Raw genomic sequence first — 57,671 nt, forward strand, 5'->3', positions numbered from 1 at the left:
AGGCCAGGTGCAGGCGTCCGCGTTCACCGCCGGAGAGTTCGCCTACGCGCTTCTGCTGGTCACTGCCCTTGAAGTTAAAGCGGCCAACATAGTTGCGCGAGCCCACTTCGTAGTTGTTGATCTTGAGCATATCGTGGCCGTCTGAGATGGCTTCCCATACGGTCTTGCTGTCATCCAGATTTTCACGGCCCTGTTCAACGTAGGCGACCTTAACGGTTTCACCCATCTTGATCTCGCCGGAGTCCGGCTGCTCGGTGCCGCTGATCATACGGAACAGGGTGGACTTACCGGCACCGTTGCCGCCGACGATACCTACAATTGCGCCCTTGGGCACGCGGAAAGACAGGTTGTCGATCAGCAGGCGCTCGCCGAAGCCTTTGCTCACATCTTTAAACTCAATCACATTGTCGCCGAGACGCTCGCCGGGCGGAATGTAGATTTCGTTGGTCTCGTTGCGGGCCTGGAAGTCCTGGGACTGCATTTCTTCCAGGCGGGACAAACGGGCCTTGTTTTTGGACTGACGGCCCTTAGGATTTTGGCGGGCCCACTCGAGTTCCTTTTGCATGGCTTTGGCGCGGGCCTGTTCGCCGCGCTGCTCTTGCTCCAGGCGTTTTTCTTTCTGTTCCAGCCAAGTGGTGTAGTTACCTTCCCAGGGGATGCCGTGGCCGCGGTCCAGTTCCAGAATCCAGCCGGCAACATTGTCGAGGAAGTAGCGATCGTGGGTGATGGCAACCACAGTGCCAGTGAAATCGTGCAGGAAGCGCTCCAGCCAGAATACGGATTCCGCATCCAGGTGGTTGGTGGGTTCGTCGAGAAGCAGCATATCCGGGCGGGACAGCAGCAGGCGGCAAAGGGCCACACGGCGCTTTTCACCGCCGGACAGATTGTTTACGTCCGCATCCCAGGGGGGCAGGCGCAGTGCGTCTGCGGCAACTTCCAGGCGGTGCTCCAGGTTGTGGGCGTCCCAGGCCTGGATAATGTCTTCGAACTGTTGCTGTTTCTTGGCCAGGGCATCGAAGTCTGCGTCGGGCTCGGCGTAATCGGCGTAGACCTGTTCCAGGCCGGCGAGGGCGTCGATGGCTTCGCGTACACCGTCCTCTACGTTGCCGCGCACGGTCTTGCTGGCATCGAGTTGCGGTTCCTGGGGCAGGTAGCCGACCTTGATGCCGGGCATTGCGCGGGCTTCGCCGTTAAAGTCCTGGTCGACCCCGGCCATGATGCGCAGCAGGGTGGATTTACCTGCGCCGTTGAGGCCGAGTACGCCGATCTTGGCGCCGGGGAAGAAGGAGAGGGAGATGTCCTTGAGGATCTCGCGCTTGGGGGGCACTACTTTGCCCACCCGGTTCATGGTGTATACGTATTCGGCCATTTGGGGTTCCGTAATGGGTGTTGGAATCGGTCAGATTTTGCGCGCAACTTATCAGTTTGCGTAAAAAGTGCAACCGGGCATGTCTGTGGTAGCCCGCTGTACTCGCGTGTGGCTGACGTCAAATGTGATCTGTGTTTAACTGCGACACTATCTAGTACAAGAGCTATAAGACGAATAAAAATGGATCAGGATTCCCCGGTGTTGTTTTCCCGGCGCGGCGCCCTGGCGATCGCGACACTAAACCTCCCCAAGGCTCTCAATGCCTTAAATTCATCCATGATCGATCTGTTGTCGGCCCAGCTAGACCGCTGGGCTGAAGACACTGAAGTCGCAGCAGTCTGGATCGATGGCAGTGGCGACAAGGCGCTGTGCGCTGGCGGCGATGTGGTGGCGCTGTATCGGGAGTCCGCCGCCTATGGTGAGACACCGGACTACGGCTTCACCACCGACTTCTTCTCCCGCGAATATCGCCTGGACTACCAGATTCACACTTACGCCAAGCCCGTCGTGGTGTGGGGCGGTGGCTTCGTGATGGGAGGCGGTATCGGCATTATGGCGGGAGCCAGCCACCGGATTGTGACCGAAACCACTCGTATGGCAATGCCGGAGATTACGATTGGTTTGTTTCCCGATGTGGGGGGCAGCTGGTTCCTGAATCGTATGCCCGGGCGCCTTGGACTTTTCCTGGGGCTGACCGGTGCGCAGTTTAATGGCGCCGATGCCCTGTTTGCCGGTATGGCGGACCGCATGATAGGCCAGGACCAGCGGGAGTCAGTCTTGTCTGCGTTAGCGGGGCTCAGTTTTGGTGAAAACCTGGAAGCCAATCACCAGTTAATTAGCAATTGCCTTAAATCCCAGGAGCTGCCCCTTCTGGAGCGGCCTGAGTCTGCTCTACGAGAGCATTATGACCAAATCCAGCAGCTTACCGATTTTGCCACCTTGCCAGAGGTTTGTGCCGCCATCAGTGCATACCAGGGTGTGGATAAGTGGTTGCAGCGGGCAGCTGCCACTTTGGCAGGTGGCTCTCCGCTGACCCCCTGGATTGTGTGGGAGCAATTACAGCGGGCTCGACACCTGTCCCTGGCGGATATCTACCGCATGGAGTTGGCACTCGCGGTAAACCTCTGTGCCAGTGGCCACTTCAAGGAAGGGGTGCGCGCGCTGTTGATTGATAAAGACCGCGAACCCCAGTGGCAACCTGACAGCTTGGAACAGATTACACCTGCGCAGGTGGAGAGCTGCTTTGAGGGACCCTGGGGCGGTGAGCACCCGCTGGCCGACCTGTAGATATCGTATTTACCGAGCGTCCCGGGCTGTTAATCGCCAGGGATACCAACAACAAAATAGGGAGTGGCTTTTATGGAAAAGATAGCCTTTTTTGGTTTGGGTAATATGGGTGGCCCCATGGCTGCCAACTTGGCGAAGGCCGGCTATACCGTAGCGGCATTTGATTTGAGCCCTGTTGCTCTGGAACAGGCACAGCGAGACGGCTGCCTGCCCTGTGACAGCGCCCAACAGGCTGTTGAGGGCGCGGATATCGTAATTTCCATGTTGCCCAGTGGCGACGCGGTGAAAGGGCTCTACCTGGGAGAGGCTGGGTTGTTGCAGCAACTCCCGGCCGATACCCTGATTATCGACTGTTCGACTATCTCCGCAGAGGATGCCTGCCTGGTCAGCCAGGCTGCCGGGGAGCATGGGTTGAGAGCGATAGATGCCCCGGTATCCGGAGGTACAGCTGCGGCACAGGCGGGGACGCTTTGCTTTATGTGCGGCGGGGATGAAGCGGCATTCGATGCAGCGCGGGCCCCGCTGCAGGTGATGGGCAGCAAGATATTTCTCGCCGGTGCTGCCGGTGCTGGGCAGGTGGCAAAGATTTGCAACAATCTGTTGCTTGCGATCCATATGACCGGTACCGCAGAAGCTTTACAGCTGGGAGTGGATAAGGGGCTGGATGCCAAGGTACTGAGCGATATTATGCGGGAAAGTTCGGGTAATAATTGGTCCCTGGCTAACTACAATCCCTACCCGGGCACTATGGAGAGCGTGCCTTCGGCAAAGGGTTATGCCGGCGGTTTCAGTGTGGCATTGATGCTCAAGGACCTGGGACTGGCTATGGATGCCGCCTCAACCAGTGCATCCTCTACTCCGATGGGAGCCCTGGCGAAAAATCTTTTCCAACTGCATGGCGCCAGTGAGGAAAACCAGCAACTGGATTTCTCCAGTATTCAGAATATGTTCCGGCGCCCGGCGGGCAGCCTTACTTAGCGCCTGTTTAAAGGCCTTGCACCACAGTCTGGCAATGTCGGCAGTGGTGCAGTTTTGGCCCGGTTTGTTTGCCCTTAACCCTGTCATCTAAAGGAAAAATTTGCGGTAGTTCTCAATTTGGCAAGATCGTATCAAATACAGTTGAGAGCTCGGTTCCCTCGGACTTTCTGAGCCGCTATCTTCCCCGCCCCTTCCCGGAAACGGGTCTCCCTTAAACAGCGCAATTATCTTGCTGCTGCACATTCCAATGGATTTTTTTCCAGGTAATTCGGCAGCTTGATTTGGATCAAGCAGCCTCAGGCAGTCAGCGAGTAACCTGTCCGCGACTTGTGATTGTGCCTGGAGGGGGGCCCTTCCTGAGTCGGGAAAAATGCCTAATCGCTTTATGGAGAAGTTAATGAATCGTATAACTGCTTGTGCGACAGCCGCTTTGACCGCCGTACTTTCTGCACCCGCACTGGCCTATGAACAAGGCAGTTTAATTCTGCGCGGTGGCATGGCCACTGTAGCACCCGATGCTAATTCCAGCGTACTTTCCTTGAATGGAACCGGCATCAACCAAACCGGTGTTGATGTGGATAACGGTTCCGCACTGGGCCTGACCGGCGTCTACATGTTCCGCGATCACTGGGGTTTGGAACTGGTTGCCGCAACGCCGTTCAGCCACGATATCGAAGTTGTTGGCGAGGGCCTGGGCAGTTTCAACCTGGGGGAAACCAAGCACTTGCCGCCGACTCTGTTGGTTCAATGGTATCCGATGGAGCCACAGTCCAACATTCAGCCGTATGTTGGCCTGGGTGTGAACTACACCGCTTTCTTTGATGAAGAAATCAGCAGCACCGCCGATAGCGCTTTCGAAAGCCTTGGCGCCACTGGTGATGCAGAACTGTCCCTGGACAATTCATTTGGCCTGGCAGCAGAAGCCGGTATCGATTTTACCTTCGGTGCCGATCAACGCTGGTTGTTCAATATGTCTGTGTTCTGGATGGACATCGAGACCGACGCCAAAGTCAAAGTACCTGGCCTGGGTGAAGTGACTGCCAATGTGGATATTGATCCGCTGGTTTACATGGCTGGTCTGGGCTACCGCTTCTAAAAGGTAGCAATAAATAGGTCTGGGGTAGAGCAGTCACTGTGGTTTTCTGGTCGAAGACCCGGTGGCTGCTTTTTTGTTTGTGTCGGATTTCCAAGCAAACTACCGAACGAGGTGTGAATGAATATGAAGCAAGAGATTAAAAGCCCCGTGGGAGGGTTGTCTGAAGAACTCTTATCCCGTTATAGCGGACCCTGCCCGCGCTACACCTCGTATCCTACCGCCGATCGTTTTCACACATTAAATGGAATTGAGCCCTGGGCAGCGCTGCAGGATATTCGCAGCTTGTCCCTTTATGTTCATATTCCTTTTTGCCGTTCTCTCTGTTACTTCTGTGCCTGTAATAAAGTAATTACTCACCAGTATGGATTGGCTTCCAGTTATCTGGATCACTTGCTGCAGGAAGCCCAGTGGTACCGGGATAAGGTGGCTGATGTCCCCGTTACCCAATTGCACTTGGGCGGTGGTACGCCGACATTCTTGAGTGATAGTGATATGCGTCGCTTAATGGGAGGGCTGGCTGAAGTTTTTGATTTGCGCCCAGGCGACGGGGTTGAATACAGTATTGAGGCCGATCCACGTACCCTTGAGTTAGAGACCCTGGATACCCTGCGAGAACTGGGTTTTAACCGCTTGAGCCTGGGGGTGCAGGATTTCGATATCGAAGTTCAGCGTTCAATCAATCGTATCTGCAGTGCCGACCAAGTTACGGAGTTGACCGTAGCGGCGCGTGAGCGCGGGTTTGAGTCCATTTCCTACGACCTGATTTACGGACTACCCAAGCAGGGGCTGAGCAGCCTGCACCGTACCTTGGATAAAGTGCTGGAGCTGCAACCGGACCGCATCGCTCTCTATCACTATGCACACCTGCCACACCGATTTAAGGCCCAGCGCCTGATTGATACGGATTTAATCCCTTCTGCCGCAGAAAAAGTGGCGATGCAGCTGGCGGCTGTAGAGCACCTGGGTAAGGCGGGGTATGAATTTTTGGGGATGGATCACTTTGCCCGTCCTGGGGATGAACTGGCTAAGGCAGCCCATGCCGGTATGCTGCAGCGCAATTTCCAGGGTTACACCCTAATGCCGGCAGATGCTTTGGTCGGTCTGGGGGCATCGGCGATCAGCTACAGTCGCGATGGCTACTGGCAAAATTTACATCGCCTAAAAGAATATACTCAGGCGATTGGAGAAGGGAAATCTGCAGCCTGCCGCGGCTGGTTAATGGATGATGAAGATCGTTTGCGCCAGTGGATTATTAGTGAATTAATGTGTCGTTTGCGCCTGGATAAAAACCTTGTTGAACAGCGTATAGGTGCTTCCTTTGAGGAGTATTTCTCTGAGGAATTAGCGCGCTTACAGCCTATGTTTGACGATGGTCTAATTTATCAGGATAACGAAAATATTATTGTTACCGAGGAAGGCCGCTGGTTCGTTAGAAATGTTGCCGCTGCATTTGATATGTATTTGCACAGTCAAGAAACAGATGCGAAATATTCACGTGTTCTATAGCTACCGGCAGGAGACTAACGGCTCGACAGCCGTTACAATTGCGGCAAATTAGTTTACCGACCGGTTTAGTATGATGGATTCCTCTACAGCTGTTAGTTGCGGCAACTGTTCAGTCAGGCGTTTGTGCTTGCCAGCTGGTTTGTGTCAGTCTGATATTGATCGGCTAGAGCATATCACGCGTCGAAAGAAAATAATTAAAGCGGGGGAGACCCTTTACCGAGCTGGCGATCCATTTGCCAATCTCTATGCAATTCGCTCAGGCAGTTTTAAAACTGTGGTGATTGCTGCAGATGGTGACACTCAGGTCACCCACTTCGCTTTACCTGGGGAACTGCTCGGTCTGGATGCCTACAGTACTCGGGTACATCCGAGTTATGCGGAAGCATTGGAAGACAGCAGTGTTTGCCTGCTGCCTTTTACTCAACTGGAAATTTTGGCCCAGCAGGTGACAGCACTGCAGCAGCAGATTTACAGCATTTTTTCTGAAGAGTTGCGCCAGGAAAACGATATTTTAATGTTGTTGGGCAAGCGCTCTGCCGATACTCGTTTGGCGGCTCTTCTGATTAATATTTCCAGCCGTTACGCTCGCCGTGGATACTCTCACAGTGCGTTTGTTTTATCGATGCCGCGCACTGATATCGCCAATTATTTGGGTTTGACAGCGGAAACTGTCAGCCGGCTTTTCTCGCGTTTTCAGCGAGAAAAATTAATTAAGGTGAGTGGCCGATCAGTTGAGATTATTAATTTAATTGAACTCAGTGAGCTAGCGGGTACTCACTGCGGATATGATGAAGACTGAATTTTGAAATAGTGTCCTGGCTTTATGATCAGTCAGGACACTACCCAATCCACTAAACTTCAGCAACCGTTTCGATTGCTGATATTGCCTCCGCCCACTTTTCTTTATCTGCCTCTGGAATGTAGCTCGCTTTAAAACTATTCAGGGCCAGTTTTTTCGCCTGCTCTTTGGTCATGCCCAGACTTTCGCTAAGGGCCAGATAATTTTTATTAACGTAACCGCCAAAGTAAGCTGGATCATCTGCATTAACAGTGACACACAGGCCGCGCTCGAGGAGTGACAAAATGGGGTGTTGGTTCATATTGTCGTAAACACAGAGTGCGGTATTGGAGAGCGGGCAAACGGTCAGGGGGATATGTTCCTCTTTCAGGCGCTCAATTAGTGCTTCGTCCTCAACGCAGCGAACCCCATGGTCGATTCGGCTCACGTCCAGAAGATCGAGAGCCTCTACGATATAATCGGCAGGCCCCTCTTCACCAGCGTGGGCAACTCTCTCAAGCCCTAGCTCTTTGGCCATAGCAAATACTTTCTGAAATTTGCTGGGTGGATGACCCAGCTCAGAAGAGTCCAACCCTACACCTTTTATTAAGTTCAGGTATGGTTTTGCCACTTCCAAGGTGGCAATTGCTTCCTCTTCACTCAGGTGGCGTAAGAAGCACAAAATAAGGTGACTACTTATTCCCCACTCATTTCTTGCATCATCAAGAGCGCTGTTAATACCCTTGATAACCACACCGATATCAATGCTCCTCTCTGTATGGGTTTGGGGGTCAAAGAAGATCTCTGTGTGGACAACATTATCTTCACGACAGCGCTTGAGATAAGCCATGGTCAGGTCATAAAAATCCCGCTCATGGATCAGGACGGAAGCGCCTTGATAATAAATATCTAGGAACGACTGTAAATTATGAAATTTATAGGCTGCTTTAATTTCCTCAATACTGGAAAAGGGAATTTCAATATTGTTGCGCTTGCTCAACTCGAACATTAGCTCCGGTTCCAGTGAACCCTCGATATGGAGGTGAAGCTCGGCTTTTGGCAGTGCTTTCAAAAAGTTCAAATCGGCAATGGACATAGAAATACCTTGTTGCGGGGCTGCCTGTGAACCTGAATGCGCCGGAGGCTATCCAACATTCCGACTCACAGAAACTGTCTGGGCTATAAAAGGGCGCTAATGGTATCAGGTTACGCCCTCTGAGAATAAAGCTGGCGGAGCTTATTTTACGGCTTACTCTGACTCGCCAGCCCTATTGTTCAGCTGCAGCCAGATTCATTGCCAAAAATACACCGATCGGTTTACTTGATGCTATTCATGTGTATACTGCACTGAGTAGTTTACATTTTGAGATTGATTAACGAATACTGAGGAGAGAGCAATGAGTAAGGTTGCCTTGATTACCGGGACTTCCACAGGGCTGGGGCAGAGTCTGGCGCTGCAAATGGCTAAGCAGGGGTTTAGGGTCTATGCCACCATGAGAGATCTCTCCAAGGCCGACCAGCTGATAAATGCGGCTCCTCAGGGGGCGGCTCTCGAAGTGATGGAATTGGATGTAACAGATTCTGACAGTATCCAGAAATGCGTCGATACCATTATCCGGGATGCTGGGCGTATCGATTTATTGATCAACAATGCTGGCGCTGGTTTTGTAAAGACCACTGAACACGCCAGCGAAGAAGAGATACGCTGGGTGACGGATGTGAACTACCTCGGTGTAGTTCGCTGCACTAAAGCAGTCTTACCCCATATGCGCGAAGCTCGTAGTGGACACGTTATCAATATTTCATCAGTGGGTGGGCTAGTTGGGCAGCCGTTCAATGAGCTGTATTGTGCGGCAAAGTTTGCTGTTGAGGGTTATACAGAGGCCCTGGCAAGTTATATTACCCCTGCCTTTAATATTAATTTTACCGCTGTCGAGCCCGGTGGAATCCACTCAGAGTTTGCCAATAATGTGCTTTCGCAGTTGGAGCGGAGCCAGGGGTATCCCGAAGATGAATACCAGGGGGTCTTCAATCAGTATATTGGTGGTATGAGGTCGCGAAGCCCAGAGCAGACAGCTGAGATATACCAGACATCTGACCAAGTAGCCGAGGTGGTTTTACAAGTGGTACAGGCTGAGGAGCCACCTATTCGGGTCAGAACATCCAAGTGGGCCAATGAACTTTGCAATTTTAAGAGCGGTATGGATCAGGATGGCAAAAAACAGCAACGAATGGTGATCGAAAGCTTTTTACCTGAGTTTTAATCTTTTAACTTTTAAAGAAATATAAAAGTTGCTTTTAATGTGAAACTATCTTTTAACTTTACGAATTTAGCACATAGGGCAAGTTACTAACTACCATGTGTGTCGCTTAGTATTATGGAGTGTGTTTACCAGGACAAGCCGGTTACGAAAGAGTCAAAAAGCTGATTCATGGCCGGTAATAGTATTACTGTCAGTAAAAGAATTTGGTTGCCTAGCTATGACCAAGTCAGCGCAGGCCGTAAGTTGTAGTAACTGTTCAGTCAGGCGTTTGTGCTTGCCTGCAGGGCTGGTGCAGGCAGATATTGACCGGCTTGAACGGGTTACCCGCAAGAAAAAGGTAATTAAAGCGGGTGAAACCTTGTATCGAGCAGGTGATCCATTCCAAAATCTCTATGCGATTCGCTCTGGAAGTGTCAAAACGGTAGTCATTGGTGCAGATGGGAATATCCAGGTAACACATTTCGCCCTTCCTGGTGAGCTGTTGGGGCTCGATGCTTATAGTAGTCGGGTTCACCCCAGTTATGCGGAGGCGCTGGAAGATAGCAGTGTGTGCTTGTTGCCATTTGACCAACTGGAAACCTTAGCTCAGGAAGTTCCAGCACTGCAGCAGCAAATCTATAGCATTTTTTCCGAAGAGTTGCGGCAGGAAAATGAAATCTTAATGTTGCTGGGAAAGCGTGCTGCTGATGCTCGCTTAGCGGCATTGTTGATTAATATTTCCAGTCGCTATGCATGTCGTGGTTACTCCCCCCGTGAATTTGTACTCTCTATGCCGAGAACGGACATCGCCAATTACTTGGGGTTAACAGCGGAGACGGTGAGCCGTTTATTTTCGCGTTTTCAGCGAGATGGACTGGTGAATGTTAGTGGTCGAATGGTTGAAATCCTTGACTTGCTGGCGTTGAGTGAATTGGCTGGAACCCATTGCGGCTACGACTGATAGCCGTACAGGTTTTTCACTTTTCCAATTGATTTTCTGGAACCTAACGCTTCTTTTTTATATCGGCTATTGAGCACGTTGGCGCATAAAGCCTCCTAATTTTAATTTTTATTCCTTGTCTATTTCGGCAGTATCTGGGTCATTTTGGCCAGAATAGCTGCGAATACTGCCGCCTCAAAAGGGTACGATGGTTCTAATTGAGTGCCGCTATTTTGGAAGTGTTTTCTTTTCTCCTTTGTTTAAGAGGGTTTGACTGTATAGCCTGGATATTTGTAGTTCTCTTGCCTGGTATTTTTTGTATTTCACACCTCTAGCAAATATCCAATAAGCCATAGTAGCCTTTGTCACAGAGCGCTAGTCAGTAAGCCTCAAAAAAATAAGAAGTGAGAAGAAGGGAAGTATGCCTGTCAGAGAATTTGATCTAGTTAAGATTTTTGCAGCGGAAGGAACACAAGTGGGAGATGCTCCCAACCTGGTAATTTCTGCTCACGGTGCAACAACCAAGCAAATTTTTTATCCCAAAGGGCACGGAGGGGATAACCTCTTTTTCTTTTCTCCCCATGGTTATTCTCTAAATGATCCAGGTATTGGTAGCGTCTTGAGTGGCAATGCCAAATATCATGAGTGGGTTGGTAAGGGAAAAGTTTGTCATAACTATACCCTGAGCAAATATCAGGGGTATCACGGGTCAACAACCGGTCAGATTCTAGGCCGCGTTACTCGCCATTTTATTAAAGGTGAGAGCTATGCTGATGTGCAAAAGGCTGTAGATAATGCCCATGAGCACAATGAGAGGGTGCGAAATCTGGATCCCAATAATCCCATGCATCAACCTTATATTAAGAAAGGGGTTAAGCCGGTAATGTCGGCGGACTTATTGACTATTCGCAATAGAGTAAAAATGGATAACCCCACCTTAGTGGATGTTCTAAACATTCTGCATAGAAATAATCTTCACTATGAAAATATCTATTGTTCTTTTTGTCGAAGCGAAGTGAGTTTTAGCAATATCCTTATTGGAACTCCATCCTGGGACAGCAAAATGCAGCGACCAACCACCTAAACGGTGTCTTCTAACTTCGTATTCAATTCTTAAGTAGAGAGAAGATGGTGCCCGTTAAGCTAGAAATGTGAATGCATTTTTATTATGGGTCACCATCTACCAATTTGTTACAGCTCACTTCCTTGAGCTTGCCGGGCCTAAACTGTTTTCCTCAATTCCTCCTTATTTTTGTCATATTTATTTCATACCTCACTTATTTGACTAATACTTAGTCCAAAAAATTTTCCTCTTCGTGACTAATGTCAAAAATCATGCAATAAAACTTGAGTATGGATGATTGGTCATAGTAGGTTGTTAGTACGGTTGTTTTGTTTGGAGGGGTGACCCTCTTATTTCTGTACTCGACGTTAGATAGGTGTCATATGCCTGTTCGTGAATTGGATTTAGTCAAAATTTTTGCACCGGAAGGTACCAATGTTGGGGATGCGCCGTCCCTGGTGATTTCTGCCCACGGTGCCGCAACCAAGCAGGTTTTTTATAATAAAGGCCACGGTGGCGACAACCTGCTTTTCTTTGCACCTCACGGTTACACGTTGGAAGATCCTGGCCTACAAGATGTTGTAGATGGGAAAGCAAAAGTTCATGAGCATATTGGCAAGGGTAAGATATGCCGTAACTATATGTTGAAAAAATTCCAGGGGTACCACGGCAGTACAGCCGGACAGATTTTTGGTCGCCTATCGCGCCGATTTATTAATGATGGTGAGAGTTACGCTCAGATTCAGAATGTTGTGGATGAAGCCCATAATCACAATGTGAAAGCTATTCGGAATCAGGTAAGACTGCAGCAATATGACTTAAATGATCCCTTTCAAAAGTCTCTGTATGACGCAAAAGTTGGTGCTTCTTTGTACACCACAAAGATGGAAGCTAACTTCTTGACGATTCGAAATAGGCACAATCAAAAGAGTCCAACCCTGGCTGATGTGCTCAATATTCTGCATCGGAACAACTTACACTATGAGAATATTTACTGTTCTTTTTGCCGTAACGAGTTGAGCGTAGGTAATCTTATATTGGGAACGCCTTCCTGGGACAGTAAAAAGAGGAAGGTGAATACTTAGAAATAAGTAACTGAGTAATTTACGGGTAAAAAAAGGGGGGCGTAAACGCCCCCTTAATCCACTACTTATCAGGAGTGTGTGGAGAAAGCTAATTCCTTTTCAGATTCCTTGTGACCAATACCCGTCTTCCTTGTTTCCTGTAGCCAATCCATGGCCTCTTGTTGCTGTTTGAAATAGCGGACTTCACCGCTAACAAACCAGCTCCCGACTTTTGTGGCTATTTGCTGCCACTCCTCATCCCCAAGTACAGCGACATGCGAGAATTCATTGCCGTGCTTTAAGGCCAGCTTGAACTCATCCCAGATCGCGTGCATCCCCCAGCCCTCGAAATCCCGAAGATCAATCAGCAATTGAACCTGAGGTTTTTTTACCCCTTCCAGAGCATATTCTAATAGTGGTGTTATATGCTCATAATCCTCATGGGTTAACTCACCAATTGCCTTTATGTAAAGGAAAAACTCATCATTTATGCGTTCCATGCCAATGGATATGCCGTGGCGTTTAAACTGCATTAACATTTCCTCCCTGCTGTTTTGGTGACCTAAGCTAATGCCTGCGCGGGCATTTGATGTTGTGTCAGATCTTCGTGCAGGGACTCGTAAATTTTTCTGGTTGCCCTGTCGAAATATCTGCAGCTTAATTCACTGACCTGTTTCTGAATATAAATCCAGTCGGTAGTCCCCAGGTACTGTTCGATCTGTGGGAAAATAGATTTATTTTCCAAGTCCATATGCTTGCGTTGCAGCTTCAGGTAGGTGTTGCAAGCTCCTTGCAGCACTCTCCGTTCAACGGTCGCATCATTGGCAATAGCATAAAATAAAGCGCACATGTGTTTTGTCGCTGCGGCTATATTTTCATGCTGCATTTGCGCTTCGTAAATTGATTCCCTGTCATGTACTGGCTTAGTCAACAGCCGGGAAAATATTAAGTCCTCAACTGGGTGGTGATATCTATCCGGGTACGCCGATAAATAATCCAAAGCATCAAGGATCAGTGACAAGGTGTTTGGATCGCGGTCGCCGCAGCCAAAAAGATCCAGGAGTAATTGCTCAAAGGCGTTGAGCAACTCTTGCATATGTTTATGGTCACAGCACAGTTGTCGGTAGATGGCATTCATCCCAGACCTCCGCGATTTGTCGATGGGTCTATTGTTGCCATATGTACCAATCCAAAGTTGATTTGGATCAAGTGAGGGGGACTTAGTGGGACTCAAGGTGGAATTTACCGCTACCTACTCAGGGGAGGACTGGGGTTATCAATAGGTATGAGGCTGACCATGCCGCTGAATTCCTTGGTTCAACTCTTATCTGTACCTCGTTGTATTTGACCACAAGATAAATTAAACCTATTTTCGAGTAGCCCTTTCTTCAGTTTTTTCCACAAGTACGCTCTTCTGTCGGACCTAGATAAGGGTGTGTTTTATCCTTCATATTTTAATAATTTCTAATGACGTGTTGTTGCACATTTAAGCATGCTGCGATGTTTCCCGTTGTTCAATAAATTTATTGGTGTTGAAGTCGTAGGTTGTCATCGAATTATTCCGCAGCGCCCTATTTGTGTGTCACGACAAAGTTAATGCAACAGGATGGGAGTGTTAATGAAAATAGTTAAGGCTGGTATAGGTGTGCTGGCACTCGTTGTTTCAGCGGGCGCAATTGCCGAGGGCGTTTACTGGGGGGGTGTGGCCGGAATAGCTGATTTTGATTTCAAGGGGGTCGATAATCCACTGAATTTGGGACTGCGAGCAGGTTATGTGCGGGCCTCGGGTTTTGGGGTGGAAGGTGAATATACCAGTTCACTATTAAGTGGTGAGACTGAGGCTTATGGTCGGAATGTGGATGTAGACATACGTACTCTTGCTACTTATGCGACTTACAGAACAGAGGGGGACTGGTACCTGAAAGGACGCCTGGGCCTTCTCTATGAAGACGTTTCTGTTGGCAGCGAAAGTAGTGATGACTTGGGTGTCAGCTTAGGGGCTGGAATTGGTTATAGCCTGAATGAAATTTATCACCTGGAGCTTGAGTACACCGTATTAGAGAAGGATGTCAGTTATTGGTCAGGCGGGTTTAGCCTGAGATTTTAATTGTCCCTTTCCTAAATTTAACTAATGGAGACATCTCTTTTTAGAAGCTCCTAGGTTACATTCTGACTTGTCTAAGTGAACACTTGTGCCAATTGATCATGTCCCTATAATCCCTGCCCTTTGATCAGACTTCGAGATTTAAGGGGAAGATGGTGGGCTTTAATCTCAAGGCAATGGCTGCAGTTACCGCTCTGTTGTGTTCCGCTACCGCTTATGGGCAGGGTGCGTATATCGGTGGCGTTTTCGGTGTTTTGGATGTTGATGCCAGGGGGGAGAGTCCTTTAAATGGGGGGATTCGAGCCGGTTATACCTGGGGTTCTGGCTGGGGATTCGAGGCAGAAGTCACCGACTCTGTCATTGATGGTGAGTTCGACTACTACTGGTACGATTACAACTACTCCCTGGCAACACAAGCTGTTTATGCCACCTACCGCAGCCCGGGCAACATTTATCTGAAAGGTCGTATCGGCTACCTCCATGAGGAGTTGGAGATAGATAATTGGGAGAAAGAGTACTCGGATAACGGGGCATCTGCCGGGCTCGGGGCTGGTTTCAAACTGACCGACGAGGCGACCCTGGAACTGGATTACACCATCATTGAGTCCGACGTGAATTACTGGTCTGGCTCTGTGGTGTACAAATTCTGACCGTCTTTTCAAGGTGGACGGGTTGGTCCCGCCACGTCTCTGCATTTGCGCATTCATGCTGCCCTTGGTGTACAATGCGCGCCTTTCTAAAATGCCCAGAATGCATTGAGCAGTAGGGCCATCCCACGCTGGGAGCCTTTGGTCCTACTCATAAGTCTGGGCGCTGTGGTATCGAGTTTTACAAGCCTCTACTCAAGCCCGCTTTACCGAGGGAACACCATGTTTGATTCATCTGTCACTTTAGCTTCTTACGACCCGGAAATTTGGGAAGCCATCCAGGAGGAAGACTCTCGTCAGGAAGACCATATCGAGTTAATCGCCTCTGAGAACTACACCAGCCCAATGGTAATGGAAGCTCAGGGCAGCAGCCTGACTAACAAGTATGCCGAGGGCTATCCAGGCAAGCGTTATTACGGCGGTTGTGAGTACGTGGACAAAGTGGAAACCCTGGCCATTGAGCGCGCCAAGGAGCTGTTTGGTGCTGACTACGCCAATGTGCAGCCGCACTCAGGATCACAGGCTAATGCGGCTGTTTACCAGGCGCTCTGCGCCCCAGGTGACACTGTACTGGGCATGAGTCTGGCCCACGGTGGCCACCTTACCCACGGTGCCCGCGTTAACTTTTCCGGCAAGATCTACAATGCAGTGCAGTACGGTCTGAACCCGGAAACTGGCGAAGTGGATTACGAGGAAGTTGAGCGCCTGGCGCTTGAGCACAAGCCGAAGATGATCGTGGCTGGTTTCTCTGCCTATAGCCGAGTGATGGATTGGGCGCGTTTCCGCGAGATCGCTGACAAAGTGGGTGCTTACCTGTTTGTGGATATGGCTCACATTGCAGGTCTGGTTGCCGCTGGTGAGTATCCCTCCCCAATCTCCCACGCCGATGTTGTGACTTCTACTACTCACAAAACCCTGCGCGGCCCCCGCGGCGGTATCATCCTGGCGCGCGCCAACGAAGAAATTGAGAAGAAGCTCAACTCCGCCGTATTCCCCGGTGGCCAGGGTGGCCCGCTGATGCATGTGATCGCGGCGAAAGCGGTTTCTTTCAAAGAGGCCATGACCCCCGAATACAAGGCCTACCAGAAGAAGGTTGTGGAAAATGCCCGCGCAATGGCGGAGACCTTCCTCGATCGCGGTATCAACATTGTATCCGGTGGGACCGATGATCACCTGATGCTGGTTGACCTGATTGGTAAAGAGTACACCGGTAAAGATGCGGATGAAGCCCTGGGTAATGCCAACATCACCGTTAATAAGAACGCGGTACCTAACGACCCGCGCTCTCCTTTCATTACCAGCGGCCTGCGTGTTGGTACCCCGGCAATTACCACTCGCGGCTTTGGTGTAAAGGAAACCCAGCAGCTTACTCACTGGATCTGCGACGTGCTGGACGCACTGGAGAAAGGTGATGTTGAAGCCACTATCGCCGATGTGAAGCAGAAGGTTCTGGGTATTTGCGCAGAGTTTCCTGTGTATAAAAAAGGCTGATCAGCATTGCTGACAAAAAAGCGGCTCATAGAGCCGCTTTTTTTATGTGTCCCTGTTGAATTTGCGATGCACTGTGTCTGTGCGTGCCGCGGTCACACAGTGCAACGGCTGTGGTAAACTGCGGCCCATTTTCCATTCCGGGGATAATCCCACATGCACTGTCCGTTCTGCAGCGCAGAAGAAACAAAAGTAGTCGATTCCCGATTGGTGGCTGAGGGCGACCAAGTACGCCGCCGGCGCGAGTGCCTGGAGTGCCACGAGAGGTTTACCACATTTGAAACTGCGGAGCTGCTGCTGCCGCGAGTGATCAAGCAAAACGGCCAGCGCGAGCCGTTTAATGAAGACAAGTTGCGCGCGGGTATTCAGCGCGCTGTGGAAAAGCGCCCGGTGAGTATCGAGCGGGTGGAGTCGGCGGTATCTCAAATAAAACACGCCCTGCAGGCGACCGGAGAACGGGAGTTGCCGGCGCGTGCTATTGGTGAATTGGTGATGGAGCAACTGCGTGAGCTGGACCAGGTGGCCTATGTGCGCTTTGCTTCTGTCTATCGCCGCTTTGAGGATGTCAGCGAGTTTAGAGAAGAGATTGAACGCCTGACCAGTAAGGGATCGAAGACAGAATGAGTCAAACGGTTGTACACAGTGCGGAAGCACTGATGGCCCGCGCTATTCAGTTAGCAGAGCGCGGTCTCTACACCACTATGCCGAATCCGCGAGTGGGCTGTGTGATTACTGACGGGGATGGCAATATTGTCGGCGAAGGCTGGCACAAGCGGGCCGGCGAACCCCACGCTGAGATCGAAGCCCTGAGTGATGCCGGCGACCTGGCTCAGGGGGCTACGGTTTATGTCACTCTTGAGCCCTGCAGCCATACCGGCCGCACAGGTCCCTGTGCCGAGGCGCTGGTAAAGGCCGGCGTGGCCCGGGTTATTTACGGGATGCAGGACCCGAATCCGAATGTCAGCGGTGCCGGATTGCAAATATTGCGCGATGCTGGGATTGAAGTGGAAGGTCCCATCCTGGAAGAGAGGTGTCGCGCTCTAAACCCTGGCTTTATCAAGCGTATGACCCTGGGACTGCCCCTGGTGCGAAGCAAATCCGCCATGAGCCTGGATGGGCGCACCGCTATGGCCAGTGGGGAGTCAAAGTGGGTATCGGGCCCTGCGGCTCGCGCCGATGTACAGCGCCTGCGCGCTCGCAGTTGTGCAGTGATTACCGGGGTTGAGACGGTGCGCTTCGACAATCCCAATCTCAATGTGCGCGCCGATGAAATGGCACTGGAAATGCTGGCCGCAGAGCGAGCCGCCGAAGTGCAGCCGCTGCGAGTAATTGTTGACAGCCAGCTGCGTACCCCAGCGAGAGCCTTTATTTTGCAGGGGGATGCCCCCACATTGGTGTGCACGACAGAGCGCGCGGAGGCCGAGCGCCGCGAGCGTATTGAGAAAACGGGTGCGGAAGTCGTGGTTTTACCCCACGACAAAGAGGGCCGCGTAGACCTGCTCGCCCTGCTCAAGGAGTTGGCGCGACGCCAGTGCAATGAAGTTTTGGTAGAGAGCGGTGCGACCCTCTCTGGTGAATTCCTCTACCGGGGCCATGTCGACGAAATAATTGTTTATATGGCGCCAAAACTGCTGGGTAGCACCGGGCGACCGCTGTTTGAACTGCCTATCGAGCGTATGGGCTCGATGCTGCCGATTACGATTACCGATATGCGCGCAGTTGGTCACGACTGGCGCATTACTGCAACAACCGATATCGAGCGCTGATGTTTACCGGAATTATTGAAGCCTTAGGCGAGATTGCAGAGTTAAAACCCCAGGGCGGCGACCTGCGTGTGCGTGTGCGCAGCGGTAAGCTGGATCTGGGTGATGTGCAACTGGGGGACAGTATTGCCACCAATGGTGTTTGTCTCACGGTTGTTGACCTGCCCGGTGATGGTTACTGGGCGGATGTCTCTGCGGAAACCCTGGATGTGACAACGGTGGGCCGCTGGAAAAAAGGCGACCGGGTCAATCTGGAAAAAGCACTAACACCCCAGACCCGCCTGGGTGGACACATTGTCAGCGGCCATGTGGATGGTATTGGCGAGGTGGTATGGCGCAAGTCCGAGGCTCGCGCCGAGCGATTCCGCCTGCGCGCACCGGAAAACCTGGCTCGCTATATTGCCCATAAAGGGTCTATCACCGTCGACGGCACCAGCCTCACGGTCAATGCCGTGGATGGGGCTGAGTTTGAACTCACCATAGTGCCACACACGTTGCAGGAAACGATTATGGCCGGCTATACCGCCGGTACTCGGGTCAACCTGGAAGTGGACCTGATTGCGCGCTACTTGGAGCGGCTACTCCTCGGTGATGAGGCAGCCAAGCCTAGTGGTGGGGGTATGACCCTCGAATTTTTGGCCCAGAACGGGTTTTACAAGCGCTAAAGATGGGCCGTGCACCACGGCGAAAACAGCAGCGATAGCCGCTCTATTTGCAATTGATAAATTTATCCAGAGTTAACCATGGAACTAAATACGGTTGAAGAACTGATCGACGATATCCGCCAGGGCAAAATGGTAATCCTGATGGATGATGAAGATCGCGAGAACGAGGGCGACCTGGTGATGGCTGCGGAGCAGATTCGCGCTGAAGACATCAACTTTATGGCCACTCATGCCCGTGGCCTGATTTGTATGCCCATGTCCAAAGAGCGCTGTGAGCAGTTGGACCTGCCGCTGATGTCGCGGGACAACGGAGCCCAGTTCAGCACCAACTTCACCGTATCCATTGAGGCGGCAGAGGGTGTCACCACCGGTATTTCCGCCGCCGATCGCGCGCGCACGGTTCGCGCCGCTGTGGCCAGAAATGCCAAGCCCAGCGATATTGTACAGCCCGGCCATATCTTCCCCATTATGGCCCAGCCCGGCGGTGTATTAAGCCGCGCAGGCCACACCGAAGCCGGTTGCGACCTGGCCCGCCTGGCGGGTTTTGAGGCGGCTGCGGTGATTGTTGAGATCATGAATGAAGACGGCACCATGTCCCGCCGCCCGGACCTGGAAAAGTTCGCGAAAGAGCACAACCTGAAAATCGGCACTATCGCCGATCTGATTACCTATCGCGCCCTGAATGAGAAAACCGTCGAGTGCGTTAATGAGCGCAAGGTGCGCACCGAGTTCGGTGAGTTCAAGCTGCGCACCTATCTCGATAAGGCTCGCCGCGAACGCCACTTTGCCTTTGTTAAAGGCGACCCCACCCCAGAAGAGCCGACCCTGGTTCGTGTGCATGTGGGAAATACTCTGCGCGATGTGCTTACGATTCAGCGCGGCGATGAAAAATTCACCCCGTGGACCTTCCGCCGCGCGATGCAGCGTATTGAAGAAGAGGGCAAGGGTGTTGTGGTACTGATCTGCCACAACGAAACCACCGAAGAAATCGAAGAGAGCATTGATTGGCTGATCAGCGGCAAGCAACAGCGCCCCAGCCAGGACCTGGTGTACAAGCAGGTAGGTACCGGTTCGCAAATTCTGCGGGATCTCAAGGTGCGCAAAATGCGCCTGATGAGCGCACCGTTCAAGTTCAGTGCTATTTCCGGGTTTGACCTGGAGGTAGAGGAATACCTGAACGTGGAAGCGCCGCAACCCTAGTAAAAGAGTAACAATACTGAAGCGCCGCTACTGTCCTGATAGCGGCGGCGATGGACAAGAAATACGGATTGAAAATTATGAGTAATATTCAAGTGATCGAAGGGGACTTTGTCGGCAGTACGGGCAAATACGCACTGTTGGTGAGCCGCTGGAACAGCTTTGTGGTTGAAAGCCTAAAGGATGGTGCACTGGACACCCTGCGCCGCAAGGGTATCAAGGATGAAGATATCACTATCTACTACGCCCCGGGCGCATTCGAATTTCCCCTGGCGGCACAGAAGTTGGCTGAGACTAAAAAGTTCGATGCCATTATTGCCCTGGGCGCGGTTATCCGTGGTGGCACCCCGCACTTTGAGTATGTGGCTGGCGAGTGCACCAAAGGCCTGGCTCAGGTATCCATGAATACTGGCATTCCCGTCACCTTTGGCGTGCTGACTGTGGACTCCATTGAGCAGGCTATCGAGCGCTCAGGCACCAAGGCTGGCAACAAAGGTTGTGAAGCCGCCGAAACCGCCCTGGAAATGGTTTCCCTACTCGGCAAGATTTAATTGCCGGCGCGCCGGCACAAAAGGTGTGTCGGTGCAGCCCATTCTGTGAAGTATCTACCGGAAAAGACAATGACCGTAACTGCATCCGCCCGCCGTAAGGCACGTCACTACGCCATGCAGGCGCTCTATCAGTGGCAGATGGCCGGCGCCAGCCTTAATTCCATTGAGGCCGAGTTTCACGCCGATAATGATATGAGCAAAACCGACGTGGAATATTTTCGTGATATTTTCCACGGCGTAGCGAAAAACCTTGATGAGGTAGAGGGCGCTTACACGTCGCACCTGGATCGCAAAGTGGAAGACCTGGACCCTGTATCCCGCGCGCTGTTGCGCATGGCCACTTACGAGCTGAAAAACCGTATCGATGTGCCTTACAAGGTTGTCATTAATGAGGCGGTGGCCCTGGCGAAAAAATTTGGTCCCACCGATGCCTTCAAGTTTATCAATGGCATTTTGGATAAGACCGCTGCGGACCTGCGCTCGGCAGAGGTAGCCGCAGACAAGAAGGGCTGAGCCAGCAATTATGTCTAAAGCGCCGGGGGAGTTTGAGATCATCCGCGATTACTTCGCCCGCGCTCCCCAGGGCGAAGGTGTAGCCCTGGGGATTGGCGATGACTGCGCGCTATTGCAAGCACCTGTCAGCGGGCAGCTGGCCACTTCTATGGACACCCTGGTAGCAGGCCGTCACTTCCCCGCAGGTGCTGACCCATTCATGGTTGCGAGCCGTGCACTGCGTGTGAATATCAGTGATCTGGCGGCAATGAATGCCCGCCCCCTCTGGTTTACCCTTGCCCTGACCTTACCCGATAGCGACTCCGTTTGGCTGGAGAAATTCGCCAGTGGCCTGCTGGAAACTGCCGGCAAGTTTGGGGTTTCCCTTGTGGGTGGCGACACTACCGCTGGCCCCTTGTCCATTACGATTCAGGTGATCGGCCATACCGAAAAGCCCCTCCGGCGGGACGGCGCTTCTGTCGGCGACAATATTTATGTGAGCGGCCCACTGGGCGCTGCCGCAGCAGCCCTGCCCGTTATTTTGGCAGAGCGGAATGTGACTGAGTCAGTGCGGCGGGAGGCGGAGCAGGCTTTCTATTTTCCCGAGCCGCAATTAGAAACCGCCAGCGCGATTGCAGGCATTGCTACCAGTGCGTTGGATATTTCCGACGGATTATTAGGGGATCTGGGACATATCTGCAAAGCGAGCGGTGTGGCAGCAGAAATAAACCTGGAATCTCTGCCCATAGCACCCCTGGCCAATCGATTGGCAGCTGATACTGCCGTAGAGCTGGCGGCCTGTGGAGGGGATGACTATCAGCTCTGTTTTACTGCACCGGCAGCCGCTGTTGATCAAGTTCGTCAGCTGGGTTTCACACCCATAGGGAAACTCGTTGAGGGGGGGGCGCAGGTACGCTGCTCCTATCACGGGAACCCCTGGGTTGCTCAATCGCCAGGCTATAGGCACTTTTAAGTCATTGTGTAGACCATAGTGCCTTTGTGAGAATTCAATAACATGAGCATTAACAACCCGACATTTTCTCAGCTGTTGCGCGATCCCACTCTTCTGTTGGCATTTGGGTTCGGCTCCGGGCTGGCACCCAAAGCGCCGGGTACGTTTGGTACCCTGGCAGCGATTCCTTTTTGGTGGTTGATGAAGGATTTGCCTCCATTCTGGTATCTGGCCATTGTGTTTGTTACCGGTGTGGTAGGTTGCTATCTATGTGGTGCAGCTGCCAAGAAAATGGGAGTTCACGATCACGGCGGTATTGTTTGGGATGAAATGGTGGGCTACTGGCTCACCATGTTTATGGCTCCTGCAGGTTGGGCTTGGGCGCTATACGGTTTTGTCCTCTTCCGGATATTTGATATTGCCAAGCCCCCGCCCATTGGTTGGGCTGATCGCAAGGTGCAAGGTGGCGTTGGAATTATGCTCGACGATATACTGGCCGCCGTTTACGCGTCACTGGTGCTGCAATTAACCGCATGGGTACTGGGTGTCTAGGTTGGATAGGGAAGATCAATGCGCAGCTATTTTGTATTTATAGTTAGCTTTTTATTTGCACTGAATGTCAATGCACAGCAGGTGCAGCTAAAAGGCCTGTTTGGCGATAGCGCCATGCTGGAGATTGATGGCCGCCAGAAAATCCTTAAGGCGGGACAAAAATCCCCAGAGGGCGTCACCCTACTGGAGGCAACTACTCGTTATGCGCGGATCAGTGTTGCTGGGCAGGAGCAAAAGCTGACCTTGGCGGCTCCTATCGCAACCAGTTTTGCCAAGGCGGCAAAAGCTGAAGTACGGCTTTCCGCTGATAGCCGGGGTCATTACATGACGGATGCCTGGGTTAATGGCATGAGAGTGCCGATGATGGTGGATACCGGTGCTACCAGCATTGCCTTCAATTATCCCTCCGCTCGCCGTCTCGGTTTGAATTTGGATACTGCACAAGAAATACGGGTTTCCACTGCCAATGGAGTTACCAGGGCTTACAAAGTGAGCTTGAACAGTGTAACCATTGGCGGAATCAAGCTTCACAATGTTGATGCGACTGTACACTCCGATGATTTTCCCAGCGTAGTGCTTCTCGGCAATAGTTTTCTCAGTCGGGTTGATATGGAGCAGCAGGGCGGTGTGCTGCTACTGCGCGCCCGACACTGATTTAAAGAGGTATTAAGTTGACCATTCGTTTTGTGGAATCCTCAAAACTGCCCACCTCTTGGGGTATGTTTGAGATGCACGGTTTCGAGGAAGTGGAAACCGGAAAAGAGCACGTAGTGCTCACCATGGGTGACTTCGATACCGAAGAGCCTCTGTTGGCCCGTATTCATTCTGAGTGCCTGACCGGGGATGCACTTTTCTCCCTGCGCTGTGATTGTGGTGCCCAGCTACAACATGCGATGCATCGCATAGCGATGGAGGGGCGTGGAGCTATTTTCTATCTCCGCCAGGAGGGCCGCGGTATCGGTCTGTTAAATAAGATTCGCGCTTACCACTTGCAGGATTGTGGTGCGGATACAGTGGAAGCCAATGAGCAGTTGGGCTTTGGCGCCGATATGCGGGATTACTCAATTCTGAAAGCAATGATCGAACACCTGGGTATTCATGCCATTCGCTTGATGACCAATAACCCGCGTAAGGTAAAAGCGCTGGAGGACTTGGGCATCAATGTGACTGAGCGTCTGCCGCACCAGTCCGGACGTAATCCCCACAATGCCAAGTATTTGTCCACCAAAAAAGGCAAACTTGGTCACTTGATCGAAAATGAGGATGAAGAAGGAAAAGAGGAAAACTAACTTTCACTTTTCTTTAAGCACCCCAATAAAAAAGGCCGGAGTTATCCGGCCTTTTTTATTTTGTAGAAATTAATTAAAACTGGGTTCGAATATTTTAATTTCGCTATTAAACTTTTCAGAGGCTTTTAATTCTTAAAGACCTTGCCCCCTTTCATCACAAAATCCACATCTAAAAGTTCATCGATATTATCCAGTGGCGAGCCATCGGTGGCGATAATATCGGCGTACTTACCGGACTCAATGGTGCCCAGTGAATCGCTCATATCGATCAGGTCGGCGGCGTTAACGGTAGCGGATTGCAGGATGGCCATATTGTCCATACCGGCTTCACTCATCAGTACCGCCTCGCGGGCATTGATGCCGTGCTTGGATACACCTGAGTCGGTACCGAAAGCAATTTTTACTCCGGCATTGACCGCTTTACGGAAATTGCCGCGCATGTCTGTGCCAACACGAATGGCTTTTTCCTTCTGAGCCTCAGATAAGACATCGGTATTTTTTGCCAGCTGTACCACAGTATCGCCGGCGAGAAGTGTCGGAACCAGATAAGCGCCGGTTTCTTTAAATAACTTATGGGCGCGGGGACCTGCGTAGGTGCCGTGCTCAATACTGTCTACACCAGCCTCCAGTGCGGCGATAATGCCTTCTTCCTGATGCGCATGACTGGCCACCTTGCGGCCCATACGTTTGGCTGCAAGGACCACCTCTTTTAACTCATCCATTTCCATCTGCTGACCAGTTCCGGTAGCGCGATCGGTGAGCACACCACCGGTAGAGGTAATCTTGATAAAGTCAGCACCATATTTGATCGCATGGCGGGTCGCGCGTCGGCACTCGTAGGGGCCGTCGCATACAGTTTTGGTCTTGTCATCATGCAGCTCCATTAGCTCTGGACTGACCCCGCTGATATCTGCGTGGCCACCAGTTATTCCCAACCTGCCGGCTGCAACAATTCGCGGGCCATCTACCCAACCTTTATTGATCGCATCGCGCATCGCATACATTTCTTCACCACTGTTACCAGCATCGCGCACAGTGGTAAAACCAGACTCCAGGGTTCGCATGGCAAACATTTGCGAGCGCATCTGGGTCAGCGGCATGGACATCTTGAGAGCCTCGGTATCATTTTTAGGGCCCAGCTCACCTTGTAAATGCACGTGCATATCCATTAAGCCCGGCATTACGAAACTATTCTTAAGATCAATGACTTCAGCGTTATCCGGGCTTACATAACCGGATCTGACAGCACTGATCTTGCCGTCCTCGATAATTACACTTTGCTCTTGCAAAGGTTTCTCACCGGGAACGGCGAGGAGTGTGCCTGCATGGATAACAGTAGTTTTTGCCAGTGTCGCGGATGAGAGAAGAGTTGCGATGCCGCAGAGAAGGAGACGCTTCATGATTTGTACACCTATTTATTATTTAGGTACACGCTAAATCAATCTGCGGAATATGACAATTGCGAGCTGATTACTTGGTGAGAGCCGGGAAATTAGTTTCTAAAAAATGAAAAAAAGGCCGGAAAATCCGGCCTTTCAAAATTTATAAAGAATTAATATCTACGGCGTGGCTGCACAAATACTGTGGTAGTTCGGCCGGGCAGAGTAAAGGTGCCGCTGCTCCTATCAAATTTTACTTTGTGCAGGCGTGAGTCTACTGATCGGCGCTGACGTGGGTGCTTGAATAGGTACTCACCAATAAGGTTTTCGCTGGTAAATTCCAATGATTCGTCATCGCCATTAAACAGCACCACAATTCGTTCAAAGCGGCGATCGATGTTGCCATTGGAATCGGATAACTCCATCACAATCAGCCCAGGAATCTGGTCGGGTCCGGTGTTGAGGAAATTAAGGTGTGCCTCTACGGACTCTGCATCAGACAAGCGGAACAGGGGAGAGCTGTTGCGAATCGCCAGTTGCTCGCGGAATAGAGCAGAACTCCACAAGCGGTGCCGGCGCTCGGGAGCCAGTTCCGGGTTTGCCAGTAAAGGTTGCATCAGGGACCAGTTATCTTCATTTTTATCTGCGATAGGTAAACCCGCAGCCCAATTATCGGTGGCGAGGCTGAAGTCCAGTGCATTAAACCAGTCACCGGAGTTGTAACTGTCCCGATCCATCGACTTTGAGCGCAGGAAATCCTGGCCTGCGTGGATAAACGGCACTCCCTGGGCGAACAGAACCAGGGAATTACTGAATGCCTGGATACGCACTCGTTCAGCCAAGTCGGCGCTGTCGCTGGCTTTGATCTGTACTCCGTCGAACAACGTCTCGTTGTCGTGGGCGGCAATATAATTAATGGATTCCTGCGGGTCGGCGGTATAGCCGGTGGGCTGGCCGTTATAGACTAGCTCGCTGCCGATAATGATATTGCCGTTGGCATCTTCAAAAGGATAATCCGCCAGGTTGCCGGCGAGGGAAACGCGGACTTTATCTGCAAGGGTTAGCAGTGTGGCACGCTCATCTTCTCCCTCAAACTTACCGTTGCTGTCGGTGAACAGACCGGTACCAAAGCCCTGCTCCTCAAAGCCTCCGAAGGGGTTGCCACCACGCACGGAATCGCGCAGGCGATCGTTAAAGGTGCCGATACCGCTGCCGGCCATATTGCCCTGGCGGGCCTGTACAAAGCGAGCATCGTCGGCCACCTCGCCAAAATTCCAGCCCTCGCCGTACAGATAGATAGCGTTGCCATCGACACCATCGGCTGCCGGGGTCAGTGATTGCAATGCCGCTTGCGCCTTGAGGATATTGTCGAGGCTATGGTGTCCCATCAGATCGAAACGGAAGCTGTCCACCTTGTAGGACCGGGCCCAGGTGACCAGGGAATCGATCATCAGCTTTTCCATCATGGCGTGCTCACTGGCGGTATTTGCGCAGCAGCTGCTCATCTCCACTCCGCCCTCCAGATTGCGGCGGTGGTAATAGCCGGGGACGATTTTATCGAGTACGGAGTTGTCGTATTGGCCATAGGAGCTGGTGTGGTTGTAAACCACGTCCATCACCAGTCGCAGGCCGGAGTGGGATAACCCTTGCACCATTTGACGGAATTCGTGAATGCGCGCAGGTCCATCGGGAGCGCTGCTATAGCTGCCTTCGGGGACCGTGTAGTGCAATGGATCGTAGCCCCAGTTAAAGCCATCGGTATCGCGAATTGCATCTACCTGGGCCTGCTGCTCGCTGCTGTCCGATGCGTAGTCTGAGAGGTCAGGTGTTTGCTGCTGCTGCGTGCGATCCTCATTGACTGTGGCAAAGTCAAAGGCCGGCAGCAGGTGGATATGGGTGAGGCCGGCGCGGGCCAGTTTATTGAGGTGGCGCATGCCGTCGCTGTGCTTGCGGGTGAAAGCCTTGAAGGTGCCGCGCTCTGTTTCGGGGACAGTTTGATCCACAATACTGAAATCGCGTACGTGCAGCTCGTAGACACTGATATCTTCCGGCTGGGTTAACCTGGGCTTGCGCAGGCGATCCCAACCGCGCGGCTTCAGGTCCCGGTCATTCAGGTTAATGATCTGGCTTTTGCCGCTATTGATGGAGAGACTCAGGGAGTAGGGGTCGGTGACCAGGTTGGTTTCAATCTGGCGGCTGAAGTAGGAATACACCTCGACCTCGTAGAGGTAAAAGCTGCGGTCCCACTGCTTGTCGATATCGGCACTCCAAACCCCGGTAGATTCATCGCGCAGCATGGATACCACCTGATCGGCGCTATCGCTGCTGGAGTCTGTAAACAGGTGCAGCTTTACTGCCCGTGCGGTGGGAGCCCAAAGATCGAGCTGGATATTCTCCTCGCCGACACGGGCACCGAGTTCACCGTCGTAGTAGAAGCGATCATCGAGCGCGCCTGCCGTCTGCACACCAGTCGCATCCAGTAACGTGCCCTCCGCATCGTAAGCGGAGAGGGCGAGTTGCTGGGTTACCAGATCACTAGTGGAAGCCTGCCCCGGCAATTGCCAGGCACTGAAACTGGCCAGGTGCGGGAATTTTTGTTGGGCGCTGTCGGGCAGGGTGGCGAGAGGGGTGAGATCGATGGTGCCATCGGAACGGATATCACCGTCCTCCAGTTTTAGCTCGGCGCTGTTGCTGTAGTGCAATTTAACCTCGATGCCTTCCTGTACCTGGATATCCCAGGCAAAGCTGCTGGTATCCACCCAGTGAGCTTTATCGCTGCTCAGGTCACCCTTGGCGAAGCCGTCACTGCTGACGGTGACTTCTTTACTATTCGAGTCAAAAGCAAAGTAGATTTCGTCGTAATCGGCGACCACGGTAAAGCTGACGTTGGCTCCATTGTTGCCGTAGCTCTCCTCCCAGCCTTCGTGAAGTGCTACTTTGAATTCATAGGAACCGGCAGGCAGCGCTGAGGTGATAAAGGTGTAGGTGCCATCTCCATCGGCATCCTGCATCCAGCTGCGCAGGCAACTGGGTTGCCAGTCTCCCGGACACCCCAGCAGGGATTGGAAGTTGCCGGCTACAGTGGCGACCACGCTATTGTGGTTGTCGGTGATCCAGTGACTCTCGTGGTCGTAGATAAATTTAACTTCGCGGGCCTCATCCAGGCTAAGGGGAATATTACCGCCGTCCCTCTGGCCGCCCCAGCCATAATTTTCATCCCAGCTGTTGTTGAGAGCGGCTTTGTACTCCCAGTTGCCGGCGGGTATCCAAAAGTTGCCTTGCCATTTGTCGTCTTCGCTGTCATAGCTGAGCAGGGTGGCGACACAACCTGGTTGCCAGTCGCCATCGCAGCCCAGTTGGCTTTGTAGGTTGCCGGGAATATTGACCTCTGTGGGGTCTGGTGTGTCAGATGCCCACACCGGTATTTGGATGGAGCAGAAGATTGCCCCCAGAATCAGCCCGGCCTTTGTGCCGGGCCCTGTAAATTTTGTTGTTGGCATAGCGCTTCCCATTTTTTTTGTACTTGTTGCGGTTCTCTCAATTGGTATTGAATCGCAGTCACGCATTGACGGCCTCCCACCCCGAGGAGGTGGAGGTCTGGGGGAGGTGGTTGGGGGTGTCATAAAACCTTTATAAATTCGTCACTTGGTGGAAACACCCGCAGGAGAAGATGCTTCTCGAGTAAACGCGATGGCGAAAGAAAAAGCCGGATCTATACTCAACTGATCGGGTTATGGTGAGTCGAGAAAGGTGATGCACTCGCTGTAATCGGATTCGAAGGCCGGCTTTTGCCGGCTTTGCTTTTTGTGGCGGGGCAATTACTAAGAGGCTTCCCGGGATTATCCTTGCTCCTATCCCCGGGTAGTGCTAATTTGCCCATAGTCCGCCAGGTACTTTGGCGGAATCCAGAACTCAATGACTGCGGAGGATGATTGATGATTGTTGCAACCCTCCGTCGGGTCCAGTAGCAGCCTCCAGCTGCCCACGCCCGGCGATAGATTCCTAGACGTCGGGCTTTCCCTGAGAAAGCTCTGTTGGCCGCGTATCTGCGGTCGCTTGGTGCTTTATTGCGCCCAGAGGGTTTCAATCTTGAGTAAATCTCACTTTACCCGCCGGTCTGTTAATAGATTCGGCACTAAATCCCCATCTATCAAAATTGAGCGGGAAGCTTCTCCGCTACAAAAACTCGGTTGGAAGTCTTTTTTCCAACAGCAGCTGACGCTCGAAGAACTCGAGCAGTGTTTGCCGCTGCGGATTATGGCTGTACACCGCAGTCGCCTGGAATTGGCCGGCGAGCAGGGGGCTGTGTCCCTTCCGCTAACCGGGAGTCTTGTGGCTAATTTGCCCGCGGTGGGGGATTGGCTGTTGTTAGAGAAGAGCAGTGGATATTTCGTGCGTTTGTTGAGCCGCAGCAGCCAGTTTGAGCGCATGGCACCTGGGGGGCATCAGGTGCAGATGATCGCCGCCAATGTCGATAGTGTTTTTATTGTCTCCTCCCTGAATGATGACTTTAACCTCTCACGTATTGAGCGATATTTGGCTCTGGCTCGGGAGTCTGGTTGCAGCCCACACCTGATACTGAATAAGGCCGACCTGTGTGAAGATACAGCCCCTTTTCTTCAGGCATTGCGTCCATTCGGCGAATTACCCGCTGCAATGGTAAATAGCCTGGATCGAGAAAGCGTGGCACAGCTGCGCCAGTGGTGCTTACCTGGGGAAACTATCGCGCTGTTAGGTTCCTCTGGAGTGGGTAAATCCACTTTGCTAAATGCGCTGTCTGGCGAATCCCTGGCTGAGACTGGGACCATTCGCGAAGCCGATAGTAAAGGGCGTCACACTACACGGAAACGCTCTCTTCACTCCCTGAGTTGGGGAGCGCTGTTACTCGATAGCCCTGGAATGCGGGAGCTGGGATTGGTGCATGTTGAAGATGGCGTGGCGGAGACTTTTTCTGATATTGAGGCCTTGTCCAGAGAGTGTCGCTTCTCTGACTGCCAGCACCAGTCAGAACCAGGCTGTGCGGTACAAGAGGCAATAACGGGTGGTTCGTTGGATGATCGGCGCTTGCGCAATTGGCAAAAACTGCAACATGAACTAAGCCGTAACGGTCAAACTCTCGCGCAGAAGCGGGCAGGGGAGAGAGCGCTATCCCAGATGTATCGATCTGTGCAAAACCAGGCGCGTAAACACAAATATTCAGAGGATTAATAGAGCTGGCGCCCGGGAGTTTTCCCGGGTGCTTCTCCATTAATGAGAGAGTTTTAAAGTGACAACGCCTAAGATAATGAGCAAAACTCCCAGATAGCGTCCAAGGCTGGTTGGATCACCAAAAAATATCGCGCCTACAATAAAGGCACCGGCGGCACCAATTCCAGTCCAGACCGCATAGGAAGTACCAATAGGTATCTCTCGCTGCGCCAGCCACAGAAGAAATCCACTGATCCCGATAAATACTACGGCCATACCTATACCTAACAGGCGGGTATTGCTTTCCTGTGAAAATTTTAGCCCCAGCACCCAGCCAATTTCGCATAGTCCAGCGAGTATTAAGTAGAACCAAGCCATGATATTCCTTTAAAAAGACTCAACGATTTGCTTTTAGCGGAGAAATCAATGTTGACATGTCAGTAAATAAGTCCTTCCCGTATTAGAGCAGATATAGTTGAGAATAGCTGAGATGGCTTTATTGAAAGTCAGGTGGAGAGCTGTGCCTCGCTCCCATCCAGTAATTAATCTCAAAGTGCAGCCGGACCTGTTTGAGCTCTTAAAACGCTAGCTATTAGTTACATTGCCAAGTGCATTGTTTCGGAGGAAGTTGGAGCATGCTAAATAAATAAAATCTTTACTGAGAGGGCTTTGCATTGTTTTCCAGATGAAATCTGGAAAACGATAAAATTGTGCGAAAGTCTATTTAAATCAGAGCCCGAACTTGCGCGAAGTGTATTTTTCTATATCATTGTAATGATAATTATTATCATTTGGTGTTGGTTCAATACCCCTGTAAATTTAAAATAACTATCAGATAAAGTAATTAACACTTATGTCAAATAGATTGCCACCTGAATGGGCAAAGCAAGATGCAATAATGCTCACTTGGCCCCATGCGGATACTGATTGGAAACCGATACTAAGCGAAGTAGAAGCAGTTTATGTTTCTATTTGCGAAGCTATAACTGCTCGGCAAAAACTGGTAGTCGTTTGTCATGATGAGGTTTTAAAAATATATATTAGCCAGTTATTACATGGGGCTGATGTAATAATTCAGAATATTCAGTTTGTTATTGTTGCCACAAATGATAGTTGGGCGAGAGATCATGGCCCAATTTCAGTAGTGAACAGCCAAGGAGAAGTTGTTGCTCTCGATTTTACGTTTAATGGATGGGGAAGCAAATACCCGGCTGATTTAGATAATCAGATTAACCAGGAAATGTTTAAGCAATTGGGTATCTGTAATTGGCGAAAAATTGACGTCGTTCTTGAAGGTGGAGCAATAGATATTGATGAAAAGGGTAACCTTTTAACGACTGAGCGCTGTCTGCTAAATAAAAATCGTAACCACCGCATGACAAGAGCGGATATCGAGGGACTACTAAAAACTGAGTTAGGTGCAAAGAATATTCTATGGCTGGATCATGGCGCATTAGAGGGCGATGATACAGATAGTCATATCGACACTCTTGCACGGTTCGCACCTGGCCAAACTATTGTCTATCAGGGCTGTAATGAAAGTGGTTATCATTTTTTTGATGAACTTGAGAAAATGAAGCAGAGTTTAGTACAAATGCGCTCGCTTGATGGGAAACCATTTAATTTGCTGGAATTACCATGGCCTAGCGGACAAGCAAATGCAAGTGGCGAGCGTTTACCTGCCACTTATGCCAACTTTCTAATTATCAATGATGCGGTACTAGCTCCTGTATATGATGTTGAAGAAGATACTGAGGCGTTACAAACTCTCCAGATGGCATTTCCGGAGCATCAGATAGTTGCGGTTAATTGCCGGCCCATTATCGAACAGTTCGGTAGTTTGCATTGTTTAACTATGCAGCTGCCGAAAAACCTCTTGGCTAATTAGGCGTTAAAAAAATTTTTTGCATCTAATCTAAAATTAAACAATCTAGCGAATTTATTAATGAGTAACATAGTTAAAGTGGCACTTGTTCAGCAAGATAACACTGTTGATTGCCAACAAAATATTGATAGGTCAACTCAGGGAATACGTGCCGCAGCGAGTGAAGGTGCTGATTTGGTAGTGCTGCAGGAGTTGCATCGTAGCCTGTATTTTTGTCAGTCAGAAGATGTGAGTTTATTCGATTTAGCTGAGACGATCCCTGGACCCAGTACGGATTATTTTGGAAGGCTTGCAAAAGAACTCGGCGTGGTCATAGTGACCTCTCTATTTGAAAAGCGTGCTGCAGGTATTTATCACAATACTGCAGTAGTATTGGAGAAAAATGGCTCTATTGCCGGAAAGTATCGAAAAATGCATATTCCGGACGATCCGGGATTTTACGAAAAATTTTATTTCACGCCTGGTGATTTGGGCTTTGAAGTTATAGAGACGAGTATTGGCAAGTTGGGCATATTGGTTTGTTGGGATCAATGGTTTCCTGAAGCCGCCCGACTGATGGCAATGGCTGGAGCAGAATTACTGATTTACCCAACCGCAATTGGATGGGACCCGCGCGATGATGCGGCTGAGCAACAACGACAACTTGAAGCCTGGAAAATTGTACAAAGGTCTCACGCGGTAGCGAATGGCGTACCAGTTATTAGTTGTAATCGTGTGGGCCATGAAAGTGATCCCAGTGGAAGTTCTGCCGGCATTGATTTTTGGGGTAATAGCTTTATCTGTGGCCCACAGGGCGAGCTACTTGCCTGTGCAAGTGAAAGTGATGGTGAGATACTAATTGCGAATATAGATATGGAGAAAAGTGAACAAGTACGTCGTATTTGGCCATACTTGCGAGATAGACGTGTCGATCATTACCAAGACTTAACGAAAATTTACCGTGATTAAGAGTTGATAGCTTGGGTCTGCCAGATTTCCTAGAAATTAGCAGACCCAATTTACTAAATGGCTAGTGGTTCGCGACACTGCTGAAGTTGTTGAATTAGGTATCTATCTCTAGCTAGTGTTTCTTTACAGTCATCACCAAACCATTCCAGTGAAGCTTCAATGTTGCGGACTCTCTTGTCTGGATGTTGACTAATATGACTTATGAATTCCTGATAATTAACAGCGCCATCAAACAGCGGGACAATACCTTCCCGCGAGCCAGAAGCAGAATATACATTAGCAGGCGAGAACACATTCAGGAATTCTGCAGAACTTACATTCTTTAAGTGGATATGATTAATATTATCTTTTAAAGCCTCAAAAGCTGGGATCACTTCAGTTTTTGATTCCCAGACATGGAGTACGTCAAAATTGATTTGAAGATTGTCACAAGCAACGCTCTGTAATAAATGCTTTGTTGCTGGGACGGAATCCGCATATGTATTGGGATGTGTTTCAATAATCAAATTGAGGTCATGTCGGGACATCCAATGACAGACCTTGCGCAACGTCTTTGTTAATCGTGCAAAGCCATGCTCAGATATGTTTGCGCTTGCTTCGGAGCCGGCAAAAGTCCTAATTTTCTTAGCGCCCCAATGTTTTGCTAAGTAACATAAATGTTCTACTTGTTTATGTAACTCTGCTTCAGTGGCATATAGCGCTAAATAATCACTTAACATCGTGATTTTTAGGCCGTAGTCCGCCAACCAATCTTTATTATATTCTGGTTGAGAGGCGAGATTTTTTGCGTGAGTTCCCCACAATTCTATACCCTGAAAATGATTATGCTTCGCCCACTTTGCCAAATGATCAATTGAAACCAGTTGATGGCGAAAAGAGATTGTACAGATAGATAAAATCATATGCACACCTCATTGGAACGTTCTTTATTAGTAATAGCTACATGGTTTTGCCATTGCTGAAATAATGTATGTAGCTGACGTTTGATTTTAAATTCTCGCTGATCTTGTTGATCCAGTAGCTGCATGATTTCTGTTTTAATATCTGTCGATGATTCGGATGGATAGTTTCCTTCAGTAGCGTAATTCGCAATTTTCATAGAGCGAAATTGAATCTGCTTATAGGTGGAAACTAACTCTTCAATAATGTCGCACCATGTCTCAAATTCATCAAAATCCAAATTCAGCTGCAACATAAAATATGCTAAGCCATGTTCGTAGGCATACTTTCGAATAGCCAATACGGGAAGCTGAGTGAGAGCATGGCTTAAATTAGAGGGGCAGAGCTGACTTTCAGGAGCCAAATGTGCCTTGACAATTTTTCGCACAGCATCCGTCATCGGATTATTGTTTAAGTTCAAACAGGCAGTAAAATAGTCATGGATTGCCTGATTGGAGCTTGGTTTAATTTGGCTGCTATCAAAGATATAACCGCCAGCAACAGCATCCGACTCAATTGCGTGTAATACTTGTTTTTTATTTTGCTCTCCTTCCCAGCGAAAATCAGGATCCCACATAAATAACATTTCTGGATTTTGGCTATTCTCCAGCATTACGTAGTGAGGGAATGGATTCTGGTTAAACTTATTTTCGCGTTCTGGCAACCTATACATATCTAGCATTACCATTATGTTCTGACTGGCAGATTTATTGTCTAGTAATGTTAGTAAGGTATTAATATTGTCGCTTTTGGATAAGCCTTGGTTGTACCAGGACTTTACCTCGACACCATAAATTTTCTCGAACCAGTTTCGAAAGAAGTCATGGTTCAAATTCTCAGCGTGATAGTTGATACAATAATCAGTATCAACTACAACATCGGCGTCCCATACACCAAAATAAAATGGTCTATGGTCAACATGATCATTTGCTTTGATACACTCGCATAGACAACTCACAAAACAATGTACTTTGATATCCTCAAACTCTTCTGTCTGCTCTTCAGCTTGTTCTGCTGGAGCTATTTCGACTCCTGATTTCTCTTGAGGATCGGTATATTTGGGAGAAGCGCCATTCTCGCTCTTATAGTTAACCCGGCCTAATATAAACTCACTAAAGCTATCGACTGTATCAAAATCCTTCAAGTTCAAGGCTTCATCGGGTATATCAATTCCCAGCTTTAATTCCAAGCTAATAAGTACTTGCAGGATCAGTACGGAATCAAGGTATAAATCTTCATTTAGCTTGGAGTGAAGCTGAACATCTTCTATATGTGTTAGATTCAACTCATTAGTAAGTATGCTCTGAATCGAATCTACTATTTCAGTCTTTTGCATAATTAATATATTGTTTGTTTGCTCAATAGATAGCCCCTACTTACTAGTTGGCTCTTTCAGCTTGTTTTCCTTCATTACATTTATTTGTTCTGGTTAGTATGTTCTGTTGATAGTTCAGCGCAATCTGCTTACGGTTCACTTTACTGTTAGCCATTCGCATTATCTCATCGACCGGCTGTAATATTTGCGGTACTTGAAATAGTGCTAAGTGTTGACTGCACCATTGGCGTAGTTCGGAGGGGTCTATTGCTGGGGAAGCGACATACTGTAGGCAAACTCGTTGGCCCGCAAATTTATCATCTATCTTAAATACCACTACATCATTAACTTGCGGGTGTTCAAGTATGATATCTTCTACTTCTGCAGGATATACATTTAGCCCTGATACGATGATTGTGTCATCCATTCGTGCAAGAAAATGCAGTCGACCATTTTCACTCAAATAGCCGACATCCTGTGTTTTAACAGTTTTAATTCCTGATGCAGTTTTTACATAAGCAACTATCTCTTGCTGTTTATTGTCGAGATTACCACAGGTAATTTCGACATGAGGTAATGGCTTTCCTTGATCGTTAGCAGCAGATAAATCCTGTCCTATACTAATACAGCCCGCTTCAGAGCATCCATACTGTTGATATAAGTTTTCTACACGTGCCTGAATCTGCTCAAATACCTGTTGTGGCATAGTGGAACCTGAAGTCATAGCAGCAAATAGTTTGCTATTGGCCGGCCATAAACGTAATAATCCCTGCAACATTACCGGAGAAGAATACAAAAGCGGACGCTGACAACTCTGCAGCTTCTTGATAAGGTATTTAGGATTGATATTACTAATTATCAGTGGTGACTGACCTCGATTCAGAGCAACCATTACGCCACAAATTAATCCATATGAATGGGTAACGGGACAAGCGACAACTGGAGTCATGCTGTCCGGGTCGCTGAAAGCCTGGCAATAACTCTTTACCTCAATATCAATATCCGCCCAGCTTCGCAATATGCATTTTGGCTCACCTGTGGTGCCGGAGCTCATTTGAATAATACCTGCTTCTGATTTATTCAAATTAGTTGCCGATAGCTCAATTAATCCTGCTAAGTCGCCATAAATCAGCAATTCGCAGCCAGCCTTTTCTGCCATACGCTTTGCAGTATCCTTTGGAACACTGGGGTGGATAGGCATGGCAGATATTTTCTTTGACTTTAAGTAATAACATAGAGTCAACCAAATAAAATTATCTTCAACACATACCGCAACAGCGTTACTCTCGTTAATAGTATTTATTGAGACATAGGACTGCTGTTGCTCGTTAAAGTCTTCTTTACTATAAAACTTATCATTTATTGTAAGCATAGGATTTTCCTGGTACTGCTGGCACTGATATTGATGTCTTGGAGGTTTCCTTTTGGGCATCATGTAAAGCAGCGTCTGCTAACGGATTTCTTATCTGATGATGAAATTCTGTTTCACGATTCCCGCGAAATTTCTTATCCAATAGTGATTCGGTTTTAATTTCCGGCTGGAATAAATCGATTTGGACTATGCGTTTTTGATCAGTTAAGTTTGATTGCTGATATTTTCTAAAGCTCTGATAAACTGATTTCCAGAATTCACTTTCTGGAAATTGGTAGTAATCTTCAAGTAATACGGCCAGGTCAGATAAATTAAAAACTAATAAGGTATCTACTAAAAGTTCGCGCAAAGCTTCGACACTTTCCATCCAATAATATTGGTTTGGCCCGCCAAAACTATATTCTTCCTCGAAGTCAGTAAAAGTAGGAGCTAATTCCGGTTGTGCTAAGTAATTGTGAACGTACTCCATGCTTTCATGAAAATCGCGCACTATAACTTTTTCAGGCCAACCATCTTTATGTTGCAATAAGATATTTTGCCCGTGTGCCTCAATTGCAATACCGTGATGAACTAGTAAGTGCCATATGGGAATAACCACCTTTTCGAGCAGGTTCTCCAGCCAGCTATGACAACCATATTCGGCAATCCAGGGCTCGATAAAAGGGCTGCCATCTTGTTCTATTATACTTAGGGCTACAAAAGGTATTACATTTTTCTCATCACAGTATGAGAGGAGGCTCTGTCGAAAGATTACACCCAATTGACCATCAAGATTCTCAATCCATGCCTGATGTTCAGTGCCATCATTTGTAGGCCTTATTCCGGCGTACTCCGCCAGCAAAATCATATTTTGCTTCAGGTAGTTATCCGACTCCAGAATTTGTATTAACCAGTTTGATATAGCTGGTGCAGTACAAATAGTATGACTTTCTATAGTGCGTAGTGAAGAAGTGTTAATTATATTCAAAGGTAGTTTTATATTAGCTTTTTCAGGATGGCTAATATTTAATAATGTACGAATAGAAATGCTGGCTTGATATTGATCGCCAGCCTCTCCAAGGTAAAATACTTGTCCATCAGCAATAGCGGGCTCAAGTTTATCTTTTAAAAACTTCCACTGCCATGGATGGATGGGCATCAATGAAAATGCAGTACTATCGGAAGTTAGATTTTTAACTTGTGTATTTAACTGCTGGTAACATTGTTTGCCAAGCTCAGTTTCCCAAAATATTTTTTCAGTTACAGAGTTAAATCGACGCTTCAAATAGCATCGTCTAATCGCCAACCAATGTAGTTGAAAATTATTGCCAAACTCTGGACCATAAAGTTTATGATCAAGCTCACTAAACCCAGTTCGTGCCTTGAAGCATGGATGATAAGGGTGCCCTTCATCAATTGCAGACTCTAACTGGGTATATGTTAATTCACGACGGCTTATATGGCGGTTTAAATGCTTATTGTTCCACTGGCAAAGTTTAACAGTTTGTTCAAGCTCAATTGCCAGCTTTTTCTTTACTACTACTGAAGTAGGCAAGTCCTCAACAAGGGCATTTAGTGTTATTGGTTGCCAATCAATGCTTTGAGATATGTTTTTTATCCATTGTGCCTGAAGTTTTGTATCTACATGCTTTTCATCTCTTTGAGAAAAAAACATTTCTTCTGCATTGATTCTAATTCGACTAAAACCAGAAATTCTTCCTGAAGCACGATAAAAAGATCTTCCTAATGTAAAATAGAAAAAACCATCGTGATAAGAGTAATCACAAAGGTGCTCGAACAACAATGCTTCCAAGAGCTGGCGAATCACTCTTTTTTCTTCAGCTAAGTGGCTGTCAGAATTTTTATAAGGAGAGATTTCTAAGTCTTGTTGAGATAAATACTGCTGTGGGTTAACTGTGAGCAAGAGTCACCTCGTTAACTTGCTTATGGATAGTCAAGCTTTCTTGATGCAGGTCGAAGAAAGGATTTCGTATATTAGTGTAAACAGCTAATTCTTTTTCCGCTTCCAGCTCATCAACATCTTCAACGCGAGTTAGAAGGTTTCCCTTGCAGGGAATACTAGAATTATTAAATAATCTATCTGTAAAGTTTTTGCCGACGCTTGTCAGTACCCTAGAATTTAGAAGGTTAAGCTTGCTGTAACTTAATTGTAATAGTTTATTCTCATCAATAAGGCCATCTTGTCCCATACGGCCAATAATTGAGAATAACTGATTGACAAAAAGATAGTATCCAAACCGGTCTGCAATCATATTGTCAGGATAAAATAAGTCAGGATTATTCCTCAACTCAGGTACAGCTTCGAGCAACTCATCCTGCATTTTTTCTGACAAGTAGAAACCTTGATTGTCTCGATAGTAGTATCTAATTGGACAGTCATCATAAATAGTTAATAGAGAATTTTGTTGGTGAGCCTCTAAACCAATACCCTGACTATCGTAAAGTCTAATTGTTGGTTCAATTGCACATTGCCAATAACAATTAAACCATTTTAACGCTGCTTCTTCTACGCTAATGCCCTGTTTGGAAGCCAAGCTTAAAACTTGCTGCGCTAATTTAGACTGAGTTCCGGATAAGATAGGATCTTGTACCAATGCAGCGATTGAAACAGTGGGTAGTTCTAGACTGTTTGTATCTTTACTGAATGGATTTTGCCGTATAATAGTTTCAAAGCCTGTTTCCTGCATATTAGGTAATTTAACAGTAATAAAGGCAGGATCTTCAATTAAAACAAACTGTGGAAATTTTTGCTTGAAGTTGCTTAATGAGAACAACTTTCCAACATTTAATCCCGGATCTAATTCGTGAGCCATATTTTTTCTTAGCGAATTAGTTATTTTTACAGGGATCGAGAGCTTAATCATATAATTCAGCTCACTGCAGTACAAAGTGCGGACAGAAGAAGTGGGCGTAAACATCTTACCCATAAGACCTAAGTCGACAATTAATCCGTCACGTTGTAAATGCTGAACATAGTCCTGGTGTAACAGCCACTGTGCTTGTAGGGGATGTACAGGTATTAGTTGTTTATCGATATCAATATCAATATCGATATCGGCCCCTAATATATTATTGATAATTTCCTCAACGCTCTCGTCGAGTAAAGAATCTTGCTCCAGAAGATCTTTCGACACGGCAAAAAAGTGTAATTGAAATTTAGATTTCAATTCCGGCGTATACTTTTCATGTTGCCAAGAGTGAATGCCTTGGCGTGACTTGGGTGTTGGATGAAGCCAATGTCCAAATAACAGAGACTGTTCAGAACAAATATAATCGGAGCTATTAAGTGTAGGATCATCTAGTCGCTTAGTAAGATAATCCTGCATGATTTGAAGACTTTCTAAAGTGCGATTTAATAGTTCTATTTTGTTGGCTGGAGTATTTGGCTTATTGTTTTGATTATTATCTTTTGCATAAATGTTATCTATTAACATCATAATCGCAGAAGTAAAATCTATGGGTTGCCAATTCCATTGATTTGCTAATTTGCGATAGCTTTTAGTAAATACATGTCGGCCGACAATTGAACGATAAGAAGCCTCCAAAGCAAGTGTAACTCCAGTTCCGTTCAAATAAAGCTCTAGTGCATAACCATTTTCTTCTTCAAGGGCCACACCAGTTTGTAATTGCCAATCAGAGCTTGTATGCCAAACACCGGGGTCAACTTCTCTTATATATGCATTAGCAAATGCTTGAAAAGAAGCCTTTTCCGCCAGCTCTTTTGCGGTGAATGGCATGACGATATTCTCCTGGAGATACTAAGTAAAAGAACTTACCCAGATGATAATGATACACATTCTCACCAGCAAGTAAGTTTACAATTGTTACTATTGTTTTAGAGCTGTATCTCACTTGGCGTTACTTAGACTGAAGTTTGATTCACTTTCAGCTTCGTAGGCCTGTATTGGTAGCAAAAATAGGCGGCCAACAAAAAGGTGCACCATTCTGCTAATGGCAGTGCAACAATAAATGATAAATCACTTATTGCTGCTGGTAATAAGTGCCAGCTGGGCAACATATAATAAAAGGCAATCAAAAATACGGCGGGGAATAATAAGCTGCGGTTAATAGCAATTAAAGCTGAAGGTTTTGGTTTGTGTATTGCTGTTAAGTAACAGGTTAAGACGATGTTAGTCCCATTAATTAAAAATAGTGGAAGCAACAATGGTAGCAATTGCATGCTGACTCGGGATATTTTCTGATCTTGTTCATTGGTAAACCAACTCAGAACAGTTTCTGGCCAAAAAACGAGCAGTGCAACGATTATGATACCCAGGCAGATGGTACTTAATATTGCAATTGACAAAAAAGATTTCACTCTATTTAAGTGCCGAGCGCCAAAATTTTGACTGACAACGATATGAAGTGCATCAGCTAAACCATAACTAAGCATGACACTTAAGAAAATGAAGTAATTGACCAGAGTAAATGCCGCTACACCATCTACGCCTAGCCGCATTATCATTAAAGTATTTAGAATGAAAAAAATAATACCAACAGATATCTCGTTTATAAACTCTGATATACCGTTATAAGCTGAGTTAAGAAGTAGTTTCCAGTTTCTTTGTTGTAATTCGAACTTAAGTGTTCTTTTCTTGCTAAAAAAATAACGGCTCAATACCAAGAATTGTATAACTTGTGCTATTGCAGTTGCATAAGCAGCCCCAGCTAATCCGAATTCCAAGTACACGATAAACCAGGCATCGAGAATAATATTGAGAACAGCGCCGATTACTAATGCACATGTGGCTAATATCGGATGGCCATCAGCACGTACAAAATAATACAGCACCATTGTGGTTAACTGTAAAATGAACACCCAGCGAATGACGTCGAAATATTCCCTTGCTAATATAGCAACCTGTGCTGAAATATTAAGTATTTCAAAAAGTAGATCGTTGAAGGCTAAGCTGCCCAGCGCTAACAGAGTGTTAATAACCACAGCGGCAATAAGGGATTGGCTGAAGATCGCGTTTGCTGTTTTCGGATCTTTCTCACCTATGGCTTTACCTACGCTCACAGCCCCGCCTATTGCCAGCATGATGGCAATAGCTATCAACAAGGTGAAGTACGGGATCATTAGAGTGATTGCAGCGAGAGCGTCTGTACCTATGGTGTTGCCGACAAAAAAGCCATCAATCAGGTTGGCGCTTGTTATTGCAACTAAGCCGACTATTGAAGGTAGCACATAGTAAAAAAAAGTCTTGACGATACGACCGGAAAGCGCTGGATTTTGGGCTGACATTAAAGTGTCTCAAATCATGAGAAAATAGGTTCTGAGGCAGTATTATATATTCCACTTGTTGCAAATGATAGTGATTATCATTAATATCGGTGAATTTAGGTTGATACATAAAGCTGCATTGTGAAGTTTTGATGTTCTAAATGTGAATAGATTTTTGTTTGAGTCAATGCAATATTGTGTTGGGCACTAAGCGTGTTGGTGGCGTGTCCCGTGCAATGGTTGTACAGGAAGTGCGCAGCAGTATTGATGTTTTGCAGTGCTAAATGTCCTGGTAAGTCATATGTGTATCCATTGAAAATAGTTTAGAAAATGTACTATTAAAATTACTGTCAGACGTCAAAAGTAAGAGCTATGTGTAGGTTCCAGTCGGGTTCCCCCATATTAAGGTCGTCGGCGGGCGAGAGTATTTTTGCGCTATGAATAATTTTGGATTCAAAAAATTCAAGTTTTAATTTGGTTGTGGATAAGAGGCTGTTGTGGCAACTGCGCATATTTTATTATTGGAAAGTGATACTAAAATAAGCAGACAATTGAGCGGCACTTTGCAAAAGCAAGGATTTAATGTCACTCAATGTCAAGATGTTAGTGAAGGGTTGATGGTAATGCCCGCAGACTATTTTGATCTTATTTTAGTTAATGCGTTTTTGCCCACCAATGATGATTTATCACCTTTACAGGCTATACGTAGCTGGGGGCAAACGCCTGTAATTGTTCTCTCTTCAATTAATACAACGGCAAAAAGGATAGAGAGCTTTCGGCAAGGGGCTGATGATTTTATATCCAAACCGATTGATCCCACCGAGATAGTGCTGCGTGTAAACGCAATACTGCGTAGAACTCACAAGGGGGAAAGTAACATTGAGGGTGAGATTGATATCGATCATTTAAGGTTATTAAAATCAAGGCAGCAGGTTTTTTATAGGGGAGATAATTTAGCGTTTACACCTATTCAGTTTCGATTACTTTGGATACTCGCTGAGAACCGATTCAAGGTAGTTAGTAAGCAATTTTTATATCGTGCGGTACTCAACAGGCAATTTTCCCGTTATGATCGAAGCCTTGAGATGCATCTTAGTCGTATCAGGAAAAAGTTTATTGAAGTTGGTATATCGGCTGACCGCTTTGCTACGATTCATGGCAAAGGTTATAGATTTTCATAATAAAAGACTAGCTTAAGTTAAACGGTAAATTTAGGTGTACTAAGTATCGGCTTAGGCATTATTCAAGTATTTTCTCCTTTCTAAAATTCTAATCAGGCTTGTTTAACATTAGCAAGCTTAAAGCTGTCTTTGAGTTCAAAACGTTTTAATTATCGACAGTTTTTATTAGCTATTATGCTGCCGTAACAATTGTAAAAGTGGTTTTTTTCGGCCATGAAAGCAACTAACATATTTGATAATGATTATCATTACCAAATATGTTAGTTGCTGAATACATCTTTTCGTTTAAAAGTTGGCTCGGCATAAAGTGATTTAATTAAGAAGTGGGGATATGAGCACTATTAATAAATTTGAGGCTGAGCATGATAGCCAATTTTTAGCTTTTTCAACGGTAATTCACATTGACAGCGAGAGGATGATTAGGCGTTTATGTAAGCACTTCGCTCACAAAGTTAATGCCCGCTGGAGCAGCGATAGCGGCTATATTGAGTTTGATATGGGTTTCTGTGATATGAACGGAAGTGGAGATCAATTGGATTTGCGTTGTGGTGCTAACTCTGATGCGGAGTTAAAAGAGATCATAGATTGCATTGATTCCCATTTCTTACGATTTGCGCAAGGTGTGGAATGTTCACTTCAGTGGAATCTAATGAATTCTTAATGGTAAAAAGATGTTAGAGAAAGATAAATTCAAGAGTGAAGTTAATACTCAGTGGAATATAGCTGAGGCAAGGAATATTTATGGTGTTAACCAGTGGGGCAATGGTTATTTCGATATAGATTCACAGGGTAATGTTGTCATAAAAAATCCTAGTGATGATGAGGCAGACGCTGTTCCCTTGATTCAAATTATAGAGGGTATGCAGGACCGCGGTTTACACATGCCTATTTTGCTGCGTGTCGAGAATATTCTTGATAAAAGTATTAGCTCACTTAATGAAACATTCCGTCAGATAATCGAAAAACTGGATTACCAGAATAAATACCAAGGTGTTTATCCAATTAAAGTAAACCAGCAGGCCCAAATTGTCGATGAAGTAGCTCAATTTGGTTCTCGCTATCAACATGGATTTGAAGTTGGTAGTAAAGCTGAAATGATTGCAGCTTTATCCACCATCGAAGAACTTGATAGCCTAATTATTTGTAATGGCTATAAGGACCAAGAATTTATAGAATTGGGGTTAGAGGCAACAAAACTTGGATTGAAATGTATCTTTGTTATTGAAACCTTAACCGAATTGCCGATTATTGTAAAGCGAAGTCAAGCGTTAGATATTTTTCCTCATATTGGGGTGCGCGTTAAAATGACGACTCAAGTGAGCGGGCATTGGAGTGCTACCAGTGGTGAGAGAAGTGTATTCGGACTGTCATCAAGCCAACTTATACATGTGGTTGATTACTTAAAAGAGCATCAAATGCTCAATTGCCTTGAGTTACTACATTGCCATTTGGGCTCTCAGATTCCGAATATCCGTGATATCCGCGGTGGTGTATTAGAAGCCTGTCGCTATTACTCCGATTTATGTAAAGAGGGCGCGGCATTAAAGTATATTGATTTAGGTGGTGGTTTAGCAGTTGACTACACTGGTAGACAGTCAAGTACCGGGCAAAGCCGCAATTACTCACTTGAGGAATACTGCGAAGATATTATTGATACTATTAAGAGTACATTAGATAGCAAGAACTTACCCCACCCGATAATTGTTACGGAGTCTGGTCGTGCTACTGTAGCCTACACATCAATTTTGCTCTTTAATATCCTTGATGTTGTAAGTTTCGACTCAGAAGAGCTAAAAGAAGCTGAGGAAGATGAGCATCAATTGCTTCAAAATATGCGTGAAATTCTGACTTATTTGAAGCCTCAAAGATTGCAAGAGTGCTTCAATGATGCGCAGTTTTATCGGGACGAAGTTCGCGAATTATTCAAGCGTGGCCAAATAGATCTTCGTGTTCGTTCTGTATCAGAGACAATTTATTACAATGTTTTGCATCGTATAAAAGAGACTCTTTCAGAAATGGAGCGAATACCTGAAGATCTGGAAGGCTTGGCAGATTCACTAGCTGATATCTATTATGGTAATTTTAGTTTATTTCAGTCCTTACCTGATAGCTGGGCTATTGATCAGTTATTTCCTGTTATGCCTATTCATCGACTAAATGAGACTCCAAGTCGGCGTGCTATCTTGGCCGACATTACCTGTGATTGTGATGGAAAAATTGAGCGATTCGTAGTCAACCAGGAAGTCGAAAAAACCTTACCTCTGCATTCAATAAAGCACGGCGAGGAGTATTACCTCGGTGTTTTCCTAGTGGGCGCTTATCAGGAAACTCTAGGTGATCTGCATAATTTATTTGGTGATACGAATGTTGTCAGTGTGAGACTGAATTCAGATGCCAGCTTTGAGTTTGTGAAAGAGGTTCATGGGGATACTATTGAGGATGTTTTAAGTTATGTCGAGTATCAGCCGCATGAAGTAAAGACGCGTTTTCGTAATAAGGTTGAAGCGGCTGTTCGCAGTGGGCGTATTAGTGCTCGTGAACGCCAGCAAATAATTAAGACCTTCAATGCAAGTATGCAAGGTTATACCTATTATGAAAGAGATTAGAATAGAGTAGAAAACAGTGAGAGACATGACCTGTTTAAATCTTTATCTGTATATATGAAGGCTTAAATCTAAGTATGTCGACGATGCCAGATCTTCGATCTGGCTAAAATATTTAAGCCCTACTCTGTGAAGCTAGCTCCTGACCACGTTAATAAATTCTTTGTTTTTATATGGTTATGCTGTTAGCACCTATCCTGATTTAGTGTTTTAGGTTTATATTGGTTACTTTAGCGCCAACTAATTTTCTATAGTGATAGTATATACAATTATACAGAATCTATTCTTCTTTATGACTAGTGCAGAACTCTGAATATACTTACTTTTATACTTTAGTGTGCTTGTACTCGAAAGATAATCTCTCTGTAAAAATTGTTAAGAGTTTTGATCTTTTTTGTTTCTTTGTCTGATTGTTACTTGCATTTTTTATTGCGTAAAGAGTAACGAGAAGTAAAATATTAAATTCTACGCCATTTAGTAAGGAAGCTAGAGCTAGCTAATATTTATAAGGATTATGAATATGATTTTCTGATATTATCTGGTCACAACATAAGATATTCTATCTTTTAAAGAATAGGGATGTGGACTTGAGGATCATAAATAAGATCACTTTGGGTTATATTGCACTGGCTCTGCTTCCGATCAGTTTTTCACATAGCAGTGAAACTCAGATTGAAACTATCGTTGTGACTGCGGGTGGATATGAACAGGACATTTCACAGCGGATGGAGAGTATTTCTGTTGTAGATAACGATGTACTCAGAAAAAGTGGTAATACCCATATTCAACAAAGCTTGGTGAGTGTACCTGGAGCAAATCTAGCAAGAGGGAATGGACAGGAATACCTGCCAGCCATACGTTCTCCAGTACTGACTGGTGCAGGAGCCTGTGGTGGTTTGTTGACAGCAGAAGATGGGATTCCACTGAGAGCAAATGGATTTTGTAATATCAATGAGTTATTTGAATCCTTCAGCGAGACAGCTCGGCATGTCGAAGTTGTTAGAGGGCCTGCTGGTACCCTCTATGGCTCTAATGCAATGCATGGATTGATCAATGTTATCAGCCGCGATCCTGTAGAAGGAAAGAATGGATCTCTCAATACTGAAGCGGGGCCCCACGATTACTATCGACTGGGTGTATCAGCAGATCATCGCCTCAGTAGTGAAGGTGATGTGATCAGTGCAGATTTGTATTTGATGACTGATGGAGGATATAGGGATCAGTCAGGATTGGACCAGCAAAAGGCTAGCATCCAGTATACCCACCAGGTCGGTGATAGCAGAGTTCGAACTCGTCTAGTAGCGACAAGCTTAAAGCAGGAGACGGCTGGTTACCTCGAGGGTGACGGAGTTTACCGCAATCGTCGATTGAGTCGTATCAACCCTAATCCAGAGGCGTTTCGAGATGCCAATTCTCTCAGATTTTACTCTCTGATTGATATACCTGTGAATCAAACTAGTCAATTACATTTGGCTCCTTACCTCCGTAAAACTGACATGCGTTTTCTGCAGCATTATTTACCGGGGCAACCAATGGAGGAAAATGGCCAGGAGAGTGTTGGGATAAGAAGCGGATATTATCTGGAACTGGGTGAAAAGCTTAATCTGCTAACCGGTATTGATACTGAATTAAGTAAAGGATATCTCCTGGAAGCCCAAGAGAGTGTTACTGAGGGCTCTGAATTTCTGCAGGCAACCATACCAGTGGGAAAGCACTACGATTATGAAGTCGTAGCCTGGAATCTCGCCCCCTATGCATCGGCAACCTGGAAGGTTAATGATCAATTAGAAGTCACTGGTGGAGTCAGGATTGAATCTGCACACTATGACTACGACAATCAAATGCTTTCCGGGCGCACAGATGAAAATGGATTACCCTGTGACTTTGGAGGCTGTCGGTTTAGTCGGCCAAATGACCGAAAAGATAGTTTTAACAATATATCCCCCAAGTTGGGAGCGCTATTATGGTTAAGTAATGAACTACAACTCTTTACTCAATTGGCCCAGGGTTATCGTGTACCCCAAGCGACAGAGTTATATCGATTACAGCGAGAGCAGACGGTAGCAGAGCTGGATCCAGAGGAAATTAATAGCTTTGAAGTAGGGCTGAGGAAAATAGGCGACTCTTTGTCATATGAGTGGGTGGCTTATACGATGAAAAAGGAGAATGTAATATTCCGTGATGCCGACTATTTTAACCAGTCCAATGGCAAAACCCGGCACTGGGGAGTTGAGTTGGCTGTAGATTATGAATTTACTGAAAGCTTACGGCTAGAGGTGAGTACCAGCTATGCAGAACATCGCTATGCAGATCAAAGGGAGTTGCAAGGTGTAGAACTGGATGGAAAGCTTGTAGATTCTGCGCCAAAGACCTTTGGTAATTATCGACTTCACTGGTCTCCGAATTCTTTGGTATCAGCGGAGCTTGAATGGTTACATCAGGGTAGCTATTTTACAGATCCTCAAAATGCTCATCGGTATCCAGGACATGACTTACTGAACCTCCATTTGGCCTGGCAGTGGAAACAATATCAAATTTCTACTCGAATACTGAATATTACCGATAAAGCCTATGCTGAGCGCGCGGATTACAGTAGTTTTAGTGGTAGCCGCTATTTCCCTGGAGAGCCTCGTTCAATTTACTTTGGAATCAATTTTGATTGGTAGTGTAATAAGGCCTTACTTTTTGCTTTCGGATTTCATTTGAGCGTCCCGAATCAACGCTGCCATGCGATAAAAACCATGAGCCATTTTAGTGTAGGGCGTGAGTAAAAAAAATGCGAGAACTGCACCCAAGTGTAAATCCAATAGTAGGGGGAGTGCGGCTGTCCCCCCGAGGGAAAAAAGTAATAGACCGCTGAGTGCGATGAATAACAGTAGGCCAACAAACCCCATCTCCCCGCTCCAAACCCTTGCTGAGCCAAGTTCTGGATCAGCCTTGAGCTTTAGCTGAATAAGCTTGCTACACCCCACTAATATGAGTAATCCACCGGGGATACCAAGTAATTTGGGTACAGAAAAAATCGAGTATGGCCCTGGCATGTTCAGAAAGTAATACATTACTGTGCCCGAACAGGTGGCTGCAAAGCACAATAAAAAGCCGTATAGAACAGCTTGGTGTGCGTATCGTCGCTGGTTGCTGAATCGGTCTTCCTCTTCGAAGTTACATCCATCTCCGTGGCCCCCGGATAGATTCTTTAGTTTTCCTGCTGAAATTAATGCACTTCTAAATTGACCCCAGGTAATTTTTTCCCCGCCGACTTTCCTCCAGTAGCGACGTAAACTTATCCCCAGGCTAAACAGCGGATAAAGAAAGGCCGGTAAAAAAATACTGGTCATAGTGGCGTGAGAAACAATTGCGTAGAAGCCCTCACCACCACTGGGTTTCAATACTCTTATTACATAAAAGATGATGGCAAATCCGATGATAGTAGCCAGGGCGATCAGACTGCCGCGTTTTTGGAACATTCTAGCAATACCTCCCGGCCAGGCAAAAGTTTCCCAGCTTTTCTGTCGCGCTTCGGCCATGACTTGGGGAATATTAATATTGAATTCGTGGGGATCGGTATACTGGCAGGCGTAGTAACAACCTCGGCAGTTGTGGCAGAGATTGGCCAACTGGGTGATGGTTCCCTCTGAGAAAGAGCGGTGTAGTTGAAGTGCTGGAAAAACGGCGCAGTAGCCCTCGCAATAGCGACAGGCATTACAGATTTCTGCTTGCCGCCGTGCCTCTTCCAAATTATCCATTTGCATAGTTAGCGGCTTCCCTTCCAGCAATACGCCCAAAAACGGTGCCGATCATCATACCCAACCCAGCCAAATATCCCTGACTAAGGATTGACCCGGCCATGGTTTCCCCTGCAGCCCACAAGTTTTTTACCGGCCCTGTGGCAGTGCTGCACTGGGCATTCTCATCAATCTTGAGCGCCAGATAAGTGAAGGTAACCCCGGTGCGCAAGCTATAGCAGTAAAATGGTGGCTCGCTGATGGGGCGGGCCCAATTAGTTTTTTCTGGTGTCAGGCCGGTAGTGGCGACACTATCCAGCTCGGTGGGGTGAAAAGCGTCACTACTGCCACAAGCAGCATTGAAGGTTGCTATGGTATCGATCAGTTTTTCAGAGGGTAAACCGGTTTTTTCCGCGAGTTCCTCCAAGGTATTCGCCTCGGTAGGAGGGAATGCTGACGGCATAAACATTTTTAAAGACTTGGAGTCGATAATTGCAAAAGCCACCTGGTCTGGCTGTTGTGCGACAAGGCGGCCCCAGATGGCATAGCGTTTGGGCCAAATATCTTCTCCCTCGTCATAAAAGCGCTGGGCATCCTTGTTAACGACGATGGAAAAGGGGACACAATCCAGGCGGGTTACTATGCCCCCATCAAACTTCGGCGCTCGCCCGTCAATTGCCACTGCATGGCACTGGGTGGGATCTCCGACGGACTGCACGCCTTGCTCCAGTAAATCTTCCAAGACCACACCCCGGTTATAAGGTGTTCCGCGTATCAGGAAATTTTCAGCAGCTGGGCCCCAGGCTTTTTCCAACCACTCAAGATTGGCTTCGAATCCGCCGGAGGCTGCTACAACTGACCTGGGTTCAATTTGGTATTGCTGTCCCTCGTAAACATAGTCGACACGAGTAATATGATTGCCCTCTAGCTGCAGGTGCTTAACGTGTGCCCGATACAGCACATCAACACCTAATTTGCCTGCAGTTCGGTAATAGGCGTTAACCAGGGACTTACCGCCGCCAAGGAAAAAAGCATTTGTGCGCGTGAGGGATAGTGTGCCGGACAGAGGCGGCTGGAAATGAACGCCGTGCTTTTGCATCCAGGGAAGCGCTTTTTCTGATGAGCGTATAACCAGCCGAGCTAACTGCTCATTGGTTTTACCCCCGGTAACTTTTAGCAGGTCTTCATAGTACTCGTCTTCACTGTAATCACCTTCCAGTGGACCCAGGGGGCCTCGGTGCATACAGCGTATATCCCTGGTGTGGCGGGAATTGCCGCCTCGATAGGGCTTGGGGGCAGTTTCCAGGATAATCACCTTGGCCCCAAGTTCGGCAGCAGTTATCGCTGCGCACAGAGCGGCATTGCCACCCCCAATTACGGCGAGGTCGTAGTGAGTGTTCACCGATAGAAAACCCTTTTGCAATGGATCAGTGTTCCATTGCAAAAGGTAGGTGAAAATTGAGAATAAATAGGCGGGCAGGCAATCCCTGCCGCAAAAAATCGTTAGCTGGTGGCGGGTTGTTCAGCTTGCTGCATGTCGATGTGAACAGATACAGAGGCCTGGCTTTCCAGCCAGTTGTCCATGCGCTCTTCAAGAATATTCAGTGGCAGTGCTCCAGATCCCAACAGAGCGTCATGGAAACTGCGAATGTCGAAATTGCTATCCAGGGTTTCCTCCGCCTCTTTGCGCAGCTCTTTAATTTTGAGCTGCCCTAGCTTGTAGGCCAGGGCCTGGCCGGGCCAAATTAAGTAGCGGTCTATCTCGACGGTTACATCGTGGAGCGGTTTGGCACTGTTTTCCATAAAGTATTCGATCGCTTCCTCGCGGCTCCAGCCCAGCTGATGCATACCGGTGTCCACAACCAAACGCACTGCACGCCACATATCGTAAGAGAGTGCACCGAATTCGCTGTAGGGGTTTTTATACAGGCCCAGGTCGTAACCGAGACTTTCGGAGTAAAGGCCCCAACCCTCTACAAATGCGGTATAGAGAGCCATACGGCGCAGTGGGTGAATATCAGTTTGCTCTTGTGCCAAGGCAATTTGCAGGTGGTGACCCGGCATCGCCTCGTGCACTGTGAGCGCCTCCATTTCCCATTTTGGGCGGCTGGGCAGGTTGTAGGTATTGGCAAAGAAGATACCTGCACGGCCAGCTTCGTTGGAGCCGGGCAGATAATAAGCTGTGGTTTGGGATTGTTCTGAATAACTGGGTATAGGTTTCACGCCATAGGGCAGGCGTGGCAAGGTGCCGAACAGAGCGGGCAGCTCTGCATCAATGCGCTTGGCAATATCGCGGTAATCCCGCAGTAACCCCTCCCGGCTGGTGTGGTAAAAGCGCGGGTCGGTACGCAGAAACTCGGTGAATGCTTTGAAGTCTCCCTGGAAGCCTGTCTTCTGGATAACTCTATCCATCTCCCCGCGAATTCGCTTCACTTCCGCAAGCCCAATGCGGTGGATCTCCTCGGGGCTGAGGTCGGTGGTGGTATTCTCTTCCACTTTATGGGCGTACCAGCGCAGACCATCAGGGCGGCTGGTTAAAGCGGTATCTATCTGGGCCTCGGGAATATATTTGCGCTCAACAAATTCAGCCATACCCTGCCAGGCCGGTACCAGTTGTTTGCTGTAAATGGCATAGGCGCGTTGCTGCAGGCTTTTCCGCTTAGTTGCTGGAATGGCCTCAGGCATTTGATTAAATGCAGTCAGCAATGGACTATGCTCCGGCGCGGCAGGTACCAGTGCGCGTATTTGACGCGGTAGGTCGCGCAGGGTGATTTGTGGTGGTGTGACTCCTTTGCGCAGGCCCCGGCGCATCAGCCCCTGGGTTTGTTCAATCAGAATTGGCAACCTTTCCAGACGGCTGATTATCGTCTCATAATCGGTTGCAGTGCGCTTGGGCATGCTGTTGATCACTTCCGGTATACTGCGTTGGATGCCGCTCATATGGGTAAGCGGTTGCAGGTGGTCCGGGAACTGGAAGCCTTTCACTTCTCCCAACAAGTCCTGGTAGAGCAGCTGGTAATCCAATTGCTGTTCGGCTGGCAGATCGCTTTGATCGATATTACGTGCAGCCCCTAAAAGGATTCTGGTCTGCTTTTGACGCAGTTCCACAGACTTAAGAGAGTTATCCACCCAGCGATGATTTTGCCCGGGATAGCCCTCGTAGGTTGCCTGGCTGGGATAACTCTCCATGATCCAGCGATAGCGTAAATCCTGCAGGGCAATGAGGCGCTCGGAGGCGCTGCTCTCAGGAAGGGATTTGTAAGCTTTTCGGAAGGTGTCCTGGTCCATCGCTGAGGCATTGAGGCTCACAACAAGTCCCAGGGATGTAAATAGGGCTTTTCTGATAAACGACATAATCCCCTCAAGTGAAAACGTGTGGCCCCAATAGTGGCCGGATTTAGTCAATGGGTGGTTTGTTACCACTGCCGGCAATTTATTGCCGGGCATTTGAAGAGCAGCCAGCCGCATTAGCTGGCTGCCAAAGGCGGGCTGGGTCAGTTGGCTGCCGCTGTGCGACTGCCAAACTCCTGGTGATTGATCAGTTGCAAGCGCCTGCGAATCTGTTCCTCAATACCGGAGGCATTGAGGCCGATGGCCGCCAGCAGGTCTTTGTGCTTGCCGTGCTCAATAATTTGATCTGGAAGCCCCAGTTGCAACACCGGTACCGACCGCGCAGTGCTATTGAGGTATTCGAGTACGGCACTGCCAGCACCACCAGCAATGGTGTTCTCTTCGATGGTAACTAAGAGTTGGTGACTCTCGGCAAGTTCATCGATCATTGTCTCGTCCAGGGGTTTTACCCAGCGCATATCGGCTACGGAGGCCCCCAGCTGCTCTGCAGCGGCCATAGCGGGGCCGAGTAAGGTTCCGAAGCTGAGGATGGCTACACCACTGCCCTGGCGCAACAAGCGCCCCTTGCCGATCGGTAGCTCTGTCATTTCCTTGTTGATGGCGGTACCCATACCGGTTCCGCGCGGATAGCGCACAGCAGTGGGGCCGCTGTGTTTGTAGGCGGTATAGAGCAGCTGGCGGCATTCGTTTTCGTCACTGGGCGCGGCGATAGCCAGGTAGGGCAGGCAGCGCATAAATGTGAGGTCAAAACTACCCGCGTGCGTGGGGCCGTCTTCCCCAACCAGGCCGGCGCGGTCGATGGCGAAAGTGACATCCAGGTTTTGGATTGCCACATCGTGCACCATTTGGTCGTAGCCGCGCTGTAAAAATGTCGAATATATAGCAACTACCGGCTTCTGGTCTTCACAGGCGAGGCCCGCAGCGAGAGTGACGGCGTGCTGTTCGGCAATGGCTACGTCGTGGAAGCGGTCCGGGAAGCGCTTGGAGAACTCCACCATACCGGAGCCCTCACACATGGCCGGGGTAATAGCGACCAGGCGCTCGTCCTGTTCTGCGGCATCGCACAGCCACTGGCCAAAAATATCCTGGTACTTGGGCAGTTTCTTCTTGCCGGGTACGGCCACTTGCACCTTGGCTTCCGGCTCCAGCTTGTTCAGCGCGTGGTAGCCCACCGGGTCTTCTTCAGCGGGGCCGAAGCCTTTGCCCTTGGTGGTGGCAATATGCAGGAGTTGCGGGCCCGGCTGGCTGCGCAAGTTGCGCAGGGTGTGGACCAGGTCGTGCATGTTGTGGCCATCCAGGGGACCCACGTAGTTAAAGCCCAGTTCTTCGAACAGGGTGCCCGGCGTGATCATACCTTTGACATGCTCTTCGGTGCGTCGCGCCAATTGCCAGGCTTTGGGGATGGCAGACAGTATCTTACGGCTGCCCTCGCGCATGTTCAGGTAGGTTTTACTGGCCAGGATTTTGGCGAAATAGGTAGCCAGGCCGCCGACATTTTTTGAGATAGACATACTGTTGTCATTGAGAACAACCAACATGTCCTTGCCGGTATGGGAGGCGTGGTTCAGGGCTTCGAAAGCCATTCCCGCCGTCATGGCGCCATCGCCAATCACCGCCACTACCTTGCGATCGTCAGGGGAGCCCAGGGCCATACCCAGGGCGGCGCTGATCGAAGTGCTGGAGTGGCCGACTCCAAAGGTATCGTAGGGGCTCTCACTGCGTTTGGGGAAGCCGGACAGGCCCCCTTGCTGGCGCATGGACAGCATCTGTTCGCGGCGACCGGTGAGGATTTTATGGGGGTAGGTCTGGTGGCCCACATCCCAAACCAGCCGGTCCTCCGGGGTATTGAATATGTAATGCAGGGCGATGGTCAGTTCCACCACACCGAGACCGGCACCAAAGTGCCCGCCGGTCTGGCCGACACAATACAGCAGGTACTCACGCAATTGGCTGGCGAGTTCCGGCAATTGGCGTTCATCGAGGGCGCGCAGCTGCGCCGGGTCGTCGATCGAGTCGAGTAGCGGTGTCTGCGGGCGTGTGCGTGGAATTTCTTCGAGCATCAAATGTATCAGTTGCAACAGATGGTGATATTGAGGGGGATTGTATGCCCGTGGCGGGCATATTGCATCCCAAACCCCACAGGCAAGGCTGTGACTTAGTGTCCGCGCTGCACGATATAGTCTGCGAGCTGCTGCAGTAGCAGGGTATCGCCATCGAGACTTTGCAGTGCCTGGGAGGCCTGGGCGTGCAGTTTTGCCAGCTTGTCCCGGGCGCCGTCGACGCCGAGCAGAGAGACATAAGTGGGTTTGTTGCGCAGGGCATCGGCGCCCTGGGTTTTGCCCAGAACCGCGGTTTCAGCAGTGATATCGAGAATATCGTCCTGAACCTGAAATGCCAGGCCAATAGCTTGGGCGTAGCCGGTAATAACCTCCAGCTCCCTCTCGCTGGCACCCCCCAGCAGTGCGCCCATACGTGCGCTGGCACAAATCAGAGCCCCGGTCTTCAGGCGGTGCATGGGCTCCAGCTGATCCAGGGTCAGGGTTTGGTCAACGGAGTCCAGGTCGATAGCCTGGCCGGCGACCATACCTCGGGCCCCCGCCGCAGTGGCGAGCTCACGCATTAACTGTAACTGCAATTGAGGCGCGAGCGGTTCTGCGAGAAGCAACTCGAAAGCCTGGGTTTGCAGTGCGTCGCCGGCGAGAATGGCTGTGGCTTCGTCAAAGGCGATATGACAGGTGGGGCGACCTCGACGAAGGTCGTCGTCATCCATTGCCGGCAGGTCGTCGTGGACCAGGGAGTAGGCGTGAATGCACTCCAGGGCCGCCGCTGTGCTATCGCAATAGGCCAGGTCAAAATCGACACCCCGAAAAACCTGGGCACAAGCGTAGATGAGAGCGGGGCGCAGGCGTTTGCCGGGGCCCAGTGCGGCATAGCGCATTGCTTCGAACAGCTTTTCTGAGCCGTCGATCGGGGTGTTGAGCGCCTGCTGGATTCGGCTTTCGACGCGTGTGGAGGAGGCCTGTAGAAAGGCTTTCAGCTCCTCTGGCAGGTTTGCGGAACTCACTTAAACTGGGTCCCCGGAGTTGTCGTCGGCATCAAAGGGGAGCTCGCGGATATTGCCGCTCTCTTCAATTAACAGCTTCACTTTCTGCTCGGCTTTGGCAAGCTTCTGTTGGCACTCCCGGGTGAGTTTCACTCCCTTTTCGAAATCAGCGAGAGCCTCCTCCAATGGGAGATCTCCGCCTTCGAGTCGCTCAACCAGCTGTTCCAACGCCTCGAGACTCTCTTCAAAAGTTGCTGTTTTTTTCTTTGCCGCCATAGCATCGCCTCTTAATTGCGGGGCAACCTTAGCGGCTGGCGCTGCGGGGGTCAATTCCATGGCCCCCTCATCCGGGAGCCTCTTCTCAGTGTCGTTTAGGCGTGCAATTCCTAGAGGCTCGACTCCCGGGATAAAAGATAGTGCGCCAGGGCTTTTTTCTGCACCGCCGTAAAGTTGTAATTAGGCATTGGTGGTGTTGGGGCATCGAAGTAGTCAGCCAGGGTCTGCGCTGTGTATTTAGCGGACAGGTTGCGCAGGGGAAACTGGGCCTGATGGCAGTGGGCACAATCGTTAGACCGATAGAGCTGCGCGCCCAGTTGCACCACCTCGGCATCTATTGAAAGCGCGTTGGCCGTGGATGTTTTTTGCAGTTGTGGCTGCTGTGTTGTCAATACAGCTTGGCGAGGGCTCCCTTGGCTCACACGATAAACTGCACCGGCGTAGTCATCGGAAATATAGATGTTGCCCAGTTTATCCTCGGCGATGGCGACAGGGCGGCCGTAAACCGTTTGGCGGTCATTACTGAGAAATCCCCACAGGAAATCCCTCTGTTGAATTTCCCCGTCGTCACTCCAGTGTAGGGAGACAACTTTATAGCCATCTTTCACGCTGCGGTTCCACGAGCCGTGCAGGGCGACCAGCGCTGCATGGCGATAATCCTTAGGCTGTTCCACACTGCGCAAAAATTTAATCCCGAGCGGCGCGTTGTGAGCGCGCAATTCGTAAACGGGGGGAATTGAGTCGGCAATCTTTTGCAGGATTTCAGGGCTTGCATCCACCCCAAGATCCGGATCGGGAACCCGGTCACCGTAGGCGTAGGGCCATCCGTAGAATTGGTCTTTGCGAATCAGGTTGAGCTCATCTGGCGGTAGGTTGTCGCCGAGCCAATCGCGGCCATTATCTGTTGCGTAAAGTCCGCCATCTTTTGGAGACCAATCGAACCCCACACTATTACGCAGGCCGGTGGCGTATACTTCAAAATTATGTCCATTTGGTTTCATTTTTATGATGGTTGCGCGGCGAGGATCCTTTTCAATACAAACGTTGCAGCTGGAACCACTGCTGAGAAAAAGCCATCCATCGGGACTTATATCAATAGTTTTTGTCCAGTGTCCATCGTCCTCAAGATTTTCAATAATTCTCTGGTAGCGCCCAGCGAGTCGCCCGTCGGAATGATCAAAGGGAACCCGTCCAACTGCGTCGCTTTCGGCAATATATA

General features: G+C 48.5%; 49 protein-coding genes (2 of these 49 only partly in view). 29 read left to right on the forward strand and 20 right to left on the reverse strand.

Going from position 1 to position 57,671, the window contains the following annotated elements; translation table 11 throughout:
* A protein-coding gene (ettA, locus tag ACJJIR_RS02415) for an energy-dependent translational throttle protein EttA (RefSeq protein ID WP_444907208.1) crosses the window boundary here: on the reverse strand, window positions 1-1,369 show its 5' portion. It extends 296 nt beyond the left edge of the window; the window shows 1,369 of its 1,665 coding nt (coding positions 1-1,369); the start codon lies at window positions 1,367-1,369; its stop codon lies off the left edge, out of view.
* A 180-nt stretch (window positions 1,370-1,549) separates the two neighbouring features.
* On the opposite strand from ettA, the gene ACJJIR_RS02420 reads away from it, so the two are divergent.
* The 5 genes from ACJJIR_RS02420 (at window position 1,550) to fnr (ACJJIR_RS02440) (ending at window position 7,035) form a co-directional block, all read left to right on the forward strand.
* Entirely contained in the window at window positions 1,550-2,656 is a 1,107-nt protein-coding gene (locus ACJJIR_RS02420; protein WP_444907209.1) for an enoyl-CoA hydratase/isomerase family protein, read from the forward strand.
* A gap of 72 nt (window positions 2,657-2,728) precedes the next feature.
* Window positions 2,729-3,634, forward strand: coding sequence for a 3-hydroxyisobutyrate dehydrogenase (mmsB, locus tag ACJJIR_RS02425; RefSeq protein ID WP_444907210.1), 906 nt, complete (start codon window positions 2,729-2,731; stop codon window positions 3,632-3,634).
* 397 nt (window positions 3,635-4,031) lie between these two features.
* Window positions 4,032-4,730, forward strand: a complete 699-nt coding sequence (locus tag ACJJIR_RS02430) for an OmpW/AlkL family protein (protein WP_444907211.1) — start codon at window positions 4,032-4,034, stop codon at window positions 4,728-4,730.
* Window positions 4,731-4,853: 123 nt separating this feature from the next.
* Entirely contained in the window at window positions 4,854-6,236 is a 1,383-nt protein-coding gene (hemN, locus tag ACJJIR_RS02435) for an oxygen-independent coproporphyrinogen III oxidase (RefSeq protein ID WP_444907212.1), read from the forward strand.
* A gap of 73 nt (window positions 6,237-6,309) precedes the next feature.
* A complete protein-coding gene (gene fnr / locus ACJJIR_RS02440; protein ID WP_444898279.1) occupies window positions 6,310-7,035 on the forward strand; it encodes a fumarate/nitrate reduction transcriptional regulator Fnr in 726 nt (241 codons plus the stop codon).
* Between the two features lie 52 nt (window positions 7,036-7,087).
* Here fnr (ACJJIR_RS02440) and ACJJIR_RS02445 read toward each other — a convergent pair whose 3' ends face one another.
* A complete protein-coding gene (locus ACJJIR_RS02445; RefSeq protein ID WP_444907213.1) occupies window positions 7,088-8,110 on the reverse strand; it encodes an adenosine deaminase in 1,023 nt (340 codons plus the stop codon).
* A gap of 301 nt (window positions 8,111-8,411) precedes the next feature.
* Here ACJJIR_RS02445 and ACJJIR_RS02450 point away from each other — a divergent pair, with 301 nt between their 5' ends.
* From ACJJIR_RS02450 to ACJJIR_RS02465, 4 genes are all read left to right on the forward strand, one after another.
* Window positions 8,412-9,278: an SDR family oxidoreductase gene (locus tag ACJJIR_RS02450; RefSeq protein WP_444907214.1), complete on the forward strand. Its 867-nt coding sequence runs from the start codon at window positions 8,412-8,414 to the stop codon at window positions 9,276-9,278.
* Window positions 9,279-9,495: 217 nt separating this feature from the next.
* Window positions 9,496-10,218, forward strand: a complete 723-nt coding sequence (gene fnr / locus ACJJIR_RS02455) for a fumarate/nitrate reduction transcriptional regulator Fnr (RefSeq protein WP_444896046.1) — start codon at window positions 9,496-9,498, stop codon at window positions 10,216-10,218.
* 400 nt (window positions 10,219-10,618) lie between these two features.
* On the forward strand, window positions 10,619-11,281 hold the full coding sequence (locus ACJJIR_RS02460) for a putative adhesin (protein WP_444907215.1): 663 nt from the start codon (window positions 10,619-10,621) through the stop codon (window positions 11,279-11,281).
* 362 nt (window positions 11,282-11,643) lie between these two features.
* Window positions 11,644-12,345 (forward strand): putative adhesin, encoded by a 702-nt coding sequence (locus ACJJIR_RS02465; protein WP_444907216.1) that lies wholly within the window; start codon window positions 11,644-11,646, stop codon window positions 12,343-12,345.
* A 68-nt stretch (window positions 12,346-12,413) separates the two neighbouring features.
* On the opposite strand, the gene ACJJIR_RS02470 is transcribed toward ACJJIR_RS02465, so the two are convergent.
* Window positions 12,414-12,857 carry a SpoIIAA family protein gene (locus tag ACJJIR_RS02470; RefSeq protein ID WP_282931190.1) on the reverse strand — a complete coding sequence of 148 codons (444 nt, stop codon included), beginning with the start codon at window positions 12,855-12,857 and terminating at the stop codon, window positions 12,414-12,416.
* A 29-nt stretch (window positions 12,858-12,886) separates the two neighbouring features.
* On the reverse strand, window positions 12,887-13,462 hold the full coding sequence (locus ACJJIR_RS02475) for a hemerythrin domain-containing protein (RefSeq protein ID WP_444896049.1): 576 nt from the start codon (window positions 13,460-13,462) through the stop codon (window positions 12,887-12,889).
* A gap of 480 nt (window positions 13,463-13,942) precedes the next feature.
* On the opposite strand from ACJJIR_RS02475, the gene ACJJIR_RS02480 reads away from it, so the two are divergent.
* From ACJJIR_RS02480 to ribA, 13 genes are all read left to right on the forward strand, one after another.
* Complete coding sequence (locus ACJJIR_RS02480) at window positions 13,943-14,431, forward strand: outer membrane beta-barrel protein (protein WP_444907217.1); 489 nt, start codon at window positions 13,943-13,945, stop codon at window positions 14,429-14,431.
* A gap of 149 nt (window positions 14,432-14,580) precedes the next feature.
* Window positions 14,581-15,078 carry a porin family protein gene (locus ACJJIR_RS02485; RefSeq protein ID WP_444896051.1) on the forward strand — a complete coding sequence of 166 codons (498 nt, stop codon included), beginning with the start codon at window positions 14,581-14,583 and terminating at the stop codon, window positions 15,076-15,078.
* A 219-nt stretch (window positions 15,079-15,297) separates the two neighbouring features.
* A complete protein-coding gene (gene glyA / locus ACJJIR_RS02490; RefSeq protein ID WP_108734578.1) occupies window positions 15,298-16,566 on the forward strand; it encodes a serine hydroxymethyltransferase in 1,269 nt (422 codons plus the stop codon).
* A 153-nt stretch (window positions 16,567-16,719) separates the two neighbouring features.
* Window positions 16,720-17,187: a transcriptional regulator NrdR gene (gene nrdR / locus ACJJIR_RS02495; protein WP_108734577.1), complete on the forward strand. Its 468-nt coding sequence runs from the start codon at window positions 16,720-16,722 to the stop codon at window positions 17,185-17,187.
* Entirely contained in the window at window positions 17,184-18,329 is a 1,146-nt protein-coding gene (ribD, locus tag ACJJIR_RS02500; RefSeq protein WP_413663386.1) for a bifunctional diaminohydroxyphosphoribosylaminopyrimidine deaminase/5-amino-6-(5-phosphoribosylamino)uracil reductase RibD, read from the forward strand. Before nrdR ends, ribD begins: the two co-directional genes overlap by 4 nt.
* The gene (locus ACJJIR_RS02505; RefSeq protein WP_108734575.1) at window positions 18,329-18,991 is read left to right on the forward strand and encodes a riboflavin synthase; all 663 of its coding nucleotides are present in this window, start codon (window positions 18,329-18,331) and stop codon (window positions 18,989-18,991) included. Before ribD ends, ACJJIR_RS02505 begins: the two co-directional genes overlap by 1 nt.
* Window positions 18,992-19,069: 78 nt before the next feature.
* Entirely contained in the window at window positions 19,070-20,191 is a 1,122-nt protein-coding gene (gene ribBA / locus ACJJIR_RS02510) for a bifunctional 3,4-dihydroxy-2-butanone-4-phosphate synthase/GTP cyclohydrolase II (protein ID WP_413663385.1), read from the forward strand.
* Window positions 20,192-20,268: 77 nt separating this feature from the next.
* Window positions 20,269-20,739 carry a 6,7-dimethyl-8-ribityllumazine synthase gene (gene ribH / locus ACJJIR_RS02515; RefSeq protein WP_108735355.1) on the forward strand — a complete coding sequence of 157 codons (471 nt, stop codon included), beginning with the start codon at window positions 20,269-20,271 and terminating at the stop codon, window positions 20,737-20,739.
* A 69-nt stretch (window positions 20,740-20,808) separates the two neighbouring features.
* Entirely contained in the window at window positions 20,809-21,252 is a 444-nt protein-coding gene (gene nusB / locus ACJJIR_RS02520) for a transcription antitermination factor NusB (RefSeq protein ID WP_282931196.1), read from the forward strand.
* A gap of 10 nt (window positions 21,253-21,262) precedes the next feature.
* Window positions 21,263-22,204 (forward strand): thiamine-phosphate kinase, encoded by a 942-nt coding sequence (gene thiL / locus ACJJIR_RS02525; RefSeq protein WP_444907218.1) that lies wholly within the window; start codon window positions 21,263-21,265, stop codon window positions 22,202-22,204.
* A gap of 42 nt (window positions 22,205-22,246) precedes the next feature.
* A complete protein-coding gene (locus tag ACJJIR_RS02530) occupies window positions 22,247-22,735 on the forward strand; it encodes a phosphatidylglycerophosphatase A family protein (RefSeq protein WP_413663383.1) in 489 nt (162 codons plus the stop codon).
* Window positions 22,736-22,753: 18 nt separating this feature from the next.
* Window positions 22,754-23,389 (forward strand): retropepsin-like aspartic protease family protein, encoded by a 636-nt coding sequence (locus ACJJIR_RS02535; RefSeq protein ID WP_444907219.1) that lies wholly within the window; start codon window positions 22,754-22,756, stop codon window positions 23,387-23,389.
* A 17-nt stretch (window positions 23,390-23,406) separates the two neighbouring features.
* Window positions 23,407-24,024 carry a GTP cyclohydrolase II gene (ribA, locus tag ACJJIR_RS02540; protein ID WP_108734569.1) on the forward strand — a complete coding sequence of 206 codons (618 nt, stop codon included), beginning with the start codon at window positions 23,407-23,409 and terminating at the stop codon, window positions 24,022-24,024.
* A gap of 125 nt (window positions 24,025-24,149) precedes the next feature.
* On the opposite strand, the gene ACJJIR_RS02545 is transcribed toward ribA, so the two are convergent.
* Window positions 24,150-25,424, reverse strand: a complete 1,275-nt coding sequence (locus ACJJIR_RS02545) for an amidohydrolase family protein (protein ID WP_444907220.1) — start codon at window positions 25,422-25,424, stop codon at window positions 24,150-24,152.
* A gap of 152 nt (window positions 25,425-25,576) precedes the next feature.
* Window positions 25,577-28,903 carry a pullulanase-type alpha-1,6-glucosidase gene (pulA, locus tag ACJJIR_RS02550; protein WP_444907221.1) on the reverse strand — a complete coding sequence of 1,109 codons (3,327 nt, stop codon included), beginning with the start codon at window positions 28,901-28,903 and terminating at the stop codon, window positions 25,577-25,579.
* 589 nt (window positions 28,904-29,492) lie between these two features.
* On the opposite strand from pulA, the gene rsgA reads away from it, so the two are divergent.
* Window positions 29,493-30,611 (forward strand): ribosome small subunit-dependent GTPase A, encoded by a 1,119-nt coding sequence (gene rsgA / locus ACJJIR_RS02555; protein WP_444907222.1) that lies wholly within the window; start codon window positions 29,493-29,495, stop codon window positions 30,609-30,611.
* Between the two features lie 39 nt (window positions 30,612-30,650).
* Here rsgA and ACJJIR_RS02560 read toward each other — a convergent pair whose 3' ends face one another.
* Window positions 30,651-30,968, reverse strand: a complete 318-nt coding sequence (locus ACJJIR_RS02560; RefSeq protein ID WP_444907223.1) for a DMT family transporter — start codon at window positions 30,966-30,968, stop codon at window positions 30,651-30,653.
* A 475-nt stretch (window positions 30,969-31,443) separates the two neighbouring features.
* On the opposite strand from ACJJIR_RS02560, the gene ACJJIR_RS02565 reads away from it, so the two are divergent.
* Together ACJJIR_RS02565 and ACJJIR_RS02570 are read left to right on the forward strand one after the other, a co-directional pair.
* Entirely contained in the window at window positions 31,444-32,478 is a 1,035-nt protein-coding gene (locus ACJJIR_RS02565) for an agmatine deiminase family protein (protein WP_444907224.1), read from the forward strand.
* A gap of 57 nt (window positions 32,479-32,535) precedes the next feature.
* Window positions 32,536-33,423 carry a carbon-nitrogen hydrolase gene (locus ACJJIR_RS02570; RefSeq protein ID WP_444907225.1) on the forward strand — a complete coding sequence of 296 codons (888 nt, stop codon included), beginning with the start codon at window positions 32,536-32,538 and terminating at the stop codon, window positions 33,421-33,423.
* A 53-nt stretch (window positions 33,424-33,476) separates the two neighbouring features.
* Here the strand turns inward: ACJJIR_RS02570 and ACJJIR_RS02575 are convergent, their stop codons facing one another.
* From ACJJIR_RS02575 to ACJJIR_RS02600, 6 genes are all read right to left on the reverse strand, one after another.
* Complete coding sequence (locus ACJJIR_RS02575) at window positions 33,477-34,325, reverse strand: sugar phosphate isomerase/epimerase family protein (RefSeq protein WP_444907226.1); 849 nt, start codon at window positions 34,323-34,325, stop codon at window positions 33,477-33,479.
* Window positions 34,322-35,698 carry a DUF6005 family protein gene (locus tag ACJJIR_RS02580; RefSeq protein ID WP_444907227.1) on the reverse strand — a complete coding sequence of 459 codons (1,377 nt, stop codon included), beginning with the start codon at window positions 35,696-35,698 and terminating at the stop codon, window positions 34,322-34,324. Before ACJJIR_RS02580 ends, ACJJIR_RS02575 begins: the two co-directional genes overlap by 4 nt.
* Window positions 35,699-35,741: 43 nt before the next feature.
* Entirely contained in the window at window positions 35,742-37,049 is a 1,308-nt protein-coding gene (locus ACJJIR_RS02585; protein WP_444907228.1) for an AMP-binding protein, read from the reverse strand.
* On the reverse strand, window positions 37,033-38,952 hold the full coding sequence (locus tag ACJJIR_RS02590) for an IucA/IucC family protein (RefSeq protein WP_444907229.1): 1,920 nt from the start codon (window positions 38,950-38,952) through the stop codon (window positions 37,033-37,035). The genes ACJJIR_RS02585 and ACJJIR_RS02590 overlap by 17 nt, the downstream gene beginning before the upstream one ends.
* Window positions 38,939-40,786 carry an IucA/IucC family protein gene (locus ACJJIR_RS02595; protein WP_444907230.1) on the reverse strand — a complete coding sequence of 616 codons (1,848 nt, stop codon included), beginning with the start codon at window positions 40,784-40,786 and terminating at the stop codon, window positions 38,939-38,941. Before ACJJIR_RS02595 ends, ACJJIR_RS02590 begins: the two co-directional genes overlap by 14 nt.
* A gap of 125 nt (window positions 40,787-40,911) precedes the next feature.
* Window positions 40,912-42,294 carry an MATE family efflux transporter gene (locus ACJJIR_RS02600; protein ID WP_444907231.1) on the reverse strand — a complete coding sequence of 461 codons (1,383 nt, stop codon included), beginning with the start codon at window positions 42,292-42,294 and terminating at the stop codon, window positions 40,912-40,914.
* Window positions 42,295-42,770: 476 nt separating this feature from the next.
* Between ACJJIR_RS02600 and ACJJIR_RS02605 the strand changes: the two genes are divergently transcribed.
* From ACJJIR_RS02605 to ACJJIR_RS02620, 4 genes are all read left to right on the forward strand, one after another.
* Window positions 42,771-43,454 (forward strand): response regulator transcription factor, encoded by a 684-nt coding sequence (locus ACJJIR_RS02605; RefSeq protein ID WP_444907232.1) that lies wholly within the window; start codon window positions 42,771-42,773, stop codon window positions 43,452-43,454.
* 331 nt (window positions 43,455-43,785) lie between these two features.
* Window positions 43,786-44,115 carry a DUF2218 domain-containing protein gene (locus ACJJIR_RS02610; RefSeq protein WP_444907233.1) on the forward strand — a complete coding sequence of 110 codons (330 nt, stop codon included), beginning with the start codon at window positions 43,786-43,788 and terminating at the stop codon, window positions 44,113-44,115.
* Window positions 44,116-44,125: 10 nt separating this feature from the next.
* Window positions 44,126-46,060 (forward strand): biosynthetic arginine decarboxylase, encoded by a 1,935-nt coding sequence (speA, locus tag ACJJIR_RS02615; RefSeq protein ID WP_444907234.1) that lies wholly within the window; start codon window positions 44,126-44,128, stop codon window positions 46,058-46,060.
* Between the two features lie 584 nt (window positions 46,061-46,644).
* Window positions 46,645-48,723 carry a TonB-dependent receptor gene (locus ACJJIR_RS02620; RefSeq protein ID WP_444907235.1) on the forward strand — a complete coding sequence of 693 codons (2,079 nt, stop codon included), beginning with the start codon at window positions 46,645-46,647 and terminating at the stop codon, window positions 48,721-48,723.
* A gap of 12 nt (window positions 48,724-48,735) precedes the next feature.
* Here the strand turns inward: ACJJIR_RS02620 and tcuB are convergent, their stop codons facing one another.
* The 7 genes from tcuB to ACJJIR_RS02655 all read right to left on the reverse strand — a co-directional run.
* Entirely contained in the window at window positions 48,736-49,809 is a 1,074-nt protein-coding gene (gene tcuB / locus ACJJIR_RS02625) for a tricarballylate utilization 4Fe-4S protein TcuB (RefSeq protein WP_444907236.1), read from the reverse strand.
* Window positions 49,796-51,205 carry an FAD-dependent tricarballylate dehydrogenase TcuA gene (gene tcuA, locus ACJJIR_RS02630; RefSeq protein WP_444907237.1) on the reverse strand — a complete coding sequence of 470 codons (1,410 nt, stop codon included), beginning with the start codon at window positions 51,203-51,205 and terminating at the stop codon, window positions 49,796-49,798. Before tcuA ends, tcuB begins: the two co-directional genes overlap by 14 nt.
* Before the next feature lie 80 nt (window positions 51,206-51,285).
* Window positions 51,286-53,136 carry a DUF885 domain-containing protein gene (locus ACJJIR_RS02635; protein WP_444907238.1) on the reverse strand — a complete coding sequence of 617 codons (1,851 nt, stop codon included), beginning with the start codon at window positions 53,134-53,136 and terminating at the stop codon, window positions 51,286-51,288.
* A 140-nt stretch (window positions 53,137-53,276) separates the two neighbouring features.
* Complete coding sequence (gene dxs, locus ACJJIR_RS02640) at window positions 53,277-55,193, reverse strand: 1-deoxy-D-xylulose-5-phosphate synthase (protein WP_444907239.1); 1,917 nt, start codon at window positions 55,191-55,193, stop codon at window positions 53,277-53,279.
* Window positions 55,194-55,288: 95 nt separating this feature from the next.
* A complete protein-coding gene (locus tag ACJJIR_RS02645) occupies window positions 55,289-56,182 on the reverse strand; it encodes a polyprenyl synthetase family protein (protein ID WP_444908398.1) in 894 nt (297 codons plus the stop codon).
* A 15-nt stretch (window positions 56,183-56,197) separates the two neighbouring features.
* The gene (locus ACJJIR_RS02650) at window positions 56,198-56,512 is read right to left on the reverse strand and encodes an exodeoxyribonuclease VII small subunit (protein WP_413663362.1); all 315 of its coding nucleotides are present in this window, start codon (window positions 56,510-56,512) and stop codon (window positions 56,198-56,200) included.
* A gap of 50 nt (window positions 56,513-56,562) precedes the next feature.
* A protein-coding gene (locus tag ACJJIR_RS02655; protein ID WP_444907240.1) for a PQQ-dependent sugar dehydrogenase crosses the window boundary here: on the reverse strand, window positions 56,563-57,671 show its 3' portion. The gene runs 367 nt beyond the window's last position; the window shows 1,109 of its 1,476 coding nt (coding positions 368-1,476); its start codon lies beyond the right edge, outside the window — the gene reads right to left on this strand; the stop codon is at window positions 56,563-56,565.

The organism is Microbulbifer maximicatervae (SeqCode) (assembly GCF_052467385.1).

Coding starts and splice junctions, on each gene's coding strand:
- ACJJIR_RS02600 (WP_444907231.1), bottom strand. CDS start 42,294: ATGTCAGCCCAAAATCCAGCGCTTTCCGGTCGTATCGTCAAGACTTTT.
- ribH (WP_108735355.1), top strand. CDS start 20,269: ATGAGTAATATTCAAGTGATCGAAGGGGACTTTGTCGGCAGTACGGGC.
- ACJJIR_RS02420 (WP_444907209.1), top strand. CDS start 1,550: ATGGATCAGGATTCCCCGGTGTTGTTTTCCCGGCGCGGCGCCCTGGCG.
- hemN (WP_444907212.1), top strand. CDS start 4,854: ATGAAGCAAGAGATTAAAAGCCCCGTGGGAGGGTTGTCTGAAGAACTC.
- ACJJIR_RS02635 (WP_444907238.1), bottom strand. CDS start 53,136: ATGTCGTTTATCAGAAAAGCCCTATTTACATCCCTGGGACTTGTTGTG.
- ACJJIR_RS02460 (WP_444907215.1), top strand. CDS start 10,619: ATGCCTGTCAGAGAATTTGATCTAGTTAAGATTTTTGCAGCGGAAGGA.
- speA (WP_444907234.1), top strand. CDS start 44,126: ATGTTAGAGAAAGATAAATTCAAGAGTGAAGTTAATACTCAGTGGAAT.
- ACJJIR_RS02465 (WP_444907216.1), top strand. CDS start 11,644: ATGCCTGTTCGTGAATTGGATTTAGTCAAAATTTTTGCACCGGAAGGT.
- ACJJIR_RS02450 (WP_444907214.1), top strand. CDS start 8,412: ATGAGTAAGGTTGCCTTGATTACCGGGACTTCCACAGGGCTGGGGCAG.
- pulA (WP_444907221.1), bottom strand. CDS start 28,903: ATGCCAACAACAAAATTTACAGGGCCCGGCACAAAGGCCGGGCTGATT.
- nusB (WP_282931196.1), top strand. CDS start 20,809: ATGACCGTAACTGCATCCGCCCGCCGTAAGGCACGTCACTACGCCATG.
- ACJJIR_RS02445 (WP_444907213.1), bottom strand. CDS start 8,110: ATGTCCATTGCCGATTTGAACTTTTTGAAAGCACTGCCAAAAGCCGAG.
- ACJJIR_RS02595 (WP_444907230.1), bottom strand. CDS start 40,786: ATGCCATTCACCGCAAAAGAGCTGGCGGAAAAGGCTTCTTTTCAAGCA.
- ACJJIR_RS02480 (WP_444907217.1), top strand. CDS start 13,943: ATGAAAATAGTTAAGGCTGGTATAGGTGTGCTGGCACTCGTTGTTTCA.
- nrdR (WP_108734577.1), top strand. CDS start 16,720: ATGCACTGTCCGTTCTGCAGCGCAGAAGAAACAAAAGTAGTCGATTCC.
- ACJJIR_RS02475 (WP_444896049.1), bottom strand. CDS start 13,462: ATGAATGCCATCTACCGACAACTGTGCTGTGACCATAAACATATGCAA.
- mmsB (WP_444907210.1), top strand. CDS start 2,729: ATGGAAAAGATAGCCTTTTTTGGTTTGGGTAATATGGGTGGCCCCATG.
- ACJJIR_RS02585 (WP_444907228.1), bottom strand. CDS start 37,049: ATGCTTACAATAAATGATAAGTTTTATAGTAAAGAAGACTTTAACGAG.
- ACJJIR_RS02570 (WP_444907225.1), top strand. CDS start 32,536: ATGAGTAACATAGTTAAAGTGGCACTTGTTCAGCAAGATAACACTGTT.
- ACJJIR_RS02430 (WP_444907211.1), top strand. CDS start 4,032: ATGAATCGTATAACTGCTTGTGCGACAGCCGCTTTGACCGCCGTACTT.
- ACJJIR_RS02560 (WP_444907223.1), bottom strand. CDS start 30,968: ATGGCTTGGTTCTACTTAATACTCGCTGGACTATGCGAAATTGGCTGG.
- fnr (WP_444898279.1), top strand. CDS start 6,310: ATGGATTCCTCTACAGCTGTTAGTTGCGGCAACTGTTCAGTCAGGCGT.
- fnr (WP_444896046.1), top strand. CDS start 9,496: ATGACCAAGTCAGCGCAGGCCGTAAGTTGTAGTAACTGTTCAGTCAGG.
- ACJJIR_RS02580 (WP_444907227.1), bottom strand. CDS start 35,698: ATGCAAAAGACTGAAATAGTAGATTCGATTCAGAGCATACTTACTAAT.
- ACJJIR_RS02565 (WP_444907224.1), top strand. CDS start 31,444: ATGTCAAATAGATTGCCACCTGAATGGGCAAAGCAAGATGCAATAATG.
- tcuB (WP_444907236.1), bottom strand. CDS start 49,809: ATGCAAATGGATAATTTGGAAGAGGCACGGCGGCAAGCAGAAATCTGT.
- glyA (WP_108734578.1), top strand. CDS start 15,298: ATGTTTGATTCATCTGTCACTTTAGCTTCTTACGACCCGGAAATTTGG.
- dxs (WP_444907239.1), bottom strand. CDS start 55,193: ATGCTCGAAGAAATTCCACGCACACGCCCGCAGACACCGCTACTCGAC.
- ACJJIR_RS02470 (WP_282931190.1), bottom strand. CDS start 12,857: ATGCAGTTTAAACGCCACGGCATATCCATTGGCATGGAACGCATAAAT.
- ACJJIR_RS02575 (WP_444907226.1), bottom strand. CDS start 34,325: ATGATTTTATCTATCTGTACAATCTCTTTTCGCCATCAACTGGTTTCA.
- ACJJIR_RS02485 (WP_444896051.1), top strand. CDS start 14,581: ATGGTGGGCTTTAATCTCAAGGCAATGGCTGCAGTTACCGCTCTGTTG.
- ribBA (WP_413663385.1), top strand. CDS start 19,070: ATGGAACTAAATACGGTTGAAGAACTGATCGACGATATCCGCCAGGGC.
- ACJJIR_RS02610 (WP_444907233.1), top strand. CDS start 43,786: ATGAGCACTATTAATAAATTTGAGGCTGAGCATGATAGCCAATTTTTA.
- thiL (WP_444907218.1), top strand. CDS start 21,263: ATGTCTAAAGCGCCGGGGGAGTTTGAGATCATCCGCGATTACTTCGCC.
- ACJJIR_RS02650 (WP_413663362.1), bottom strand. CDS start 56,512: ATGGAATTGACCCCCGCAGCGCCAGCCGCTAAGGTTGCCCCGCAATTA.
- ACJJIR_RS02530 (WP_413663383.1), top strand. CDS start 22,247: ATGAGCATTAACAACCCGACATTTTCTCAGCTGTTGCGCGATCCCACT.
- ACJJIR_RS02545 (WP_444907220.1), bottom strand. CDS start 25,424: ATGAAGCGTCTCCTTCTCTGCGGCATCGCAACTCTTCTCTCATCCGCG.
- ACJJIR_RS02535 (WP_444907219.1), top strand. CDS start 22,754: ATGCGCAGCTATTTTGTATTTATAGTTAGCTTTTTATTTGCACTGAAT.
- ACJJIR_RS02505 (WP_108734575.1), top strand. CDS start 18,329: ATGTTTACCGGAATTATTGAAGCCTTAGGCGAGATTGCAGAGTTAAAA.
- ribD (WP_413663386.1), top strand. CDS start 17,184: ATGAGTCAAACGGTTGTACACAGTGCGGAAGCACTGATGGCCCGCGCT.